This is a genomic window from Peterkaempfera griseoplana, assembly GCF_001418575.1.
GTDB lineage: Bacteria > Actinomycetota > Actinomycetes > Streptomycetales > Streptomycetaceae > Peterkaempfera > Peterkaempfera griseoplana.
In genome coordinates, this window is record NZ_LIQR01000196.1 from 1 (window position 1) to 50,367 (window position 50,367).

A 50,367-nucleotide genomic window follows, 5' to 3' on the forward strand; every position below is an offset into this window, starting at 1 on the left:
GCGCCGCCCCGCTCCGACGTCCCCGGCTCCCCGGCCCCGCGCGGGGGCTGGAGCAAGGACCGTCCCGTTCTGGAGACGCCGGAGGTGCGCGCGCAGCAGCTGTCGGGCTCGCAGCACCGGCACCCCGGGGAACTGACGCAGCTGGTCCGTGACGCCCGCAGCGGAAACGTGGAGGCTCTCAGGGACTGGGTGACCAGGAACGGCTCCGACGTGGGCCTGAAGACCCTGGACGAGCTGCACAAGGAGATCCCCGAGCACGCGCTCTGGGGCCTCGCGCGGGAGAAGCCCAAGCTTCAGCCGCAGCTGGTCGACCTGATCGGGAAGCGGCGCGGGGGCACCGCGCCGTCCCCGGAGGAGGTCGAGACCCGGCAGGCGGTCCACGCGAAGCTGCAGGAGCACCCGTCCGTCACCGTCGTGGTGGAGTCGGGCCCGGGATCGGGCCACCAGGCGGCGGCTGTCACCCTGGTCCGCTCCCTGCGTGAGCTCGGTTACTCGGGCAGGGTCCGGATCGTCGCCCCGGAGAGTGTGCGGGGCCGTCTGGACCGGCTGCTCGACACGGAGGAGCTGAAGGTCGAGAAGCCGCACTACGTCCCCGAGGACCTGGAGGAGCGCCGGTACGACCAGCCGGTGCGTCCGGACCTGGGGGAGGGGCTGACCCTGGTGGCGGCGAGCGACAACCTGGAGGTGAGCCACGAGTCCGCCGAGGCGCTGCTGTCGTACACCGGCGGGAGCAAGGCACTGGTGCTCACCCCGTACGCCTGGAGCAAGCCCCGGGCGGTGTACGAGCGGGTGCCCGGACAGGACGGGCAGTACCAGGCATGGCATCTGGACGGAGGCGTCAGCAAGAAGGACGGCCTGTACCAGTTCGACATCCCGGCTCCGGAGAAGGCCGCCTTCCCGGACGACCCCAAGCTCCAGGCGATCGCCGACTCGGTGTTCTCCGGGCAGGTCGACGTGATGCCGGTCTACGGTCTGGTCCGTCTGAACGAGAACCTGCGGGCGACCGCGCCGGAGTACTTCGCCTCGGCCGTACGGGAGTCCGGTGCCCGGGATGTCGACGGGACCAGGACCTACGGGCGGCCCGCGGTGGTGCTGGAGATCGGCGGCAAGGAGGTCGACTACGCGCCGCAGCACCAGGAGGAGTGGCTGAAGCGGGCCCACCTGGACCAGGTCGAGGACGTGCCGGAGCTCCTGTCGGGGCTGAAGGACGGCGACGTGCTCATCCTGCGCACCGGCCCCACCGGCCAGGGCGACTTCGAGAAGCTGTTCCAGCTCGGTGACCTGCCGGCGGTCCAGGAGGGGGCCAACACCACCAACGCCAGCCAGCTGACCGGCCGGCCCTATCTGTCGCCGGCCACCAACACCACTCCCTACCCGAAGGTCCATCAGGCGGCCGCCGTCGACATGCTGCACGAGCGTGTGAGGACCGCACTGGGTCCGGAGCACGCCGACGCGCTGCCCGATCTCGACCGGGCACGTGAGAAGTGGGACGAGGCGACCTGGAAGAAGCCGCAGCCCTCCGCCGAGGACTTCCGGGACGCGGCGCGGGAGCTGCGGGAGGCCGCCGACCGGGTGAACGGGGTCGCCGACGGGCACCCGGACCCGGCCGCCGCCCGGGCCCTTCGCGAGGCGGCGGCGAAGGCCCGGGAGGACGCCTCCGTGCTGGAGCGGTCCTCCGAGGTCCTGCATGTCGACGCCGAGCTCCAGAAGGCGACCCTGGCGCTGTACGAGGGCACCACCCCCTGGTCCGAGGCGGCGGCCGAGTCCGAGCCCTACCGGCAGCTGGGCAGCGTCAAGTGGGGCCAGGCCCAGGTGAGGAGCTGGAGCGAACTCGTCTCCGCCAAGCCTGGCACCGAGGCGGTCCGGCTTCCCGTCGACCGGCTGGAGGAGTTCGCGAAGGCCCTGGTGCACAACGAGGACCGCACCAGGGAACCGTCGGCGGAGGAGAGGGAGGCGGCCCGGGAGAAGGCCTTCGCCATCCTCAGCGAGGGCCTGGACGAGCAGCGGGCGGCGGAGCTCCGCTCGTTCATGCACCCGTCCAGCTGGGAGACCAAGGAGGTGCTGCCGGAGGTCGATCTCGGGCCCGCCGCCGAGGTCAGGGGACGGTTCGAGGCCCTCGGCCGCGAGATCGACAAGGCCGCCGCGTTCTACACCCAGGAGGTGAAGAGCCAGCTGGGCGGGCTGTCCAACGCCCCGCGGCCGGAACACGTGGCCACGATCGCGCAGGTGATCAGGGGCTTCCGGACCGAGGGATCGGAGTACCAGGCCTACACCTCCGAGATCACCGCCCGGGGCCGGGACTGGCGGCAGGACCAGGTCCTGATGAGCCTGCGCTACATGGACGATCCGTACGTCCGCAGCAGTACGAGCGTGGAGTCCTCCGCGAACGAGGCGCTCGACCGCCGCAAGCAGCAGGTCGAGGCCGAGCAGAGGAGGGCGCGGCAGGCCGAGGAGGCGAAGGCCAGGGAGGAGGCCCGAGCCCGCCGCGAGGCCCAGCAGCGGGCGGAGCTGGAGGCTCGGCAGCAGGAGAGGGAGCGTGCCGCGCAGCGCGCGGCAGCTGAGGCGGCCGCCCGCGAGCAGCAGGAGGCGGAGGACTCCGACTCGGAGTCCGGCTCGGAGATGGAGGGCGACTTCGGCGCCCTGTTCTGACGCGGCCGGGCGCCATGCGCCCCGACGGTCAGATGGCGGCGGCCCCCGGAGATCCGGGGGCCGCCGCCATCGCCGTTCCTGCCGGTGCGCCACGGTGCCGCCCGGGGGCAGGCGGACCCATGGGCCCGGCGGACGGGTGCGCGCAGCACGGCGAGGGCGGTGCCCCGACGACGGGGCACCGCCCTGCTGAACGGGCCGGCCGGCCGTCAGCCGATCGGGCCGACGTACGTGCCCGGGTGCGTGGCTCCGTCCTGCAGCAGCACCGGGCCCCACGGCCAGGTCAGCGTCGCGCTGGTGGTCTCGTTCGGCGGGGTCACGGTCACCGTCTTCGGGGTCCACTTTCCGTTGGGCTGCGGCAGGAAGGTGATTGAGAAGTCGGTCGTGTCCCCGGGGTTGAGCGTGATGGCCTGGTAGCTCGCCGACTTCCTGGTCAGCGACCAGGTGACGCTTCCGCCGGTGAGGTCGACTCCGGGGAACCCTCCGACGGAGCAGGTGCGCCCGCTCTTGTTGCGCACCGCGATCCCCGTGGACTGCTGCTGGTCCGACGTCACGTCGGGCGCCGCGTCCCCTCCTGTCTCGAAGGAGATCGCCAGATCGTTCGTGTGGCACCGGGCCGAGCCCGCCGGGGCGGAGGAGGGCTTGGTGTTCGGCGACGCGCTGTTCGCGTTGCCCTGGTCCTTGGCCACGGTGTCGGTCCCGCTTCCGGTGCCGGTGCCCCCGGAGGTCGACCCACTGCCGCTCGTACTGTCCGAGGAGCCGGAGGAGGGGGCGGAGGAGGGCGCCGGGGCAGATGCCGGGACGGATGCCGACGATGACGGGGCGGAGGACGCCGAGTCGGTCGACGACCCGCAGGCGGTCAGCAGCAGGGCGGACGCGGCGACGGTGACGACGGCCGGGACAGTGGAGCGTCGGCGGCTGGACAGCATGGTGGAGTTCCCCCCGTGGTGCGGACTGTTGAGTGGTGCGTTTGCGATCACCCCTATCCTGTCGGCGGAGTTTCACCGTTCCGTGACAGGCGTACCGCGTCTGCGCGACAAGATCCGGAGCCCTGAGCCGGACGAACCGGGCCGGCGGGTGGGCGTACCGCCGCGACGGACCTTGGGAACGCTGGGCAGTGGCAGACGAGCCAGGACGAGGGCTCCGGGCAAGGGACCCGCTGCGCTGGCCGGCCCTCGTGGCGGTTCGTCAGGCGAAGGAGAGCTCAATCGCAGGTGGGACTGGAACGGCTCCGCCTACTTGGCCTTCAGGTGTGCGGTCAGGCGTGACAGCAGGGGTAGCGCCGCTGCGAGCGTCTCCTGCTCCTCGGAGCTGAGGGCATCGTCGATCGCGGAGCCGAGCCAGCCCGCACGCCTTCGGCGTTCCTCGGCCAACCGGTCGCCTCCCGCCGGGGTGAGGTGGAGCAGCAGCTTGCGCCCGTCACTGGGGTGGGCCTCGGCACGCACAAGCCCCTGACCGAGGAGTTCCTTGACCGCCTTGGCGATCGACTGATGGCTGACCCCCCGCTGCTGTGCGATGTCGGCGGTGGTCAGCGGACCGCTTCGGTCCAGGTAGCCGAGGACGGCGGCCTCGGCGGGGGGCATCGTGTCGGCCGCGCGCACGGTGCGTACGAGTTCTCCAACGGTCCGTCGGAGTTCCTCGGCCATGTGGTTGCCGTCCATGGTGCAGACCCTACCTGCAGTTTCCAACCAGGCTGTACACCTTGGGTTCACAGTTCCCGAGGTCCGGCGGCAGATCCCACCGCCCAGGCCAGGCCGCGACCGACCCGCGCTCACCTCAATATCTACAACCCAGGTGTACAGTCTGGTTGTAAACAGACGCCCGGCTCTGCCTGAAGGGTTCGCCATGAAACTCACCAAGCACGTCCACGCCTGCGTCACGCTGGAGAAGGACGACACCCGTCTGGTCATCGACCCCGGGACCCTCACCCCTGGCGCCGCACAGGCCGTCACCGGGGCGCACGCCATCCTGATCACTCACGAGCACTTCGATCACTTCGACGAGAAACTCGTCGCCGCCGCCCTCGAAACCCAGCCGGAGCTCCAGGTCTACGGCACACCCGCCGTCGCGGCCGCCCTGGGCGGCCGGAACGGCCGCGTCCACGGTGTTGCCGCTGGGGACACCATCACCGTCGGCTCCATCACCGCCACCGTCCACGGCCACCGCCACGCGCTGATCCACCCCGACATCCCGTGCCCCGACAACGTCGGCTACCTCTTCGACGACGGAGCCCTCTACCACCCCGGGGACGCGTACTTCGCGCCCGACGTCCCCGTGCGCACCCTCCTCCTGCCCACCAGCGGACCGTGGACCAAGCTCGGCGAAGCCGCCGACTTCGTCCGCGCCGTCAAGCCGGAGCGTGTCATCCAGATTCACGAGCTCATGCTCAGCGACCTCGGCCGGCGCTCCACCGCCGACCTCCTCGGCGAGAACGGCCTGACCGGCATCCCGATCACCTGCCTCGAGCCCGGCACCGGCGTCCAGCTGTAACCCCCCGGGAGCGGGCACGCGTTCCGCACCCACCCCGGCAACACCCCTTGCCGGGGCCCTTACGCGGCCACACCACTCCGGCCACCCCGGCGACGCCATGCATGCTTCCGTGCATCGGCTGCGTTGAGCAGGTTCGGGTTCATCCTGCGCCTCACCCAAGTCGCCCAGCCGAACGAGCAAGCGCCGCAGCGGGCGGGCGCCATGCCGTCAGTTCACCCGGGACAGCGGTGGGAGCACGGTGGCGGATGAAAACGGATGCAACCTTTCCGGGCGGTCGTCGCATCAACCCAGCGGGCGTCACTAGGCGCCCGTCTGCATCAGACCGTCGACACCGCAGCCCAGGTCCCCGGGAACCCCCGACACGCCGGGGTCCGGTGCCCGACCAGGGGCCAGGGAGGGGCAAGATGAAGTGCGCCAGGGTGAGTTTTGTGGCTGTTGCGGCTGGGGCCGCGGGAGCCCTCGGAGCGGCTCTCGCGCTCGCCGGAGACACTTCCCGTCCGAATCTGACGGGCAGTCCGACGACATCACTCAAGCGGGCCCGCGACACCAGGAGCGCCAAGCTCGACAAGGACAACCACTGGTCGGTTCATGGGAGCTGCCGCCTCGTTCCGCAGAACGCTCACCCCATGGCCGGCAGCAGGCTAGAACGTACCGGACTCACCCCGGCGACCAGGTACGCAACGGTGACGTCGCACGCGTCCGCGGATATCCACTGGGGGGAGTCCCTCACAGGTTCGAGCGGGACCTGCACGTCCTGATCACTCTGCTGCGTTCCGGCCGCGTCCGAGCCGGGACGCCCGTGTACGTCCCACCTGCTGCCGGGCTGGCTCGCCGGCCCGGCAGCAGGCGTCCGCACTCCCTCGCCCGCAGTCCTGAACCGACGGGCGCCGGGCCCCGCTCGGCACTCGTGGCCTGCGGCTGGCGCCACCGCAGCTGGTGCTGTGACCGCGTAGGTTGACCGAGTCGGGGAGCCGTACCTCCACGCCGGTGCGCCCCGGGCAGGATCGCAGACATGTTCGAAGAGAAATTGGATGCACTCTCGCAGATGGCGGCCAAGCACATGGCCATGCCGTTCCCGCCCGGCCTCCGAGGCTTGGACATCGACGGCCAGGACATGGTGATGCTCGACGCGGACGCCTACGGCTACGCGGCAGCGTGATCGCTTTGCCGCTGCTTCGTCAGCTGGGTCGCTGTCGCCGACGGCAGTCCTGCCGACGACCCGATGAGCTGCTGGAGCGCTGATACATCGTCGGCGGGCGGCCAGGCGGCCAGGCGGCCGGGTGGACGGATGACGGATGCAACCGGTAGATAGATGGTTCCAGATACGACGGCTACGAACGGGGACAGTCCGCATGCTCAGCCGCTCTTCCTTGTGCTGCGCGACCGTGGTGTTGCTGATCGCACCAGTGCTGGCCGCCTGTTCGAGCGCGCCGGGTGGTGTCTCCGCTGCGTCTGGCCCCACGGTGAGTGTCACTGCGTCTCCCACGGCAGCCGGCACGGTTCCGGCACAGCCCAGTGCCTCGGCGTCGGTCGTCTACCCGTCGACGGACGCGGCGCCGGGTGCAGGTCCGATGGAGGTGCGGGACGCTTTCGCGGTCCTCCAAGCGACCTACAACGACAACTGCGGCACGCCTGGGAACTGCGAGTACTTCCTTGACCGGCTGCTGCAGAACCTGGACGATCTTGACAACGCCATGAAGGCGAGCCCCAAGGGCAAGAGCCACTTCGCCAAACCGCTCGCCTGGATCGCACAGATGCGGACCACCCTCGGCGGAGACATCTCCTTCCCGAGCCTGAAGAAGCAGCAGAGCCTCCTGACAGGCACCCGGGACAGGATCAACACATGGATGCAGTCGCATCCGGAGGACTACCGGTGACGGGCCGGGGCCGGGCTGTCGAGGTCGAGCTGTCTCCGTAGCAGGCAGTGATCACCACCACACCAAGAGAGCTTCCCGCCTGAGCCGAGATCATCCCCAGGCCTTTCACGGCACTCAGCGGCAACCGACAGGTCGTTAAGTGACTCTTCGGGGGGCTCGAGCATCCGTGCGACGAACTCGACCATGCCGCAGTCGTGGTGTGTGAACCGTTTCTCCCTGCTGCGGACCACCACTGTCGGATCGCCTGAGCCTGCCGGGATGACGACAGTGGGCCCCGCAACCCAGGTGTCGGTGGCTGCACGTACGGTCTGGGCATGACTGATCAGTGGTGGGCGGGGGTACGTCAGCGGGTCGAGGCGGTGGGTGCAGGGCCTGGGGGTGGCGAGGTTTTCGGGGCAAAGGGGCACAAGTGGGCCTTGGAGGCGCCGCTCACCCGGGGCGAGCTTGCTGAACTCGAGGCTCAGACAGGCGTGCGACTGCCGGAGGAGTACCGGGCCTTCCTTCTCCACGTCGGCGCGGGCGGCGCCGGCCCGGCGTACGGCCTGTTCCCGGTTCGGCGCGTGCAGGGCCGTTGGCGTTGGGAAGGCGACGGCGCGGGCCTGGCCGACCTGTCGAGGCTTGCCGAGCCGTTTCCCGACCAGGGCCCGGACCCGAAGCTGGTCGACGACCTCCGTGCCCAACGTCCCGAGGAAGAGGATTTCGACGATGTCGAGGACTTCGACGACGCCATGGAGGCGTGGGACGAACGGTGGGATGCCGTCATGTTCGCTCCCGAACGCACTGCCGGTGCGATAGTGATCTGTCATCTGGGCTGTGCCCGACGGGAGTGGCTGATCATCAGTGGCAGCCACCGCGGCACGATCTGGTCCGACGACCGGGCGGACGACGTCGACCTCGTGCCGCTCCTCAATGACGACGGGAAGCCGGTGACCTTCGCCCGCTGGTACAGCGACTGGCTGCAGCAGGCCGAGCGAACTGCCCTGTCGACGCCGTAGGCCCACCCCGGCGGCTGTAGATCGTGATCACTTGGCGGGGCCGCGTAGTGGGTGACCCGCCACATGATCGTCCATCAGCTGCGGAACGCCTCCACGTTGGGCGGCCGCCCCGACTTCTTGCCACGGGCAACAGCGGCCCGAGCCGGTTCCGCTGGCCGTTCCTCAGGTCCCACGCACCACGACGCTTGATCATCGACGACCTTGATCAACTTTCGGAACAGAGTCTGTGAACGCAAGGTCGAGCACTTCCTGGCCTGCGCCGCTGTCGCTTGCGCCCTGATCTGCTACCGACACCTTGCCCGGCTGCTCCGCAGCGGGCTGCAGCAGTCCGTCCCGGTGTCAGTGGGCAGTCCACTCGCTGCGCAGAATCGAGTAGTACACGCTGTCGCGCCAGGTACCGTCCCCGCGCGGCCAGTCACGGCGCACCAGCCCGTGCCGGACTGCCCCCAGGCGGTGAAGTGCCTGCTGGGAGCGAGTGTTCTCCGGGTCCGTGCGGAACACCACCTTCTCGCAGCCCAGCTCGGTGAAGGCATGCTCCAGCAGAAGCCGCTTGGCCGCCCGGTTGACGCCCGTGCCCCACCACGCCCGCCCCAGCCAGGTCGACCCGATCTCCACCTGCCGACGCACTTCGTCCGGGTACCAGTACGACGTGGTGCCGGCTACCTCCTGGCCGACCAGCACCGCGAACGGCAGCCGCACCGCCTGACGGCTCGAAGCCGCGCAGATCCACTCACGCATGGCCGGGACGGTCGGCGGACGGTCGTAGGGCAACCTGGCGAAGACCTCGTCGTCTGCCACGGCCCACAACCCCTCGGCATGCTCAGGGGACAGCGGTTCCAGACGGACGCGCGGGCCGGCCAGGGTGAAAGGCCGCTGGGGAAACACCCCAGAAGTCTGCCAGCCTCCGATCCCCGCATCCCGGACCTGTCATCCCGGGCGTTCGCAGAGCGGTCGAGACGGCTTCTCAGCCGGGTTCGACGGGCAACCCTGGTTGCCGCCCCCACCTGATGGAAGCAGCCCGATCAGATCATCCTTCGCGGACCTGCTCCTGTTGACTCATCGTGGTGACCAGAGTGGAGGAGATGTGAGCCAGGGCGGGGTCTGCAGCCATGAAGAACGTTTCGATTCCGGCCAGTTCGTGGTTCATACGGGCCATCGGCATTTCGTAGTCCAGGTCGGAAGCGCCGCGGACTCCGCGGATGACGACGTCGATTCCGCCTCGGCGGCAGTAGTCGATCAGCAGGCCACCGGTGTGGGAGTCGACCGTGACGTTGCTCAGGTCAGCCGCTGCCGCGCGGAGCCGGTCCAGCCGCTCCGTGACGGTGAAACGGCCGGTCTTCTTCGCGTTGGACATCACACAGACGACGACCTCGTCGAAGAGGAGGGCAGCGCGCCGGAGTACGTCCTGGTGCCCTTGGGTGACCGGGTCGAAGGATCCTGGGAAGAGGGCTCGCATGATCGGAGAGGGTAACAAGCGGCCGCCTCGTTCCATACGGCCGGCGACGGGTTCACGCCGACCACCGGCGCAACGCTGAACCCGCCTTCCGCCGTCGTCCGGCTGAGCACGCCGGCCAAGGATTCCCAACGGTCGTGATCAAGATCTTCCGGGCGAGTATCAGCCTCGCGCAGTCACGAGCGATCGTGGCCGCGGACTGAGCCGAAAAGACTTGCCACGCCGGGGGCCAGCCCCTGGCGCCCGCCGTACCGAATCACTCCGCCCGATCGGATCCCACTGAGCCGACTCGTACGCTGCGACGCCTGCGGCGGGCAACCGCCTCAGCGGCGGTCTGCGGTCCGCCGGAGCACATGCCAGGCCGCCCGTCGGCCGTCAGCCGAAAGTCGTAGTGCCGCCCCACAGGTCCGACTTCTGCCCGAAGCCGGGGCGTGCACGGTCTTCATAGCCTGCTGGTCATGAGCTCCCTCTCGCGGACTCGGTCCCCCGAACGGCCGGCGGTCCTCGTTGCCCACTGGGCACAGGCCCGGTCGTGCGACCCCAGGAAAGGCGCCGCATGTACTGCGCAGCACCGATCGCTCCCGGCGTCCGCGTCGCCGAGCCGCCGCGGCGGACCGGCCGCGGGGACGGCGCGGAGCTGACGCTCGACCCGTCGGCGATCGCCGCCAACACACGATTCCTCGCCGCGCGGGCCACCCGCCTGATGGCGGTGGTCAAGGCCGACGGTTTCGGCCACGGCGCCGCCGAGGCCGCCGCGGCCGCCCTCGGCGCGGGCGCGACCTCGCTCGGCGTCACGTCGGTGGAGGAGGCCCTGGTCCTGCGGGCCGCCGGTTTCCGGGTGCCGATCCTGAGCTGGCTCAACCCGGTGGACGGCGCGTTCGAGGAGGCGCTGCGCGCCCATGTCTCCCTGGCCGTTCCCGGGTGCGCCCACCTGACGTCCGTCGTACGCGCCGCATCCCGGACGCGTCGCACGGCGCGGATCCATCTACAGCTGGACACCGGGATGGGCCGCGACGGCGCCGAGCCCGAGGCGTGGCCGGAGCTGTGCCGGCGGGCACGCCAGGCGGAAGCGGACGGTCTGGCCGAGGTCGTGGGGGTGATGAGCCACCTCGGCTGCGCGGAGACCCCCGGTGACCCGTGCACCGACCGCGCACTCGACCTGTTCAGGACGGCGGTGTCCACTGCGGCGGAGGCCGGGCTGCGTCCCCGGCGGCGGCATCTGGCGGCGACGTCGGCGACCCTCACCGACTCGCGGACCCGGTTCGACCTCGCCCGCGTCGGCGCCGGTCTCTTCGGCATCGACCCGACCGGGACGACCCGGCTGCGCCCCGCCCTCACGCTGACCGCACCCGTGGTGGCGGTACGCGCGGTGCCGGCCGGCGCCGGAGCCGGATACGGACACAGCTGGAGCGCGGAGCGGCGCACCCATCTGGCGCTGCTGCCGGTGGGGTACGCGGACGGTCTTCCCCGCAGCGCGTCCGCCCGGGCGGAGGTTCTCCTCGGTGGCCGCCGGTGCCGCATCGCGGGCCGGATCTCCATGGACCAGGTCATCGTCGACACGGGTGACCGGCCGGCGGTGCCCGGTGAGACCGCCACCGTCTTCGGGCCGGGTGATCGGGGCGAGCCCACGGTCAGGGAGTGGGCCCGGTGGTCCGGAACCCTGGAGCACGAGATCATGACCGGTCTGGGCGCACGCCTGCGCCGCAGCGTGCGCCGCCAGGCGGTGGCCGCATGACCGGCACCGTACCGTCGCTGGGCGGCCGCATCCGCGTCGCGGTGATCGGCGGCGGCCGCAACTGCGAGCACGAGGTCTCCCTGGCGTCCGCCGCGTCCGTGCGTTTCGCGCTCGACCCCGCCGTCCACGACGTCCTCGCCCTCATCATAGGCCGCGACGGACGGTGGCAGGACGGCGACGGGCAGCCGCTCGCGGGCACAGCCGCGGAGAGCCTGTCCGTCGCCCTGATGCTGCTGGCCGGTTGCGACGTGGCCTTCCCCGCGGTCCACGGCCCGTGCGGCGAGGACGGCACGCTGGCCGCGCTGCTGGAGCTGGCGGACGTGCCGTATGTCGGCGCGGGGGTGCGCGGCGGCGCGCTGGCTATGGACAAGTGGGCGACCAAGCTGGTGGCCGAGGCGGTCGGCGTCGCCGTGGCGCCGGGCGTCCTGGTGACGGCGGAGGACGCGGACCGGGTGACCTTCGACGGCCCGGTCGTCGTGAAGCCCGTCGCCGCCGGGTCCAGCCACGGCGTCTCCCTCGTCCAGCAGCCCTCGGACCTGGCCCCGGCCCTCGCCGAGGCCCTCCGGCTCGACGACCGGGTGCTGGTCGAGGAACTGGTCGTCGGGCGTGAGGTGGATCTCGCCGTGCTGCGGCGGGCGGACGGCACCCTGACGGTGGGGCCGCCGCTGGAGATCGTCCTGGACGACGGACGCCTGTTCGACACGGAGCAGAAGTACGACGGCGGCGCCCGGTTCCTGATACCCGCACCGCTGTCCGCCGACGAGCACGACCGACTGGTCGACGCCTCCCTGGCGGTGTTCACCGCACTGGGCTGCCGCGGAGTCGCCCGGTGCGACTTCTTCCTCACCGCCGACGGCCCCGTCCTCAACGAGGTCAACACCATGCCGGGCATGACCGCGCAGTCGCAGGTCCCGAAGATGTTCGCGCACCAGGGGCTGAGCTATCCCGCGCTGCTCCACGAACTCGTGCGCGGCGCCCTGCGCCCGGACTCCCGTACCCGTGTCCGCCCCCATGGCGCGGTCGTCGAGCCGAGCCTCGCATGACCGCGCCGCCGAACACCGCCCCTCCCGGCCCCGGCCGGGCCCCCGTCCACCACCACCGGAGGCTTCCCGTGTCCTTCTCCCTGCACCGGCTGCTGCGCTCGGCCCGGGTGTGTGCGTTGACCGCCGTCGAGGTGGCCGTCCTCGGCACGGGTACGGACCTCATGTCCGCGGAGCAGGACTCCGCGCGGGAGGCACCGGCGGCGACCGGGCGCCACCGGGCGGCGGTTGCCGGGGTGAGAGGTGCCTCAGGGGCATCCGGAGCGCTTCGGTGACACTGGAGGGGACCACCGACGGCGGGCCGCCCGCCCGGCGAGCCGGAGCAGGGAACGAGAGCAGGGACGACGAAGACGTGAACAACAGCACGAACCGCTTGCTGGAGCGGCTGGTGCACAGTGTGATGTCGCTGGCGGGCCTGGGGGTCCTGCTGAGCCTGGGGATCGTGGACATGGTCCTGGGCCTGGCCAGGCCGTCCGTCATCACGTTGGCGGCTCTCGTCGCCGTGATCACATGGCGGCTGTCCGGCCGGGCGCTCGGCAGCAGCGCACTGGTCCTGGGCCTGATCATGCTGCTGACGACGGTGAGTCCTGACTCCACTCCCGTGGCGATCCTGCCGTTCGGGGTCACCGCCACCGCCGTCACCCTGCTGGTCATCGGTCTGTCCGCCTGGCGGGCGGAGCCCACCCGCGCCACGGTCGCGATCCCTCTGCTGCTGGGGAGCCTGGTCCTGGGACCCGTGCAGCTGTCCGCCACCAGGATCGCCCCGGTCGTCTCCCTCGCCCTGGCGCTGGCCGGTGTCATCGCCGGCGCCACGGGTCTGTGGGCACGCATGCTCCAGACCGGCCGCCGGCGCCAGGCGGTCGCCGAGCAGTTGGCGCAGCGCGCAAGCATCGCGTCCGATCTCCACGACTACGTCGCCCACCACGTCACGGGCATCGTGGTGCTCGCGCAGGCCGCGCAGAGCGTCGCAGCCAAACAGCCGCAGGCGGTGCTCCCCGCACTGGAGCGCATCGAGGCGGCCGGGGACGAGGCGATGACCGCCATCCGGCGCATGGTCGCCCTGCTGCACGAACCCGGCTCACAGGCCCGGCTGACACCGATGGGCACCATCGCCGACATCGCCTCCCTCGCCGACCACTTCACCTCCGGCGACGACGTCAAGGTGCGGCTGAACATCTCCGGGGACTTCGACGACGTACCCATCGACGTCCAGTCGGCCGCGCACCGGGTGGTGATGGAGGCCCTGACCAACGTCCGCAGGCACGCCGAGGGCGTGCAGGCCCTGGAGATCCTGGTGCACCGCGACACCCGGCCCGACTCGGTGACGGTCGAGGTCTCCAACGACGGCCGCGCCCGCGTCGGCCACGTCGCGGCGGGCGGCTACGGCCTGGCCGGTCTGCGCGACCGGGCCCTGGCGCTCGGCGGCTCCTTCACCGCAGGTCCGAGGACCCCGGACGGCTGGACCGTCCAGGCCCGATTCCCGACGGAGGGCGCACGATGACCATCCGGGTCCTGCTCGCGGACGACCAGGCCATGGTCCGCACCGGTTTCTCCCTGATCCTCGGTGCCGAGGACGACATCGAGGTGGTCGGCGAGGCGAAGGACGGCGTCCAGGCCCTGGAGATGGCCCGTCTCCTGAACCCGGACGTCGTCCTCATGGACATCCGCATGCCGCGGATGGACGGGCTCCAGGCGCTGCGCGAACTGAACCGCAGCGGCGCCGCCTCCAAGGTCGTGGTCGTCACCACCTTCGACGACGACGCCTACGTCTACGAGGCGCTCAACTGCGGTGCCTGCGGCTTCCTCCTCAAGGACTCGGGCCCGGTGCTGCTCATCGAGGCGGTGCGCGCGGCCCATTCCGGTGAGGCCCTGGTGAGTCCGGCGATCACGGTCCGGCTGCTGCGGGGCATCCAGCCACCGCGGACCGCGCCCCCCGCCACGTCCGACCTCTCCTCACGCGAGACCGAGGTGGTGCGGCTGGTCGCCGACGGCATGACGAACGCGGAGATCGCTGCCGCGCTCTTCGTCTCCCTGGGCACGGTCAAGACCCATCTGGGGAACATCCAGACCAAGCTTGCCGCACGCAACCGCGTGGAGATCGCGCTGTGGGCGTGGCGCTCGGGCCTGGTCGAGGGGTAGTACGCGGGCCGGACCGGCCCCGACGGAACCCGCGGCGGGCGCGGGTGAGGGGGAGGGGCTCGGAGCAGCTCCAGAGGGGTTTGCGTCGGGCCGGCAGCTGGGCGACGGCGGTGACCGGCGGTCGGCCGGAAGCCGACCGCCGGTTGCCTACGGGGTCACGGGCTGGCGCAGGTGACCGCGGGGGTGGCGGGTGATCCGGTGGCGGTGAACCCGAATGTCGTGGAGCCGTTGGCACCGAGCGTGCCGTTCCAGCTGAGGTTCTTCACCACCGCCGTGGACGCGTCGACGGTCAGGGTGCCGTTCCACAGCTGGCTGATCGTCTGCCCGGAGGTCAGGGGCCAGCGTGCCGTCCACCCGCTGGTTCCGGCGGCCCCGGCGCTCACCGTCACCTCACCCTGGAACCCTCCGGGCCAGGAGCTGATGGTCCGGTAGGTCGCCGAGCAGGCACTCGTGGGCGGGGTCGTGGGCGGGGTTGTGGGCGTGGGCGTCGGGCTGGGGCTCGTGGTGCCTTCGTACTGGCCGGCCACCCCGGCCAGATCCGTGCCCTTGCCCTTCATGTACGGCTGGTTGACCCAGGAGGTGAAGGCCGTCTGGGTGGCCGGCGAAGAGGTACCCGACCACAGCTCCTCCTTGTCCTGGTCGAAGTAGCTGATCAGTTTCAGATCGGCGTAACGGCCGGACTGGAGGGTGGTGGACATGTCGTTGATCCACTGCGCCTTGTTTCCGCCGTCCTCGCTGGACCCGACCTCGGCGAGCATCACCGGCCGGTGCGGGGCGATGGCCCGGGCCTGTGCGTAGGCGTTGGAGAAGGCGGAGTCGAAACTCGTCCAGTAGTTGCCGCTGGGGTCCCACGACGGGGCCAGTCCCCAGTTGTAGCCGTCGATCGCGACCCAGTCGACGTAGGAGTCGCCCGGGTAGGACTGGCCGGGGTCGTTGTAGGCGGCGGAGGGGGTGGAGCTGTTGTTGAAGCACCACACCCACTGCACGTTGGTGGCGCCGGCAGCGGCGACGAGGTCGTGCACGTGCCGGTAGGCGCGTACGTAGAGCGAGGGGTCACTGCTGTTGTTGACGATGCCCCAGGGGTACCAGTTGCCGTTGAACTCGTGGCCCCAGCGGACCATGATCGGGACGCCGGCCGAGGCGAACTCCGCGCCGCGAGCCTTGATGTAGCTGTCCCACTTCCCGCCGATGATGTCCTGAAGATGGATCTGCCCGGTGTCGTTCACACCGAGAGCCGGGTTCCAGGGCTCCCAGGTGAAGTCCGGCATGATGCCCTGCTTCCACAGCGCCTGCGCGTTGGCGACGCCGAAGGCGTTGCCGCTGGCCCAGTTGTCGAACCACTGGACGCTGGCCGGGGTCACCCCGTAGCGGCTGACGGTGCCCGAGGGGACATCGGTGGGGCTCGTCTCGCGGAAGATCCCCAGGTACTTCGTCGAGGTGTCCGCGGCCGCGCTCGACGAGGGCATGGCCAAGGCCGCGCCCATGAACAGTCCCGCGACGGTGAAGAAGGCCACCGCCCGGGAGAGCCCGCTCGTGAATTGGTGTCGCATGCGCCCTCCGTGCTCTGGCACGATCCGGCTGGATCGCGGTCATGTCCGGGCGGACGGGCCGGGCGGGGCGGGTGGTTGATGGGGGTGCATCACCGTCCGCGAGGCCTGTCGCGCTCGTCAGGTGGTCCCGTGCGCCAAGAGGACACGGGTCGGTACCGCTGCCGGAGCTGTCGAGTGGCGGAGCGCGGGCAGCGTGTCCTGGAAGGGGGTCACCTGGCGCGTGGACGGAGAGCCTCTGCCGCACGGCAAGCAGAGATCTCAGAGCTCCACCACTGGACAGGTCAGGTTTCCATGCCAGGAAATTTTTCGTTCCAGTTGTGCACTCACATGAAGCAACGTCATGGTGGCACAGCCATCTCGTCGCACACAACGGTTGCGCCGGGGGGCTTTGGCCACTCATGAGCGCATACCGGCACATGGCAGCCCACAGAAAACTTTCCTGACCTTGTCGGCGCGCACGCCTGAGGTCGGGGCCCGCGGGCTTGGAGGCCGGACGCTTCGAACGGGCGCAGAGCCGCTGCTGAGGCGCTCACCGGCATCCCTCCGGGCGGTGCACCGCACCTCGGGGGGCTCGTACGCGGAGGCGCCTATGGCGCAGAAAACTTTCTTCCCCCCGCGGAACCGCTTGGATCGTCAGTGGTCCGGGCGTGGCGGTGCCGAGCTCTGCCGGACGACCAGGGTGGTCGGCAGCTCGACACGGTCCTGAGCCGGTCGGCGGCCCGCCGCCAGGTCGAGCATGGTCTCCGCCGCCATCGCGCCCATCTGCGACAGCGGCTGGCGCACCGTCGTCAGTGCGGGCACCGACCACTGGGTGAACAGCAGGTCGTCGAAGCCCACCACGCTCAGGTCGTCCGGAACCCGCAATCCGGCCTGCCGGGCCGCCTCGCACACACCCAGCGCCTGGAGGTCGTTGGTCGCGAACACGGCCGTGGGCGGGTCGGGGCGCTCCAGCAGGTGGCGTCCTTCCCGCAGCCCGCCCTCCACGTACAGCGGCGCCTGACGGACCAGCCGGTCGTCGACCGACGCCCCGGCGGCGTCCATCCCCGCGCGGAAGCCGTCCAGCCTGGCCCGGCAGCAGAACAGCTCATCGGGGCCGTGGACCACGGCCACCCGGCGGTGGCCCAGTTCCGCCAGGTGCCGGGCGGCGAGCAGCCCGCCGTTCCAGTTCATCGCCCCCACCGACGGCACCTGGTGCGACGGTTCGCCCGTCGGGTCCAGTGCCACCACGGGAATCGCCCGGCTCGCCAACTGCGCGTACTGCGCGTCAGTCAGCCTCGCGGACACCGCGATCACCCCCACCGGGTGTCGCGCCAGCACGTCCCGGGTCCACGACCGCCCCGGGGTGAGCCTCCCCTGCATCTGGGTGACCGCGACCGCGAGGCCCCGCGGGCCGACGACCTCCTCGACACCCCGCACGATCTCCAGCGCCCACAGACTGTCCAGGGCCTGGAACACGAGTTCCACCGACGGTGTGGAACCGGGGTTCTCGGCCCTGCGGTAGCCGTGCTCCCGGATCAGCTCCTCGATCCGCGCGCGCGTCTCGGCGGACACCCCCGGCCGGCCGTTGATCACCTTGGACACCGTGGGCACCGACACCCCGGCGAGGACGGCGATCTCGGTGACCGAGATCTCGGCTCGTCGACGCCCGCTCTCGGGAGGGGGCGTGGAGTTGTCACTGTCCACCGGCGAAGCGTACCGAAGCCGCGAACGCGGCAGGGTGCCCTACCTCGGTGGCCGACAGCCCGGATCTCGGGGGAGGCGAAGGGGGGTGGAACTCCCCGGGCCGCAGCGGGCCGCCGACCGCGCGCAGTGCGGCGACCACGGGCAACCCGAAGCAGGGACGGAGTGTCCATTGCGCCACATCCTCGGGCCGGTCCCGGTACGGAGGCGACTTGGCAGTTCCGCGCGGTGACGACTGCGACCCACGGCATCCGTCGCTCCGGCGGACGGGGGCCCGGAGGGCCGCGCCCGCCGCGTGGCCGTGACCGGCACGCGTGGCCGAGCCGCCTCTGCGCGCAGTCGCACGGGCCCGGGTGGTAGGCGCTGCCGTGAATTGTGATCCCTGGGCCGTCGGGATGGGCGCGGCGGTAGGCTCGGACTGGTTGCTTCGGCGGGGGCGAGGGAGTAGCGGTGACGGGTGCGGAGATCGCGGTCGGGTACATGTGCGCCTGGCTTGTGGCCAAGGCCAGGCGCGTTGCGGGGCGGGCGGATGCCGAGGTCGATCGGAGCCTCGACGCAGGGATGAGCCGGCTTCATCAGCTGGTCAGCAGCAAGCTCGGACAGGACCCGGCACTGGAGCGAGCCGAGGAGGAGGCCGGGGAAGGCCAGGCGGAACCCTCGGAGCGCACCCGGCGCCGGCTGACGGACTCACTGGAGGACGCGGCCGAGCGTGACCCGGCGTTCTCCGAGGCTCTGGATGCGTTGGTCAGGGAGTTGCAGGACGTCGCTGCCCAGGTGCCGGGAGCGGGCGGCGGCGGTGGGGTGGGGAGCCGGAACACCTTCTGGGGGCCGGCCGCTCTACAGATAGGCGACCACAACCGGCAGGACAACCGGTTCGGCCGCTGAGCATGGCAGGCGACGGCTACACCGGGCCCTTCGCCGGTCAGTACGGCGACCACAACGAGCAGAACAACCACTTTCACGCCGCGCCCCGCACCCCCGCTCCCTGGCCGCACCAGGTCGGGGTGATACCGCCCAGGGCGCAGTGGCTCCAGGACCGTGCCGAGACCCGCCTGCTGACCCGGGTACTGTCCGAGGGCGGAACAGTGGGCGAGGCGTTAGGCGGAGCCAGGGGCGGAACCACGAGCACCGAACCTGCCCGGCAGGCACTGGCGAGCGGGGTGCTGGCGGGTATGGGCGGGGTCGGCAAGACCCAGCTGGCCGCTCACTACGCGCGCACCGCCTGGCGATCGGGTGCCCTCGACGTCCTGGTGTGGATCACCGCCAGCAGCCCGACGGCGATCGTCAACGGATACGCGCAGGCCGCCGCCGAAGTCCTCGCCGCCGACACCACCGACCCGCAACGGGCCGCAGCGAACTTCCTGGCCTGGCTGGAACCCAAAGGCGACCGCCCGCCCTGCCGCTGGCTGGTCGTGCTCGACGACGTCGCCGACCCCAACGACCTGCGAGGCTGGTGGCCACCCGCCAGCCCGACCGGGAGCACGCTCGTCACCACCCGGCGCAAGGACGCCGCCCTGACGGCCTCCCGCAGCGTCGTCGAGGTCGGCATGTTCAGCGAGGCGGAGTCCGTCGCCTACCTCACCCAGACACTGGCCGCTCGCGACCGCCGTGAACCCGACGACGAGCTGGCCGCCCTCGCCGCCCGCCTGGGGCACCTGCCACTCGCGCTGTCCCAGGCTGCCGCATACGTCATCGACGCCGACATCACCTGCGCCGCGTACCGGGCCCTGCTGGCCGACCGTGCCCACACCCTGGCCGACGTCGCTCCGGACGCCCTCCCCGACGACCAGCCCCACACGGTCGCCGCCGCCTGGTCCCTGTCCGTCGACCGCGCCGACGCCCTGCGCCCCCGCGGGCTGGCCCGCCCGTTGCTCGAGCTTGCTGCGTTCCTCGACCCGAACGGCATCCCCGACAGCGTCCTGACCAGTGAGCCCGCGCTCGCCCACCTGAGCCGCCGTCAACGGCACCTCACCGGCGTGCAGAACGTCACCGCCGACCGGGTTCTCCTCGCCCTCCGGGCACTGCACCGACTCAGCCTGATCGCCCACACGCCCGCGGTCGCCCATCAGGCTGTCCGCGTCCACCAGCTCCTGCAGCGTGCCGTCCGCGAGAGCCTCACTCCGGCGCGACACACCCGGCAGGCACACATCGCCGCTGACGCTCTGGCCGCGGCCTGGCCGGAGGTCGAGAACCACGCCGTCTTCGCCCAGGCTCTGCGGGCCAACGCCACCGCCCTCATCGCCTGTGCGGGAGATGAACTCCACCAGGCCGGCATCCACCCGGTGCTGTTCCGCGCGGGCCGCAGCCTGGGCGAGGTCGGACAGCTCGACGCCGCTCGCGCCCACTATCAGCACCTCGCCGACACCGCGCGTCGGCACCTCGGCGCCGAACACGCCGACACCCTGATAGCGCGCTACCAGACCGCGGCATGGCAGGCCCGGGCGGGGAACACGGCCGACGCCCTGACGGCCCTTGCGAAGGTGCTGCACGACCAGAGTCGAGTGCTGGGACCTGACCATCCCGACACGCTCAGGACGCGGAGCAGCGTCATCGTCGTCCAGGCCCAGGAGGACGGCGACAGGACCCAGGAGCTGGCGAGCCTGATCAAGCTGCTGGAGCAGCAGATGCAGGCTCTCGGGCTCGACCATCGGGACTGTCTGGCCACCCGGCGGAGGGTCGCGTCCGTGATGGGGGAGGCCGGGTTCAAGGCCGAGGCCGTGGGCAGCCTGGCCGAAGTACTGCAGGATCAGGTGCGGGTGCTGGGTCCCGACGACCCGGACACCGTCGCCACGCAGGATGCGCTGGCGTTCTGGCAGGCAGAGGTGCGGACACAGGACGCGGGCAGTGCCGCGAAGGCCATGAATCAGGTGCTGCAGGAGCAGATGCAGGTCCTCGGCCCCGACCATCGTGACACCCTCGCCACTCGCCGTAAGATCGCGACCCTGTCAGGGCAGGTGGGCGACATAGCCGGAGCTGTGCAGATCCTGACAGACCTGCTCGACGACCAGGGGCGGATCCTGGGGGCCGACGATCTCGAAACCCTCAGCACCAGGAAGCAGCTGGCCTTCTGGCAAGGGCGGCTGTCCGGTGCGGACAGCGCCGTCGCGGTCCTCACCACGCTGATCGAGGACCAGGCCCGGGTCCTGGGCCGGGACCATGCCGACAGCCTTGACACACGTAAGGAGCTCGCCTTCTGGCAGGGCCGGGTGCACGGCGGGAGCAGGGCCGTGGAGACCCTGGCCGATCTGGTGGGCGACATGGTCCGGGTACTCGGCCCGGACCACGCCCAGACGCTCGACGCGATGGACGACCTCGTCTTCTGGCGGGACCAGGTCGACAGAATCCGCAGCACCGCGGCCGGCTACTCCTCGCTGCTCGACCAAGCGCTGACGCTCCTGGGTCCCGAGCACCCTCGCACCGTCGATGCGGCCGACAAGCTCGCCTTCCACCGCGACCGGGCCGGGGACGCAACCGGCCCCGTGCGGGCGCTGACCAGGCTGCTGAGCAGCATGAGCAGCACACTGGGACTTGACCACCCGCACACGTCGGCGATCGAGGACCATCTGGCCTTCTGGCGAGCCTGAGCGCCCGCGCCGCGGGACTCCGCCGCCGCCCGTCACGAGACCCGCGGCCCCCGGCGGTCAAGTCGTCCATGCCGACGCCGAACTGGTGGAACAGCTCGGCCTGCCGAGGGTCTCCCCGGAGGCGGAGCGTGAACGACGGGTGACGGCCGCAGTGGAACGCACCGTGGTCACCGAGTGGACGCCCTGCCCCGGGACGGCGCCGGTACAGCACACGCCGGGGCGCCGCCGTTCTCGCGCGCGCCCGGCAGTCGGAGGACGGGACCTCCGGTCTCGGTGTCACAAGGGGTTCAGCGGTGCGCGCGTCGAGCGTGCACACCGCAAGCCCACCGTCAGGCGCCGGCCGGTGCGGCGGATCCCAGTCGTGCCGCCGGTGGGAGCGGTGCGCGGTGAGGGCACGCTTCGAATGCCTGGATCGCCAGCCCTGCGAAGCGTCGGGAGGCCCTGACCCGGGTGGCGGTGGACGCGGCGTGGATCCCCTTGTTGGCCATGAGGACGAGAACGAGGTCGTCCAGTACGAAGTCGGGCCTCAGACGCCCTGCGTCCTTGGCTCGCTGGGCCAGTCCGGCGACTGCCTTCAGCGTGTACTCACGTCCCGCGACGTCCGGCGCCCCCGGGAGGGTCGACAGAAAGGCTTCGGTGAAGCCCCGATCACGTGCGTGCAGCTCACAGATCTTCTCGATCACCAGGCAGAGGCCACGCCAGGGATCGGGATCCGCGCACCCCTCGTCGACGATGGTGCGGCATGCGCGCAGCTGGTCCGCGAAGGCTTCGGCGACCAGCGTCTGCTTGGTCGGGAAGTGGCGGTACAAGGTGGCGGGCCCCACCCCGGCACGCCGCGCGATCTCCCGCATCGGCACATCCAGGCCCTCGGCCGAGAAGAGCGCCCGGGCCGCGTCCTGGATGCGTGCGCGGTTGTCCATCGCGTCGGAACGCAGCTTGTGAGGCACCTGCTCGGTCACTCTCTCACTTTAGCGAAACGGACGAGGGCGTCCGGTACCGTCCCGGGACACAGCAGCCCGCCGGGATCACCGGGGCGCACGGCACGCGGGCCGGTCCCGGCTGTGGCCCGAAGCCCCCTCCCACCAGGCGGAGTTCGGTGGCGGGCACGGAGCAGGACCGTGCCTGAGCAGTCCGAGAACGAGGAGACGACATTGAAGGCGATCGAGATCCGGACGTTCGGGGGCCCTGAAGGTCTGGCCGTTGTGGAGCTGCCGGTGCCCGCACCTGCTGCCGGGCAGGTGCTGATCGCCGTTGAGGCGGCGGGCGTCGGAGGTGTCGACACCGTGATCCGGAGCGGGGCGCTGGCCGCCTACGGCTTCAAGGAGGGTTTCATCCCCGGTGGCGAGGTGGCGGGCACCGTGACCAGGGTCGGGGACGGCGTCGACGCCTCATGGATCGGCCGTCGGGTGTGGGCCTTCACCGGCACCGGCGGAGGCTACGTCGAACAAGCCGTCGCGCCGGTCGAGCAGATCCTTCCCCTGCCGGACAGCCTGTCCACCGTCGCCGCGGTGACGCTCGGCAGCGCTGGTGCGGTGGCCCACTTCGGGCTTCGCCACGCCCGTTTCGCTCCCGGGGAGAGAGTCCTGGTGCGTGGCGCGGCCGGCAGCATCGGGATCATGGCGGTGCAGCTCGCGGCCCGCGGTGGCGCTGCCGCGGTGGCGGTCACGACCTCGTCGGCCGAGCGCGGCGAGCGGCTGCGCCGTCTCGGCGCGACCCACGTGCTGGATCGCTCCGGCCAGGGAGGGGCGGAGGCTCCGGCGGGCCATGACGTCATCATCGACATCGTGGCCGGCCAGGACATGCCGTCGTTCCTGGACAGGCTCAACCCCAACGGCCGCATGGTGGCCGTGGGCGCGGTCGCGGGTCAGCCGCCCGCGGACTTCGGCGCGAGGATCATGGCGGCGTTCCAGAAGTCGATCTCCTTCTCCACGTTCAGCGCAGCCACCGTCGCCCGGGCCGACTTGCTTGCCGTGCGCGGCGAGCAGTTCGCCGCAGCCGGTCGCGGCGAGATCGAGACGGTGGTGCACGAGGTGCTGCCACTGGACGAGGCTGTGCTGGCGCACCAGAAGATGGCCGCGGGCGAGGTCTTCGGGAGGATCGTGCTGACACCGTAGTTGTCCACACCGGACCGCCTCGATCCCACCCGCGCAGGCGGAGGCGAGGGAGTCCGGTGTCGCGGTGTGAACGACGGACCCGGACCCCCTCGCGACGCCCGCCCGCGGGAGCACGCGGGCTGCGTCCGCGGTGAGGTGAACCATGGCCCCGTGCTGCCGGGCAGGGCCGGCGAACCGCCGAGGGCCTGCGCGGGTGGTCAGCTCTCCTGGGTGCTGCGCTCGCGCAGTGCCTGCTCGACGGCGTCCCGCAGACGGGCCTCCTCGTGCAGCTTGCGCCGTGCCGTGCGCCGACGGGTCAGGACGAGCGCCCCGGCGACGGCCGCGATCAGTGCGAGGAGCAGCAGCGACAGCGTCCAGGGGACGGCCCAGCCGTGCGTGGTGGCGCTGACCGGGTCGAGCGCGCTGGTGGAGCCCGACGCGTCGGTGAGCAGGGGCGTGAGGGTCGCGGTCGCGGCCAGACTGAACGCGGGTGTGACGCCGTGGACGGGGACGGTCACCTTCCAGCGCTCGCCGGGGAGCAGCGCGGGCGGCGGGGCGATCTTGCCCGCATCGACCCGAAGCCACCCGAACGGCCCGGAGAGCGACACCCGCTGCTGGGCCGTCAGGACGGCGTTGCCGGTGTTGTGGACGGAGTAGGTGACGGTGGCGTCGCCCTTGGCGAACGGGTCGGCGGTTCCGGCGTAGCGCACCTGCAGGTCCTCCACCGCGAGGCTCGGCTGGAGCTTGCCGCTGACCCGCAGCCGGATCTTGATTCCGAGGCGCCGGTCCACATTGATGCCCGCCGCGTCGTCGGCCTGCGTCAGGGAGGTGAGGATGCCGCCCACGTGGTCGCCGGGTGTGGCGTTGGCGGGAACGGTGACGGTGAAGGGGATGGTGACGGACTTGCCGGGCTTGATCACGACGCTGTCGCGGTCGGCGTGGACCCAGGCGCCGATCCCGACGGACTTCTTGTCCGTGGTGAGCAGGTCGAGCGTGCCCGTCTCGGCGGTGAAGCCGTCGGCGGCGTGGATCTGCAGGTCGAGCGGGGTCTTGCCGCGGTTGGCGACCACCATGGCGTCCTTGATCTGCCCGCCGGGGTTGGTGTTGTAGCTGTAGCTGGACCGGTCGTCACCGAACCCGTTGGGGGCCGTGCGGACGCTCCAGGTGACGTCGCCGTCGGCGGCGTGGGCGGGGGCGGCCGCCAGGCCGGTGACCGCGAGGGCGGCGAGCAGGGCCAGGGCGAGGGTGCGGACGAGGGCGGCGGCGGTGGTGGTCTTCCGGCGCGTTGCTGGCGCTTGCATCGTGGGGTCCTCGGGCGGTGTGGTGCCGGGTTCTGAACGGGGGTGGCGGGACGGGCGCCCGAAGGAGCCCGCCCCGCCGGGTCAAGCGGGTCCGATCAGTCGCTCAGCGCGGTGATCGTCAGGGTGGCGCGGTAGTCGCCCTTCTGGACGCTGTCCGGGATCTTCAGATCCAGGTCGGCGCCCAGCCGGGCGGAGCCGCGGGTGTGGCCCTGCTCGGCCGAGGCGAGTCCGCGGGAGACCGACAGACCCTTGCCCTGGTCGGTGTAGCCCGAGGCCACCGGCTTGCCGGCCGTGGCGCCCGCGCCGCCGTCGAGGACGTACGGGGACCAACCGAGGTTGGCACCGGAGAACGTCTTGTCGCCGTCCTTGAAGTCGCTCACGTTGGCCGAGAGCGACCACGGGGCGAGCGAACGGCGGCTGTCCGACACGACGATCGGGTTGATCTTGCCGGACGCCTCGAAGTGGTCGCCGCCCAGCTCCTTGGCGGTGCCGAGGTCGACCAGGCCGTTGTAGCCGTCGATGGTCCAGCCGAACTCACCGGGGGCAACGTTGGGCACGTTGACCTGGAGGGACTGGCCGCCGCCGTTGTACGGGTGGATCTGCACCTTGTCGACGGCCGAGCCGACCGGCTGGCCCTCGGGGGTGTTGGTGCAGGACAGGCCCTGCTCGACCTCGGAGTTCGGGGCCGCGCAGGTGCCGCTGCGGAGGTTCTCCACCACGAGCTTGTTGTTGCGCACCTGGACCTTGACGTAGGTGCGGACGTGCTCCTGGTTCTGAACCGAGTTGTACCAGTAGCTGTCCGGGTTGAGCGGGTCCGCACCGTTGCCGGCACCGCTGGTGCCGCTGCTGTCCGGCTTGGTGATGTCGTAGTACTTCGAGCCCGACGCGGAGTTCGCCGTCACGTACAGGACACCGCCGGGACCCGGGTACAGGTCCGCGGCACCGGGCTGCTCGGCCGGGTCGGCCTTCTCGCCGTTCTTGATCAGGTAGCTACGGGAGTAGCTGTGGTCATGACCCTGCAGCACCAGGTCGACGCCGAGCTTGGAGAAGGCGGTCGGGAAGTCGGTGCGACGGGTCTTGTTGTCGCCGTCCTTGGCGTGCGAGGCCGGCGAGTAGATCGAGTGGTGGTAGACGAGCACCTTCCACTTGGCCTCGTCGCCGTGCTTGTTGATGACGTCGGTCACGTAGTTGATGTGCGCCGCGTCGCCGCCACCACCCGTGGCCGGGTTGTAGCTGTTGCTGTTCAGGTCGATGAACAGCACGTCCTTGTATATGTACCAGTAGTCGCCGCCGGACGAGGTGCCGCCCGGGTTCCCGTTCGAGTAGTACGGGGCCGTACGGTCGGTGTTCGGCGTGGTGAAGTGCTGCTCGTAGGCCTTGCCGCCGACGTCGTGGTTGCCGATGGTGGCAGCCCACGGGTACTGGCGCAGCCCGTCGGGAGCGAGGAACGAGTTCCACTGGGACTCGTTGTTCGCGGTCTCGACCTGGTCGCCACCGGACACCAGGAGCTCGGCGTTCGGGTTGGCCGCCAGCGACACCTTGACGGTGTCCTCCCAGCCGGCCTGGTCGGACGCCAGGTTGCCGGACGAGCCGATCTGCGGGTCGCCGTAGAACAGGAAGTCGAAGTCGCCCTCGAAGTCCTGCGTCTTGAAGGAGTACGTCTGCGACCAGTTGCCCTCGGAGCCGACGCGGTAGGAGTACTGCGTCTTCTCCTTCAGGCCGGTGATGGTCGCGTGGCGGTTGAAGCCGCCGCTGGTGGCGATGTTCGCCGCGCCGGTGGCGTCGAAGCTGACGGCGTCGGCCGGGAACTCGCCGTTGACCAGCTGCGTGGTCGGGGCGACCTGGAGCTTCTGCGCGGTGTCGGCCGAGGAGTACCAGGTCACGGTGCGCTGGGACTCGTTGGCGCCCACGCCGAGGACGATGCCGGTCAGAGTGGCGGATTCGGCGGCGCTGGCGGACGACGTCAGACCGCTGCCGAGGGCCAGGGTCAGGCCCAGGAATGCCGCCGTGGCCCCAGTGGCCATGCGGCGCCGCACAGGCCCGGAGGCCTGTGTCGGGGAGTTCGATGTCATCAGTTTGCTTTCCTTTTATGCCCACACGGGCACATGGGGTTGACTCCTTTAAGGTTTCATTACCTGGTTAACCCCCTGCGAATGGGATCTTGTGGGCGGCTGAACTTCCCCGAAGGACTGACACGGCCTCAGGATCCGGATATGCGTTGCGCGAACCACAGCAGCCCCATGACGGCCACTCCCGCGGAGACCGCACCGGTGGCCCAGAGCCCGGCCCTCGGCGCACGACGGCGCAGCACGGCCAGCAGCGGGAAGACGGCGGCGATGATCGCCAGCTGCACGAACTCGATGCCGATGTTGAACACCAGCAACGACCACAGCAGGGTCCACGACCACGCCGCGTCGATCCCCAGCGCGCCCGCGAAGCCCAGACCGTGCACCAGGCCGAAGCAGAACACGACCCCGAGGCGGGTCCACCCCGCACGGTCGAGGCTGAAGTGACCGCCGTCCCCGGTCTCCAGGTCGGCCGCGTGGTCGCCGCGCCGCCAGATCCGCCACAGGTACCAGCCGGCGACGACGGCGATCGACAGCGCGATGACCGGCTCCACCACCCTCGCCGGCACCTCGACCAGTCCCAGCGCGGCGAGCATGAAGGTCACCGAGTGGGCCAGGGTGAAACTGGTGGCCGCGAGCACGATCTCCCGCGGCCGCCGCGACCCGGCGATGAGCGCCAGCAGGAACAGGATGTGGTCGATCCCGCTCAGCAGATGCTCGGCGCCCAGACGGAAGAACTCCCAGAACCGCTGGTACCAGGACTGCCCGATCGAGAAGGACGGATGGGCCGCGTCGAGCGCGGCACTCCCTGACGCGCCGTCGAGCCGGTAGGTGACGATCGTCTTGGTGTCCTTGACGAAGTTCTCCGCGTCGGGGAACAGCCCGCTGCGCACCTCGATGTTCTCGCCCCGCTCAGGACAGGCCCAGTCCAGCAGCAGTCCGGCGTACGGCACGCCCTCCTGCTGCCCCATGGTGAAGCCGCCGACCTGGTGGGGGGTGCAGGCCCGCCCGGCCGAGGTGACCTGGAAGCGCTTGGCGACATAGCCGACGGCGGACTGCGCATGGGCGGTGAGCGCCGCGGCCTGTTCGCCGGCGTCGCCCGCGTCGAAGGCGGCGGTGCCCCTGCGGAAAAGGGGGTCGTCATGCTCGGAGTCGGCAGCGGAGACGACCAGCAGGTCGTACTCCAGCCTCAGTGACGTCCGTACCTGAGTCCCGTCCCCGTCGGTGACGTCGACATAGGCGGTCGAGGTGAACCCGTGGGCGGACGCCGGCTGCCCGGCTGCGAGAAAGGCGATCAGTACGGTGGTGATCCCGACGAGAGTGCGCCGGACCCGGTGTGACATGTTGCTCCTTCAGGTTGCCAGTGCACGGTGCAGGTCATGGGTGAACGGAAACCGGCCCGTTGGCGAACCTCGGAACAACAAGCCTCAGAACAGCGCCTGCGGGGGAGGGCAGCGGGCGATCGGATAGCAGGATGGAGGCGCACCACCCGCCACCACCCGGAGGACGATCACCTTGCGCCCCCCGCTTCCGACCGCTGCCGTACTCACGGCGGCCGCCGCAGTGGCCGCCGCACTGGCCGGCGGATGCAGCTCCGCCGACAGCTGGTCGCAGCCGCATCCCGCGCCCACCCCCGTCGGCACTCTCGGCCCGGGGTTCATCGACCCCGCCACGCCGCCGTCCCCGGAGGCGACCATCACCCCCCGGCCCGGCTCCTGGGCCGGGGTCCATCCGCCGAAGGGCTACCGTGTGGTGCTGGTCACGGCCGGTGCCGACCGTCCGACCAAGGCCCTCGTGTCGGCGGTGCAGGACTGGGCCAACGACGAGCACGTCGACCTCAGGACGGTGGCCGCAGACGCCCCGCCGGACTACGTGCCCAGCCTCAGCAAGGCCCTCGGGATGAAACCGGACCTCATCGTCAGCGCGGGCAACGACCTGGTCGACCCGCTCGCCATGGTCACCCCGAACCATCTGTCCCAGCAGTTCCTGGTGGTGGGCGCAGAACTGGCCGAGCCCACCAGGAACGTCACCGCGGTCGACTGGTCCGGCGCGTCGTTCCGCGGGGAGGGACTGGGCATGTCGTCGACGTACAACGCCGAGTCGTTCACCGCGGCGCGCTGCGCGGCGGCCATCGACGCGGGCGTTGCGGCGGTGCTCAACGACAGGACCGGGATCGTGGTCTGGCTCGACGCCGTGTGACGGGGGACGACAGACCCGGCCGGCCGGGGCGCGGGCCGATCGGGTCGGGCGCGCTGCCGGGGCCGGAGGGGCCGGTCGTACGACCCGCCGCGCGTATCGGCGCTTCCAGGCGCTTCCGGGCGTGAGTACGCGGGGTGGAGGATCCGTGTGATCCGGCGACCTGCGCTGGCCGGTCCTCGCGGACGGTTGGCGCGTGCCGCCCGCGGGAGGCGATCCTCCTGCTCGGTCAGATCAACCGAGTGGTGGCCGCCGCGGACCCCGTACCTGGGGGAGATGGGACTGGCGCTCTGCCGGCTGATCCACCGCCGCCGGAATCAACTCGCCGCGCGGGCTTGAAGAGCAGCCGCGGTTTCCGCTGCCTCCTGGAAGGCGACGATGGCCTCGCCGTGCTCCCTCGCCCAGGTGGTCAGGACTTCGATGGGTTCGATGAGGGTCCGGCCGAGGTCGGTGAGGCTGTACTCGACCTCCCGTGGCGCCTTGGCGTGGCGCTCGACCAGGCCGTACTGCTGGAGTCGGCGCAGGGTCTGGGTGAGGACCTTGCGTGAGATGCCGCCGATGAGGTCGACGAGGTGGCCGTGCCGACGAGGCTGATGGCTGAGTCCGAAAAGCACGAGCACGGCCCATTTGTCGGAGATGATGTCGATTGCCAGTCGTGTCGGACAGTCGGCGAGGAAGGCCGGTTCAGCCGTGTTCTGCATGGAAATCGAAGGTACCAGAAGGTAACCGAGGGCTCCGTAACGTCTTTGGAGAGCAGGCGGACAGCGCCGGACGAGAAGGAGCATTCCCATGCCACGAGTCGTTGTGTTCGATGAATTCGGCGGACCCGATGTCCTGCGTGTCGTCGACGAACCGCTGGTCGAGCCCGCAGCCGACGAGGTGCGGGTCAGGATCGAGGCGTTCGCGGTCAACCCGCTGGACCAGCTGATGCGGTCCGGGAATTCGCCCGCGCCCGTCCCCCTGCCCCACGCCCGCCTCGGCGTTGAGGGAACCGGAGTCGTCGACGCGCTGGGCTCCCAGGTCACCGGGCTGGAGATCGGCACGCCGGTGATCCTCGCGGCCGTCCCGGACGCGCACATCCGGGGCAGCTACGCCGAGTACACCACCCTCCCCGCGAGCCGGGTCGTCGCCCGGCCTGCCGGGCTCGGGATCACGGAGGCGGCGGCGGTCTGGGTCGCGTTCAGCACCGCTTACGGCGCGCTCGTCGAGAAGGCGGGGATGCGGCCGGGTGACCACGTGCTGATCTCCGCCGCCACCAGCGGCGTCGGCCGCGCGGCGATACAGATCGCCAACCAGATCGGCGCCGTGCCCATCGCGCTCACCCGGCACGCCGCGAGGACGGACGACCTGCTCGACGCCGGTGCCGCCGCGGTCGTGGCCACCGATCAGGTGGACGTCGCGGACACTGTCCGCCGGTACACCGGTGGGGCCGGCGCCGACATCGTTCTCGATGTCGTGATGGGTCCCGGCCAGCAGGATCTTCTGAAGGCGGCACGTCCCGGCGGGACGCTGGTCGCCGCGGGGTTCCTGGATCCCCGGCCCACACCCTTCCCGGCGGGCGCACTCACGGTCTTCGGCTACCGGAGCTTCGAGCACACCCTCGACCCGGTGGTGGTGAAGCGCATGGCGGCCTTCCTCAACGCCGGTGTGCGCCTGGGCGCGCTGCGGCCGGCCGTCGGCGACGTGTTCAGCCTCGACGACATCGTCAAGGCACACCTTCACCTTGAGCAGGGGCTCCACGCCGGAAGGAAGATCGTCGTCACGGTCTGAGCCGGGACGCCCAGCCCTCTCGGTGGGGGCAGGGGCGTTGCGGATCCTTGGGGCCGTCAGGGCTCGTGCACAGGACCTCGGGCCGACGCCGGGATCTGGTCGCCGGGGGTGTGGGTCGGCACGGGCGTCCCGCTGGTGTCCCGTGATCACGGGCTGCTTCAGGCCCGTTCGTGCCGGGCGAGCGGGCGCACGTGCATGGGTGATGGTCCGGTGCCTGGCCGTTGGCCGGGCACCGGACCATCACCACCCGTACCTCCGCGGCGAATACCCGGTGGTGGCGGCGTACGAACGACGACCGGGGCGAACGGGTCGACGGCGCCAAGCGCCGGCCCCCGGCGGGGGCGAGAGGTCACCGCGTCACTTGTGCGGCCGGTGTCCGAGTGCGACGGCCCTGCGGAGGTCCTCGGCGTAGCGGTGGGGCTGTTCCCAGGCCGCGAAGTGGCCGCCGGTCTCGTGCTCGACGAACTCCTGCACATTGACGTACCGGGCGGCGAACGAGCGGGGCGCAGGTTTGGTGTCGTGGGCGAAGGCGCTGAGAACGGTCGGCGCCGGCACGTACGGCGCCGGGGCGGCGAACTCGGCGTACGGCGCGAAGGAGGTTCCGATCGTGTTCGTGAACCAGTAGGCGCTGATCCAGGTGAGCAGCTCCTCCTCCTCGAACGGGACGTCCGACCAGCTCTGCAGCTTCTCGACGATCCAGGCCGCGAGCCCCGCCGGCGAATCCGCCAGTGCGGGCGCGAGGGTGTGCGGTTTGGTGGACTGCTGCGCGATGTACCCGCCTTCGGCGCGCTGCCACCGCGCCACGGTGTCGAGATAGGCGAGCTCCTCCGCGTCCAGTGCGGACCGGTCCGCGAAGACCGCGTGCAGCGGCGAGACGTTCGTCAGGTGCAACGCCGCCACCCGGTCCGGGTGCGACACGGCGAGCTGTTCGGCGACGTCCGCCCCGACATCGCCGCCGGACACGACGTAGCGGTCGTACCCGAGTGCCTGCACGGCTCCGGCCGTGAGCGAGGCCATCGCGGCGACGGTCATCCCGGGCTGCGTCAGCTCGTGTGCGAACGGGAAGCCCGGGAGGGCGGGGACGACCACGTTCAGGTCTTCGAGCAGGGGGAGCACCCTCTGGAAGCGGAGTACCGAGTCGGGCCATCCGTGCAGCAGGACCACCACCGGGGCGTCGGCGGTGGCGCGTTGGTGCACGACGCGCAGCGCGCGGTCACCGGAGCCGGTGGTCTCCCACGGCAGGTCGAGGATGCGGGCCTCCTGAGCCCGCCAGTCGAAGCGGTCGCGCCACGACGTGAGCAGGCCGGCGAGAAAGCCGGCGTCGGTGCCCCGCTCCCATCCGACCCCCTGCGGCAGGGGTGGCCTTCGCGTCGCGGCGAGGCGTCGACGCAGGTCGTCCACCTCGGAATCGGGGACGGGGCTGAGCGGCAGAGGCATGTGTACAACCATACACATCATGTGTTCGCTCGTACACATCGTGCCCGGCCGGGGATACCCTGTGCGCATGAGAACCGCGACGGCACAGCCCAAGGACGCCTCACGCACCCGTGAACGGCTCCTTGTCGCGGCACGGCGCGAGTTCGCACGCGTCGGGTTCGCCCGCACGACGGTCCGCGCCATCGCCACCGCCGCGGACGTGTCGCCGAACCTCATCACCCGGTACTTCGGTGGCAAGGACGGCCTGTTCGTCGCCGCCACCGAGGTCCACCTCACGCTCGACCGCCTCTTCGACGGCCCACGCGACTCGCTCGGGCGCCGGATGGCCGAGGGCATCGTCGACCGGTGGACCACGATGGAAGGCGAGGACCCGCTCCTGGTGCTGCTTCGCGCCGCAGGTGAACGAGGCGAGGCGGCCGAGGCGCTCTCGACCTTTCTCGACCAGGAGTCACTCCAGCCACTGCGGCGACAGCTGCTCCGCTACGGCATGACCGACGACGAAGCCACCGCCCGCGCCCAGGCCGTCGACATCTTCGTCCTCGGCATCTCCGCACGACTTCGCGTACTCCGCGACGACCTCGGCGACAGCGAGGCGCTGAAGGGCTGGATCGCCGTCACCATCCAGCGGCTCGTGGACGCCCCGTAGAACACGCCTGTGGTCGCAGGCGCCGGAGCCGGCCTCCGCCGGTCCGGAGACGATCGGGACGGCCCTGGCCTGCGACCGGTGGGGCGGCGCGCAAGGCTTACCGCTCTCGACCTCACGAGCAGTGACTCCGGCCTCGAAACGCTCGTCGACCTCGGGATCCCCGCCGTCCTCACCTACGCCGCCATCCGAGCAGGCAAGGCCGCAGTCCGCAGCGGCGGCGCCGGCCGCAGCCGCCAACGCAAGGAAGGGGCGCCCGGCGGCCGTGGGAAAGCTGACGGCCCACCCCCGAACACAGCCGAGCCGAGCGGGCCGCGCAAGTCCCCAGGGCCGGCCGACGGCACTCCGGCCAACCCCCTATACGGGAGACCGCCGGTCAGTTACTGTGTGCGTGCTGCAGCCCGACCCCATCGATGTTTGCAGCAAAGCCCCCGTGGCTCCAAGCCCGGGGGCTCAGCCATGCCCTGCCCCACCCGTCGCGGGCGCTACCGTCGTGGGGTCTGCCGTGACCAGTCGAGACCGCGCGAGCGGACCACCGGGCCACCTGTCGAGCGCCATCACCAACCCGGCGGCACCGGTCGACGTGGAGGCGGCCGCGAAGGCACCGAGCGTCACCGCTCTGGGCATCAACGCCGTGTTCGCCGAAGGCGTCCGCCCGGCGCCCACGCGACCGCCACCCCGAGATACGCCGGACCGTCGGCCGCTCTGATGCGAGGCGCTTGTCGCCGGGCAACGTTCAGACATCACGATCCAGCATTCGAACAGCGCCGCAAGGCTGACAGCTCCTCGGGGCACCGCTAAGACGTCGACTTGTTTGGTGAGTCTGCGGTAGCAGATGAGGGCTGCGGCGATGCCGGTGAAGGCGAGGAAGTGGTCGGCTCGGCGTTCGTAGCGGCGGTGGAGTCGGCGGAAGCCGGAGAGCCAGGAGATGGTTCTCTCCACGACCCGGCGGTGACGGCCCAGGTGCTCGCTGGATTCGATGCCGCGGCGGGCGATCCGGGGCGTGATCCCGCGTCCGCGCAACCATCGCCGCAGGTGAGCGTAGTCGTAGGCTTTGTCGGCGTGGAGCTTGGCGGGCTTGCGCCGACGGGGACCGCGCCGGGAACGGATCGGCGGGATGCCCCGCACCAGCGTGTGGGGCTCGGAAAGTCGTCGCTGCAGGTCGTCGGCGGGGGACCGACGGGACTCAGAGCCAGCCCCGGCGAGCGGCCTGCCAGGCGAGTTGCATCCGCGTGTCGGCGCCGGCCAGCGTCATCATGTGCTGGATGTGGCGCTGCACGGTGCGCCTGCTCAGCCCCATCTGACTCGCGATGGCCTTGTCGGCGACACCCGCCACGAGCAGCGAGAGCAGCCGGCGGTCGGTTTCGGTCAGCGGATCGGCGTCGACGACCCCGTCGCTGCCCTCCACCCCGCCGGACGCGCTGACGTTCAGCGGGACCGCGGTCTCCCAGTAGCGCTCAAAGAGCGAGATGAGCGCCTCCAGCAGGCTGCTGCCCCGCACCAGCGCGGCCGTCGCCACCTGGGGACTGCCCTGGGGCCCACCGGGGACCAACGGGCAGATGGCGATGGCGCGGTCGGCCACGGCCAGGCGCAGCGGCAGGTGCGGGACCGACCGGGCCACCTCGCCGGCGCGCACACCTTCCACGACGTTGTCCACGGCGCCCTCGTCGTTGAAGAAGGCCTGCTCGTACAGGACGCGGTAGCGCACCCCGCGGGCGAGGGCGTCATACTCGGCGCGGTTGCTGCCCGAGGGCATCGCCACGTACTGCGCCTTGCAGAACCAGAGCACCTCGTGGCACGCGTTGTCCTGCATCTGCCGCAGGTGCTGGCGCAGCGCCTCCGCTCCGGTGATGACCTCGATGAGCTGGCCGGGGTCGTGCCTGCGGCGCGTACTGCGGTAGCTGTCGAGGAGGTCGGTGACGGCGGTACGGGCTTTGTCGAGCGCGTCGGCGTTGCGCTGCAACCGCGGCAGCAGCGCCACGTCGGGCGGTACGGCGGCGTAGTGCAGCGGATCGTGGTCGGTGGGGCTGGCGAGGCCCTTGCCGCGCAGGGCCGCGAGGACGGCCTCGACGGAGTCGCGCGGGAGCCCGGTCTCGTCGGCGACCTCCTGGGCCGACGCGGTCGCGGTCCCGACCAGGAGCCGGTAGACCGTCTCCTCGATCGCCGTGAGACCTGCCGCCTCCAGCATGCCGTGCCCCTCCCTCACCGCGGCCGGCCCCGAGAAGCGGAACGGCCCGTTGAAGTTTGCACCGCGAGCCACCACCGGGCAAGCAAACGGCGGGTGCCAGGGCTTCCGCCCGGGCATCCGCCGTCGTTCAGCCGTTTTGCGGGGCCGGCGTCACCGCCCCGAAGAGGGGCCACGGTGCAGGTAGGCACGGTCGACCGTCTGCCGCACGGTGTTGCCCGCGGCGTCCACCGCGGTCACCCGCAGGCTGACGTACGCGTCCCCGTGCACCCCCGACGGCCGTTCGACCGCAGCGGTGAACCGCGTGCCGCCGTGCCGCGCGGTGCGGGCGGTGTGCCAGGTACGGCCGTCGTCGTACGACGCCTCGACCTTGAGCGTGACCCCGCGAGGGGCGGCCAGGCCGTCCGGCATCCGTACGTTCAGACCCAGCGTGTGCGACCGGCGCGGACCCACCGCGTTGCGGAGGTCCACCGGCGCGCTGTAGTCGACCTGGAGAAGCGGCAGCAGCGCGGCCGTCGCCGCGGTGTCCGAGGTGAACGTCCAGGACGTCCTGGTGCCGGTGCCGAACTGCCAGTCGGCGGAGGTACGGGCGGTGGTGAGGTCCAGCCGGTAGCCGGCCTTGCCCGCGGGCACCTCGAATCCGCCCCAGGCCCCGGTGTCGGACTGCGCCACGAGCCGGCCGTTGCGGTACACCTCGGCGTGGGCCACGTCGCTCGGGTCGCCCACCGCGGACACCGCGGCACCGGTTCCTGCACCGCCACCCAGCGAGTTGACCTCCGCGAACGACCAGTGGCCGGACTGGGAGTCGGCGAATTCCGGGATGTACAGGGACAAGGTGTCACCGTTGCGCACCGAGCCGGGCCAGCCCGTCACGCCGTGCGGGATTGACGGGCGCACCGGCCCCGCGAACCACTTCTCCGCGGCGTGCTGGCCGGGCAGGTAGGTGCGGGCGGCGTCCCGCATGCCGACGCCCAGCGCGAGGTCGCGATCCATGACGGTGTCGTGGTGCACGGTGTGGCTCCACAACGTGTCACCGGCCGTCACGTACTCGGTGCGCTGCTGTCCCACCGGCACGTCACGGGTGTACTGGTTCCAGGCGAACTCCTGGTAGGGGCGCCAGCCGAAACGCTGCTCGCTCCCCCAGGCCGAGGCGCCGGTGCGGGTGTAGGCGGCCTTCACCACCGCGCTGTTGCGTTCGCTGACCGTGTACACCAGCTTCTCGGGAACGCGCTGCTGCGACACCTGCATCACGTCGTACAGGTAGGGGCTCTTCACCGTGCCGGAGAACTCCACCGTGGTGGTGCGCTCACCGACGCGCTTCAGCAGGTCGGTGCCCTCGGTCGAGCCGGCGCGCATGATCGGCAGCGCGAGGCGGTCGCCCTCCGGCTGCCAGCGCGTCCAGGGGAAGAAGCCCTCGGGCATGACGAGCATCAGCGCCTTGGCCCCGGCGTCCGCGGCGGCCTTCGCCAGCTCGGCGTCGTTGCCGAAGTCGTAACGGACGACAGCGAGCCTCCCGCGCACATGGGCGGCCTCGAGGTCCGCGGCGGTGCCCGCTCCGGCGTCCACCGCGGTCAGCCGGACGCCCCTGTCGTCGAAGACCGGAGAGGTCGGCAGGTAGTACGGGGTGAAGGGCGCCGAGGTGCCCGACACCTTCGCCCGCAACTGCGGGGCCGTCATCTGCCAGCGCGAGGCGAACTCGAAGGTGCCGTCGGTGACCTGCGCGGTCGGGCTGACGTAGATGCGCTTGGCGATGTCGAAGAACATCACGCCCTGGATCAGGCCGTGGCCCTCGATGCGCCGGTACGTCTGGTAGCTGAGGATCCCCCGTTGCTCGGCGGGCTCGGGCGTGCGGATCTGCACCTGGGTGACCTTGGAGGCGTCCAGCGTCACCGTGGTGTCCTTTGAGACCTTCACCTGCGGGTTGATCACCTCGACCAGTTCCTGGCCGTCCGAGGCGTTGTCCAGAGTGCTGAAGTCGACCTGGTAGGTGCCGTCCTCGACGACGGCGACCGCGGGGTCGGCGCTGGTGTACGAGACGAAGCCGTCCTGGCCCCAGATCGTCGGCAGCCAGCCCGGCAGCACCTTGCCCGCGCGGTCGCGGGCGATCACGGTGAGCCGGTGCAGCGGCGCGTGCACGACCAGGGAGAGCGTGGTGTGGGCGAGGACGGTGCCGTCCGCGCCGGTCGCGGTGGCGTAGCCGTAGTAGGCGCCGCGCTTGGCGTCCCTCGCGTCGGTGCTCAGCGGCACGTCGGCGGAGGCGCCTGGGGCGAGGTGGACGGTGCTCGCGCCGGGCGCGACGACACCGGCCGTCAGGGCCACGCCGTCGGAGTTGGCCAGAGCCACGCTCAGCTTCAGGTCCACTGCCTTGTCACCGGTGTTGGTGTAGTGCAGTGTGGCCGACTGCTGCTTGTCGCCGCCCACCTGGACGGGGGGCAGCAGCACGCTGCCGGTGGCCGTGACCGCGCCCATGGCCGCGGCGACGTCGATCCGGCCGCCGCCCTGCTCGGTCACCTTCGTGCCCGGCACGGTGTGCGCGGTGCTGATCAGGGCGTCCTTCAACTGCTGGGCGGTCCAGTCGGGGTGCTGCTGCGCGATCAGCGCGACGGCACCCGCCACGTGCGGGGTCGCCATCGAGGTGCCGGACGCCGCCGTGTAGTTGGCGTCGACCGGGTCGCCCATGGTGGTGCCGGAGGCGCGCGCGGCGACGATGCCGACGCCGGGGGCGGTCACGTCGGGCTTGACGGCCTTGTCGCCGAGGCGCGGACCGCGGCTGGAGAAGGAGGCGAGGGAGTCGTCGCGGTCCACGGCGCCCACCGTCAGCGCGGCGTCGGCCGCACCGGGCGAACCGATCGTGGAGTCCCCGCTCTGGCCCGCGTTGCCCGCCGCGACGACGAAGAGGGTGTCACCAGAGGCGGACAGCGTGTTGAGGGCCTGGCTCATCGGGTCGGTGCCGTCGGTCGGCTCGTCGGAGCCGAGGCTCATGTTGACGACCTTGGCGTGCTCGGCGGCCGCCCACTCCATGCCGTCGATGACCTGCGACTCCGAACCGTAGCCGTCGTCACCGAGCACCTTGCCGATCAGCAGCTCCGCCTTCGGCGCCACACCCTTGCGGGAACCGGAGGACGCCGCGCCCGTCCCGCCGACGATCGACGCCACGTGCGTGCCGTGCCCGAAGTGGTCCACGGTGTTCCCGCTGCCCGAGAAGTCCTTCGCCTCGGCGATCCGGCCCGCCAGATCGGGGTGTGCGGCGTCCACACCGGTGTCCAGCACGGCTACCTTCACGCCCTGGCCCTCGTACCCGGCCTTCCACGCCACGGGCGCGTTGATCTGCGCCGTGCTGCGGTCCAGTACCGGCGCGACCCGGCCGTCCAGCCATACCCGCGGGGTCGCGGCGGCGCGGGCGGTGCCCTCGGCGTCGCCCGGGTTCAAGGCCTTCCAGAAGGCGCCGAGGTCGTCGTCCGCGACGCGCAGCGACCGCGCGCCGATACTGGCGAGGGTCCGCGCCGGGGCCGAGGCCTCGTTGAACGCGGCGACCCGGTCCGCGACGGCGGCCGCGGCCTTCTCGCTCTTCGCGGTCGTCCGGGCCACGCCGCCGCGCGGGGAGGCGGAGACGATCAGCGGCAACGCGGAGGTGCCGGCCTCGTCGTAGCCCTGGGCGATGAGGGCGGAGACGTCGAACAGACGCCGGTCCAGCGTCCCGGCGGAGACGAGGTCCGCAGCGTCCGACGGAAGCACCGTCAGGTCGCCGCCGTCCTCCTGGTACGTGCGGAAGACGATGCCCTCACGGCCGGGTCCCGGCTCGACCGAGGCGGTGCGGCGGCCGTCGGCCCCCGGCGTCACCGTCACGCGGTCGCCGGTCACCAGGCGTACGGTCACGGCCGGCGCGCCCTGGCCGTCGACCGGGCGCGCCGCGGTGTCCTGGGGCGTCTGGGCGGCGGCGGCCGGCATGCCTCCGGCGGCCAGCAGCAGTCCTGTCGATATCGCCGCCGTCAGGCGGATCCATGCCATCAGCCAAGCACCTCTCGTACAGCTGGGAGTCACACGCTGTCCGACAGAATCTGCTGTGGCGGTGGGCATGTCACCGGCCTCTGGTGTCACACCTGCGACATGTCGCAACGGCGCCACGGGATGCAGCCGTGGCCCGCTTCAGACGTCGTCTTATTTGGTGAGTCTGCGGCGATGCCGGTGAAGGCGAGGAAGTGGTCGGCTCCCTGCCACCGGCCACCTGCCGGGCGTCTCGACGCGTCGGGTTTCCGTTGGCTCGGGCCTGTGCCGGAACAAGTCCGTGCTGCACGCCCCTTGAGGTGTCAGAGGGGGATGTGTCAGTCTCATTTGGGCATTTCGCCGGGGCGCCGCCCGGGGGATGCCCGACCGCACAGGCCTGACCCCCACGCTGAATGTGAGCGCTCACTTCTTTTTGCGAGCGACCACACTCCCCCTTTCAGGAGCGCCCCGGTGATCCGAGGACAGACCCTGCCCTGGCTCCGTCATCCGCAGCATCCGCTGGGAGGCGCGAGGATCTCGCGCGGCCGGCCGGCCCACTTCTGAGCGATTCACCACCGCTGTGGGTGCCGATTCACCAGACCGCCTGGTCAAGCGGCATGCCATGGGGCGGCCGGCGGTGAGGCCGCCGACTCGACCAGTGGCCTGGAGGAACGGGCGTGGAGCCAACCCGGCCTTCACACCCCGGTAGCAGTCCAGGGCCGCGACGAGCTCGTCGTCGCCCTCCGCCTGCCGTGAACGGCGACGCGGAACCCCCGGTGAGGAACCCGGGGGACGTCCCCGCGCACATTGTTAGCGCCAACAGTACTGGAGGAAGAGATCCCATGGCGCGAATCCGGTATTTGCAGTCCCGCCTGCTCGGCCTGATCCTCGTGGTGGTCGCTGCGATCGGTGTGAGCCTGCCCGCCGCACCCCAGGCCGCCGCGGCCTCGTTGACCCAGGTCACGAACTTCGGGACCAACCCGACCAATCTGCAGATGTACGTGTACGTGCCGAACAGCGTCAAGGCCAACCCGCCGATCCTGCTCGCACTGCACGGCTGCCAGGGCTCTGGGCCTTACTTGTACTCCAGCACCGACTTCGGATCGCTGGCGGACCAGAACGGGTTCATCGTCATCTACCCCTCGTCCAACCCGGCCGGCAGTTGTTGGGACGTCTCGTCCGACCAGGCGCTGAGGCGGGGCGGCGGCAGTGACCCGGTCGGACTGATGTCGATGATCACGTACACCGAGCAGCACTACGGCGGGAACCTCAACGCGGTGTACGTAACCGGGGAGTCGTCGGGCGGGATGATGACCAACGTCATGCTCGCGGACTACCCGGACGTGTTCAAGGCCGGCGCGGCGTTCATGGGCGTGCCCTACCACTGCTTCTACACGGGCACTGTACGCGGCTGGAACGGGCCCTGCGCCGGGGGCCAGGTCTCCATGACCCCGCAGCAGTGGGGCGACCTGGTGCGCAACAATGCCGACCCCGGTTATACCGGGCCGCGTCCCCGGGTGCAGTTGTGGCACGGCACCGCCGACACCACCCTGAACTACAACAATCTCGGTGAAGAGACCAAGCAGTGGACGAACGTACTCGGGGTGGGTCAGACCCCGTCCTCGAGTGACACCCCGGTCGCCAACTGGAACCGGGCCCGATACGCCAACGGCTCCGGCAGCACGCAGGTCGAGACGTACAGCATCGTCGGTGCCGGGCACCAACTGCCGATCCAGGGCACGCAGATGGCCGCCTACGCCATCCACTTCATGGGCCTGGACGGTACCGGCACCACCACCGCCACCACGGGTGCGCTGCACGCAGTGGGCGCGGGCAAGTGCCTGGACGACCCGAACTCGACAGCGACGCTCGGCACCCAGCAGCAGATTTACAGCTGTAATGGCCAGGCCAACCAGACCTGGACGCACAACTCGTCGAACGAACTGACGATCACGGTCGGAGGCAGCACCCTGTGCCTGGACGCGAACGCCAAGGGCACCACGAACGGCACGAAGGCGATTGTCTGGTCCTGCAACGGGCAGGCCAACCAGCAGTGGAACGTCAACTCCAACGGCACAATCACCGGCGTCCAGTCCGGCCTGTGCCTGGACGTGACGGGAGGCTCCACTGCCAACGGAGCTCTGGTGGACCTCTGGTCGTGCAACGGCGGTAGCAACCAGCAGTGGATCCTCGGATAGCCGACCCCCGAGGCAGACCTCGTAGGGAAGCAGATGTTGCCGTCGTGAACGTGGGGGCGACGTCTTCGCCGGCCAGACATGAGGTCGGTGGGTCCGTGGCGGTCGTGGCCCCGCCGGGCTGTTGCCCGGCGGGGCGGCTGGACCCATTGCTTGATGAGTGATTTCCCGCAGTTCCCAGCGCCGGTCTTTCCGGTTCCGAGCCGGGTCAAGCTCCGCCGGTCACGCCTCGTCGAAGCACAAGCAGAAGGGGTGTCCGGCGGGGTCGAGCATCACCCGGACGTTCTCCTGCGGCTGGAACTCCGCCACGGCGGCGCCCAAGGCGACCGCGTCGGCAACGGCGGAGTCCAGATCGCCGACTTGGAAGTCGAAGTGCATCATCGGGCGCTGTTCCCCGGCGACCGGAGGCCAGACCGGAGCCCGATAGCCCTCCGCCTGCTGGAACACGAAGAAGGGTCCTTGCGGGGAGGCGGCGACAATGGCTGTTCCAGGCTCCTCATGTCCGATGTGCCAGCCAAGGAGCTCGGCGTAGAACTTCGCCAGGCCGCTGGGGTCCGGCGCCTCGATCGTCGTTCCCCACCACATGCCACCGGTTCGAGATCTCATGCCGGTAGCCTGCCCCATGGTCGAGAGCTTGTCGTGCGCCTGGTGCGTTCGACCGGGCAGTTGTCGAGGGCCGCGCGGTGTCAGGCGGCCGCGGTCTCCTCGCCGTCGACCAGGACGCCGCTCTCAAACCCCGCGCCCGTGCGGACGAGGGCGACGAGGTGGGCGCCGGTGACCGCGCGCCGGCGGGCCTGGACGGGCTCGTCGCCGTCATCATGCGCCGCGCGGGCCACCCCACGCAGGCCGTGGATCTGCTCGCCGCTACCGCCGAGCGCGCCTGAGAGGATCACCGCAGCGACGATACGGGTCCGGCTGGCCACGGGTCGCCGCTGCTCACCGCCGGCTGCACCGCTGCGGCTGCGGGGAGCAGCGCCGCGCTGGACCTGGTCTCCGAGGTCGGACTTCGACCGCGCTCCGACAGGGCGTCGTAGTACGTCCCCGTGATGCTGCAGGTCTCGCTCCAGCGCACTCCCGCGTCAGCCGCGCGGCTTGCTGCCGGGCGGCTTGCTGCCGGGCAGGGGCGACGGCCCCGGCCCGGCAGATCCAGACGTCAGGCAGCGATGTCGAGCACGACCCGGAAGCGGGCCTGGCCCGAGAGCATCCGCTCGTAGGCCTCCATGGCCTGGGAGAAGGGCATGGTCTCGGTGCTGGGCCGGATCCCCTGGGCGAGGCAGAAGGCGAGGTTGTCCTCGTTCTCGATGGACGACCCCGTCAGGCTGCCGACGATGGAACGGGTACCGAAGATCAGGTCGGGGGTGGCGACCGTCAGCGGGTCGGCTGCCGCGCCGACCACCACCAGCCTGCCGCCCGGGGCCAGGCCGTTCACGAGCGGGTTCATGGAGGCGCCGCTGGAGGCCGTGGCCACGACGATCGAGGCGCCGCCGAGCTCACGCAGCGCGGCTCCGGGGTCGGTGGTGGTGCTGTCGATGTACTCGTGGGCGCCCAGCTCGCGGGCGAGCTCCTCCTTCTCCTTGCCGCGGGCGACGGCCGCGACCCGGTAGCCGAGGCTGCGCGCGTACTGCAGGGCCAGGTGCCCCAGCCCGCCGATGCCCTGCACGGCGACCAGGGCACCGGCCCTGGCCGGGCCCTGCTGCAGTGCGGACAAGGTGGTCAGCCCGGCGCAGAGGAGGGGGGCCGCCTCGACGGCCGAGAGACCGTCGGGGATGCGCACCAGCCCGCTGGCCCTGGCGTAGGCCACCTCGGCGTAGCCGCCGTCGATGGTCGTCCCGGTCTGCTCCTGGTTGCGGCAGTTGACGAAGTCGCCACGGCGGCACGGCTCGCACTCCCAGCAGTGCCCGTTGAGGAAGCCGACGCCCACGCGGTCTCCCGGCTGCCAGGCGGTGACGCCCGCGCCCACGGCGTCGATGACACCGACGAGCTCGTGCCCCGGGACCACGGGCCGGGAGGGGTCGGGACGCAGGCCCTCGACGGCCAGGACATCGGTGTGGCAGATCCCGCAGGCCTCCACCCGGAGTCGGACGTGCCCCGGCTCGGGGTCGACAAGCTCGCGCTCGACCGGTCGGAGGGAGTGGACACCGGTGGCTTCGAAGGCTCGGTACGTGGACATGGTGGTGCTCCTGTGTCGGGATCGACGGCTGGTCCCCGGCAGGTGTTGCTGGGCGCGGGGACTCTTCAATATGACCAGTCGACTTAGTTTTCGTCAAGCGCCGCACAACGCACCACCCGGCGGGCTCGCGGCCGCTCGCCGGCCGCGAGGACGCTCGGCGTAGTCCCTGGTCGGGCAACGGCCCCGGCCCGAGCGAGGCGCCCGGAGCAGACCCGGGACGGGGGCGCCAGGAGCCAGAACGGCTGGTCACCGGCACCTCCGTTCATCGGCGACCTGCCGCAGACGACGATCGTCCCACCGCGACCGGAGCTGGAGTCGTTCCAAGGCGACCGGCCATATACTGGGTGCGAGGTGATGATGATGGCGCGCGCATCCAAGCGTGAGGAGATCGCGGAGGCAGCCCTCCAGCAGTTCCACACGCACGGCTTCAACGCCACCGGCATCAGCGACATCACCGCGGCGGCGGGGGCTCCCAAGGGTTCGTTCTACAACCACTTCTCCAGCAAGGAGGAGAGCGCCCTGGAAGCGCTGAGCCGGTACGGTGCCGGCCTGCGCTTCGACATCCTCACCACACCGGGACGGCCGGCGCTGGAGCGGCTCCGGGCGCACTTCGAGCACCTGGGCAGGGACACCGTCGACAGCGGCTTCACCCGGGGATGCCTGGTGGGCAACCTGGGTGCTGAGGTGGCCGATCACAGTGAGGAGATCCGCACCGCTGTCAGGCGCGGTTTCGACCTGTGGGCCTCGAACATCCGGCAGGCGCTCACCGAGGCCCAGGAGGCCGGCGACCTCGACGGCGCTCTGGATACAGCGGCCGCCGCGCGGTTCATCCTCAGCGCCTGGGAGGGCACGCTGATCGTGGCCCGGGCCGACAAGTCGACGGCGCCGTTCGAGGCCTTCTTCCACATGGTCTTCGACGTCACTCTGCGCTGACGGTCCCCTCCGCCGAGACAGGCCTTCTGCCACGTCCCCCGGCAGCGGGCCGCGCGCACCGGGTCCAGGAAGCCTGGCGAACGTCCGCCCGGTCCCTGGGGGTTGACCGCTGGGCGCGGCGGTAGCCAGACGCCGGGGAGTCGCGGCGTTCCCATCCCGGGCTGCCGACGACTGGTCGGCCGGTGCTCCGTGCCCCCATCGACGGTCCTGTCGGCAGCCATGTTCCCGCTGTCGCCTCGAGGCGCGCGCCGGTGACGACGCAGTCGAGCCCGGTCGGCAGGGGTCCGGAGACCTGTCGGGCCGTCATGTTTCCGCAGATGAATTCTTCGCGTCCGATCGGTTACCTGTGAATGTCCCCGCACGGCCCGTGAGGCTGGCCACCCGGAGCCTCACGGGCTTTCATGCGCATCTGCCGGCGGGCTGCTGCCTGGATGCAGTGCGAGCACAACCTGGACAGGCATAACGAAAACGGATGGCTTTGCCGACCTTACTTCCGGAACAATCCGACATGAGTGCTGACCTGCCTGTGCGAGCAGATCGCAGGGGCATGGTGTCCCCGGCTGAGCAACCTTCCGGAAACAAGGTCGACTGAGAGTCAACTTGGGGATTATTAGGGGAAATTCAAACCAGTACATTGCCTCCGCGACAGCTGATATTCAGCGGTTCATCAACTCCGGAGGTACTGTGCGACCCCCCCTTCCCCGAAGGCGAGCGGTGTTTGTCGGCGCCGCCCTCGTCGCCGGTCTGTTGCCGCCCATGGCGGCACACAGCGCTGCCGCGCTCACCCCGACGACTCCGGCGTCGTCGGCCGCAAGCGACAACAAGCCCCGCACACCGGCCACCGTCACCCTGATCACGGGCGACAAGGTGACGGTGACTCCGGGAGCCGCCGGGACGGCTCCCGAGGTGAACGTCTCTCGCGCCCCAGGTGCGACGGGCTCGGTGCGGGTCTCCACCGAGGGCACCGGCACCTACGTGTACCCGGACGAGGCCATGCCCTACATCGCGGCCGGCCGGCTCGACAAGGAGCTCTTCAACGTCACGCAGCTGATATCCCAGGGCTACGACGACAAGCACACGAGTGACCTTCCCCTGATCCTCAGCCACACCGAGGACTCAGCCGCCCTCGAGTCCGGTGCCGCGAAGGTCGACTCGAACGCCCAGGAGTCCGGCGCCGCGCTTCCGGGCACCGAGACCACGCTGAGCCTTCCCTCCGTCCACGGCGAGGCGGTCCGCACCCACCGGGCGAAGGCTGCCGCCTTCTGGTCGGCTCTCACCGGTCCGGCCCGGCACCACGGCAAACCGTCGTCGGCCGACCGGGCCGCCGGCGGCACGTCGGACGGCACGCAGGTGCCCTCCTTCGCCGAAGGTATCGACAAGGTCTGGCTCGACGGCAAGGCGAAGGGCCTCCTTGCCGAAAGCACCGCACAGATCGGTGCCCCGGCTGCCTGGGCTGCGGGAGGCACCGGCGCCGGGGTCCGCGTCGCGGTCCTGGACACGGGGGTCGACGCCACCCATCCCGACTTCAAGAACCGCATCGTGGCGTCCAGGAGCTTCGTTCCGGGCGAGGACACCACCGACGTGGTCGGGCACGGCACCCACACCGCCTCCACCATCGCGGGGACCGGCGCCGCGTCCGGCGGCAAGGAGCAGGGAGTCGCGCCCCAGGCCGATCTGCTGGTGGGCAAGGTCCTGAACAACAACAACTTCGGGCAGGATTCCTGGATCATCGCCGGCATGGAGTGGGCGGCGAGGACCGAGCACGCCAAGGTGATCAGCATGAGCCTCGGCGACTCGAACCGGCACGGCCAGAACGACCCGGTGAGCCAGGCCCTGAACAAGCTGACCACCGAGACGGGAGCTCTCTTCGTCGTCGCCGCGGGCAACGGGGGCCCCGGCCCGTACACCCTGGGAGCACCGGGAACCGCGGATGCCGCGCTCACCGTCGGCGCCGTGGACGCCACCGACACGCTCGCCCCGTTCTCCAGCGCCGGCCCGCGGATGTACGACGACGCGATCAAGCCGGACATCACCGCGCCCGGAGTGGGCGTGCTGGCGGCGCGCTCGCATTTCGTCACCAACGGCGGCGATGGCTACTACTGGAACCTCGACGGCACCTCCATGGCGACCCCGCACGTCGCCGGAGCAGCCGTTCTGCTGGCCCAGAAGCACCCCGAGTGGACCGCGCAGGACATCAAGAACACCTTGATGAGCACCAGCATGCGGACCCCTGCCTACACCCCCTACCAGGCAGGCACCGGCCGCGTGACGGTGTCCGACGCGTACGCCGCCGAGGCTTTCGCCACCGGGTCGGTGAACGCCGGGCTGGTCCCCTGGGAGCCCAAGACGCGGCCCCAGCCGATCCACCGCGAGATCACCTACACCAACCGCACGGACAAGCCCTTCTCTCTGGCTCTCTCCGTCGACGCGGGCGACTCTCCGGCGGGAGCCTTCGCGCTGGGCGCGAAGAACGTGACCGTGCCCGCGCGGGGCAGCGTGAAGGCCGACGTGGTGGTGGACCCGAAGGGTCTTGCGCCGGGCCAGTACGCCGCGCAGGTCGTGGCGAGCGGCAGCAGCCGGGCCGGACGGGTGTCCCTGCACACGGCCGTCGGCGTCTCCGTCGAACCCGAGAAGCACAGCCTCACGATCAAGCTCAAGGACCGTTCCGGTCGTCCCATCAGCGGCACGGTTCTGATCACCGGTGACTCCGGTGTCGACACCAGCGTGTTCGTACCCGAGAGCGGGATGCTCACCAGCAGCTGGATCCCCGGCACGTACACCCTCCGCGGCTATGTGGACGTGGAGGGCGTGCACGGGCCCCACTCGCTGGGTGAGGCGGTGCTGATCGCTCCCGAGGTCGATCTGACCTCGGACCGCGAGGTGCTCCTCGACGCCTCGAAGGCCCGGCAGGTCAAGGTGGCGACCGCCAAGCCGACCAGCGTCGTCCAGACCCGGATCGACGTGTGGCGCTCCTTCACCTCGGCCGAGCCCGCCCCGTCCAACGATGCCATGTTCGACGCGCTGTTCCCGCCCGACGCGTACGACAGCGTGTGGGCTCTGCCCACCAAGACCAAGGTGAAGAAGGGCGGTTTCGCCTTCGGCACCAGGTTCCGCGCGGTGCAGCCGCCCCTGACGGTGTCGTACGGCAAGCAGCACCTGGACGACGCACTGGTGATGCCCGGTACCAAGGCGGTGCCGGACGGCACCTCCAGCCTGGAGGCCGTCTTCGCGGGTGACGGCCTGGGGGCCGACTACGCCGGTCTGTCCGTCCGCGGCAAGGCCGTCGTCGTGCGCGGCGGCGCGGTCGCCACGGACCAGCAGGCGGCGGCGGCGGAGGCCGGCGCCGCGCTGCTCCTCGTCGTCAACCAGGAGACCGGTCGCCGCGGCGACCTCTGGTACGGCAAGCCGGACTTCAGCACGGCCGGGTCCGTTCCGGTCGCCTCGGTGACGCTGGACGAGGGCGAGAAGCTGATCGAGGACATCGCCGCGGCCGGCAAGAAGCGGGTGCAGCTGGCGGTGGAAGGGCACGCCAAGCCGGCGTACGTGTACGACCTGGCCGACTACCACATCGGTGCGGTGCCGGAGGATCCGTCCGCCGACACCGACCATCTCGCCCGGATCGACCTCGGCTTCGCTCTGGCTCCCGGCAAGGAGGGCCGGGAGAAGCGTAACGACTATCCCCCGTACTGGTGGCCGGGCGAGTCCCTGCCGCAGTACGGGGTCGCCTACATCAACCTTCCGTTCCCGATGCTGCCGGTCGCTGCCGGGGCGCGTACCGACTGGGTCTCCACCAACGGTGTCCGGTGGCAGGAGTTCGCCAATGGGGGGAATGTAAACACGCACACCGACACGCTGAGCTACAAGCCTGGCAGCACGCAGCAGGACCGCTGGTTCGGCCCCATCACGCGGCCACGGCTGCTCAGTGACGATGTTCTGTGGCGGCTGCCGGACGGAACGTTCAACGCAGACATCGATGGCGGCGGTGACGCGGGATCCGCGCACAGCGGCTCGGCCTCGGAGTGGATATCGCTGTACCAGGGTGACCTGAAGCTGACCGAGGCCCCCGTCCCCAGCATCCGCGCCGGTGACCTGGCACCGCAGAGCCTTCCGTACCGGCTGGTCGTCGACACCACCGGTGACCCGGCGGTCAGCTCCTACTCCTCCGCCACGCACACCGAATGGCGCTTCACCTCGGGCGCTGTGACCGAGTCGAAGGCAACCCCCCTGGCGCAGTTGGACTTCGAGACCGACCTCGACCTGCAGGGCCGGGCGGAGCACAAGACCACTCTCGCCATCAAGCCCAGCGTGATCGGTGACGCCACCGCGCAGGACGAGGTCTCCTCGGTCGCGCTCGATGTCTCCTATGACGACGGGCAGACCTGGCACGCCCAGAAACTGAAGGAGAAGAAGGGCACCTGGCAGGCCTCGCTGACCGCGCCGTCCGGAGCGCAGTACGTCTCGCTCCGGGTGACCGCCGGACAGCGCAGTGGCGGCGGGGTCACTCAGACCATCACCCGGGCCTTCGGCATCCAGCCGTGAGCAGGTCGAGGTGAGACCGGAGTGACGGTCGCCGGCTGAACGTCGGGGGAGGGGCCGCCTGGTCCCTCCCCCGACGTCCGGCGGGGCCACTGCGGTCCTGTTCACCAACGACTCGATGTCGGGCACACCGTGCCTATCGGCAGACCGTGGCTCGACGACTCGGACTGTGATCACTACCTGGTGAGCCTGCCTTATCCATTCGGCCCCGAGTTCGAGATCTGCACGTGGGGCGACGGCGCGCATGCCTGGATCCTGTGGCTGTTGCCGATCACCAAAGGCGCAGGACTTCCGGCGGGAGGCCGGGTTGGAGGCGCTGGAGAGCCGGTTCAAGGACGTGGGGATCGACCCGGTTGATCCCCGGCGACCGTCGGTGGTCTGAGCCGCGGCAGCCGGGGGCAAGGGCCGAACACGCGATCCGACCGCCCTCCGCGAGCGCGTCGCCGTCCGGATCGACGGGATGGGACCGGGTCGGTCGACGACCGTGCCGTGGCCCGGTCACGCGGGCAGTCCGGCACCCGTCGTCCGGGTCACCGCACGGTGGCGGCCATCATGACGGCCCGCTGCGCACAGCGTCCGCGCAGTCCGCGAATCGGTCACGCCGTCGCACCAGCGCGGAGAGGACCTGCCGCGCGGCGGTCCTACCCGCGGGCGGCGGAGTCCTCGGCGAGGGTTCGGGGCGCAGGGTCCGCTTCCGTCGTCGCGGTGACCCAGTGAGCGGCAGCCAGCACGGTACGGACCTGGTGCGCAACCTGGTCGTCGACCGGGATCCAGCGCGCACCGAATCGCCAGGCGAACCGGTCGCGCCGTTCGGCGACCTCCTGCTCCAGCCGGCGCCGCACATGCGCCACCCGCAGGCTCTCACCGACGGCGCGCAGCAGCATGGCGGCGGCGCGCAGGGGCAACCTCTCGGAGGCGATCCGGATGTTGGTCGCCTGGGCCGTGGTCTTTACCCGGGCGACGATCGGTGCCCGCACATCCGTGACCCTCAGGACCACGCCTTCCTCCTGCGCCTGGCGATGAAGCCGCTCCAGGCCGTCCGCGCCCGAGCAGTCGCAAAATCGCACTGCGCGAAGTCGAGGTCGACGCGGTGGGGCCGGCGCGCCAGGCACTCCTTGACGCGGCTGGCGAGTTCGGGCGCGGTGGGGAGGCAGATCTCGCCCGTGACCGCGACGGTGGCCTGGCCGTCCCACCAGGCGACGGCGGTGCGGAACTCGTTGCCGTTCAGAGCCATGGGTCCACCTCCCACAGCCGGTGCAGTATCCACTCCCAGAGGTCGCCGGCATCATCCCGCGCCCGCGCCGGTGCGCCCGGCGGTGCGCTCCGCACCGGGCCCGCCCGAACGAGCGGTTCGGCCCCTGGTCGCATCGCTGCGCCGGGGGAAGTGGGCTCGGCGCTCCCGGCGTCCCGGATGACCCGGACGGGCACCCGCCGGGGTGCGGCCGGGGGCCGGGCCGAGGTGGGGGCGGTACTCGGGTGGGGCCGGGCGCTCTCGCGTTCGGCGTCGTAAGCGGTCCGCAGCCGGGGATCGTGCAGCACCTCGTAGGCGGCGACCACTGCGCGGAGTCGCTCCGCCGATCCGGGCTCGACGGGGCGGGTGTCGGGGTGCAGCAGCCGCACCAGGCTGCGGTAGGCCGAGGTGACCTGCCGCGCGGACGCCGTGGGCTCC

Annotated in this window: 38 protein-coding genes and 1 pseudogene; 18 read left to right on the forward strand and 21 right to left on the reverse strand. The window is 70.9% G+C overall.

Annotation, left to right across the window (positions count from 1 at the left end):
• On the forward strand, positions 1 to 2,649 hold a 2,649-nt coding region (locus AOK09_RS15625), incomplete at its 5' end, for a hypothetical protein (RefSeq protein ID WP_217698433.1).
• A gap of 206 nt (positions 2,650 to 2,855) precedes the next feature.
• Here the strand turns inward: AOK09_RS15625 and AOK09_RS15630 are convergent.
• A complete protein-coding gene (locus AOK09_RS15630; protein WP_055587801.1) occupies positions 2,856 to 3,575 on the reverse strand; it encodes a DUF4232 domain-containing protein in 720 nt (239 codons plus the stop codon).
• A 306-nt stretch (positions 3,576 to 3,881) separates the two neighbouring features.
• Positions 3,882 to 4,307 (reverse strand): MarR family winged helix-turn-helix transcriptional regulator, encoded by a 426-nt coding sequence (locus AOK09_RS15635; protein ID WP_055587802.1) that lies wholly within the window; start codon positions 4,305 to 4,307, stop codon positions 3,882 to 3,884.
• 184 nt (positions 4,308 to 4,491) lie between these two features.
• Here AOK09_RS15635 and AOK09_RS15640 point away from each other — a divergent pair, with 184 nt between their 5' ends.
• The 4 genes from AOK09_RS15640 to AOK09_RS15655 all read left to right on the forward strand — a co-directional run bounded on the left by AOK09_RS15640 (position 4,492) and on the right by AOK09_RS15655 (position 8,008).
• A complete protein-coding gene (locus tag AOK09_RS15640) occupies positions 4,492 to 5,136 on the forward strand; it encodes an MBL fold metallo-hydrolase (RefSeq protein WP_055587803.1) in 645 nt (214 codons plus the stop codon).
• Between the two features lie 1,012 nt (positions 5,137 to 6,148).
• Positions 6,149 to 6,295, forward strand: a complete 147-nt coding sequence (locus tag AOK09_RS40160) for a hypothetical protein (protein ID WP_157875912.1) — start codon at positions 6,149 to 6,151, stop codon at positions 6,293 to 6,295.
• Positions 6,296 to 6,707: 412 nt separating this feature from the next.
• Positions 6,708 to 7,013, forward strand: a complete 306-nt coding sequence (locus AOK09_RS37805; protein WP_055587805.1) for a hypothetical protein — start codon at positions 6,708 to 6,710, stop codon at positions 7,011 to 7,013.
• Positions 7,014 to 7,327: 314 nt separating this feature from the next.
• Complete coding sequence (locus AOK09_RS15655; RefSeq protein ID WP_055587806.1) at positions 7,328 to 8,008, forward strand: SMI1/KNR4 family protein; 681 nt, start codon at positions 7,328 to 7,330, stop codon at positions 8,006 to 8,008.
• Positions 8,009 to 8,347: 339 nt separating this feature from the next.
• Here AOK09_RS15655 and AOK09_RS15660 read toward each other — a convergent pair whose 3' ends face one another.
• The gene (locus AOK09_RS15660; RefSeq protein ID WP_079063094.1) at positions 8,348 to 8,893 is read right to left on the reverse strand and encodes a GNAT family N-acetyltransferase; all 546 of its coding nucleotides are present in this window, start codon (positions 8,891 to 8,893) and stop codon (positions 8,348 to 8,350) included.
• Positions 8,894 to 9,035: 142 nt separating this feature from the next.
• Positions 9,036 to 9,464: a pantetheine-phosphate adenylyltransferase gene (coaD, locus tag AOK09_RS15665; RefSeq protein WP_055587808.1), complete on the reverse strand. Its 429-nt coding sequence runs from the start codon at positions 9,462 to 9,464 to the stop codon at positions 9,036 to 9,038.
• A 553-nt stretch (positions 9,465 to 10,017) separates the two neighbouring features.
• Here coaD and alr point away from each other — a divergent pair.
• From alr to AOK09_RS15690, 4 genes are all read left to right on the forward strand, one after another.
• Positions 10,018 to 11,196, forward strand: a complete 1,179-nt coding sequence (gene alr, locus AOK09_RS15670) for an alanine racemase (protein ID WP_055587809.1) — start codon at positions 10,018 to 10,020, stop codon at positions 11,194 to 11,196.
• Entirely contained in the window at positions 11,193 to 12,239 is a 1,047-nt protein-coding gene (locus AOK09_RS15675) for a D-alanine--D-alanine ligase family protein (protein ID WP_055587810.1), read from the forward strand. The genes alr and AOK09_RS15675 overlap by 4 nt, the downstream gene beginning before the upstream one ends.
• A 349-nt stretch (positions 12,240 to 12,588) precedes the next feature.
• A complete protein-coding gene (locus tag AOK09_RS15685; protein ID WP_157875913.1) occupies positions 12,589 to 13,737 on the forward strand; it encodes a sensor histidine kinase in 1,149 nt (382 codons plus the stop codon).
• Positions 13,734 to 14,375, forward strand: a complete 642-nt coding sequence (locus AOK09_RS15690) for a response regulator (protein ID WP_055587813.1) — start codon at positions 13,734 to 13,736, stop codon at positions 14,373 to 14,375. Before AOK09_RS15685 ends, AOK09_RS15690 begins: the two co-directional genes overlap by 4 nt.
• A 155-nt stretch (positions 14,376 to 14,530) precedes the next feature.
• Here the strand turns inward: AOK09_RS15690 and AOK09_RS15695 are convergent, their stop codons facing one another.
• Positions 14,531 to 15,925, reverse strand: a complete 1,395-nt coding sequence (locus AOK09_RS15695) for a cellulose binding domain-containing protein (protein ID WP_055587814.1) — start codon at positions 15,923 to 15,925, stop codon at positions 14,531 to 14,533.
• A gap of 633 nt (positions 15,926 to 16,558) precedes the next feature.
• Positions 16,559 to 17,608: a LacI family DNA-binding transcriptional regulator gene (locus AOK09_RS15700; protein WP_055587815.1), complete on the reverse strand. Its 1,050-nt coding sequence runs from the start codon at positions 17,606 to 17,608 to the stop codon at positions 16,559 to 16,561.
• 558 nt (positions 17,609 to 18,166) lie between these two features.
• On the opposite strand from AOK09_RS15700, the gene AOK09_RS15705 reads away from it, so the two are divergent.
• Positions 18,167 to 18,490: a hypothetical protein gene (locus AOK09_RS15705; RefSeq protein ID WP_217698434.1), complete on the forward strand. Its 324-nt coding sequence runs from the start codon at positions 18,167 to 18,169 to the stop codon at positions 18,488 to 18,490.
• A 2-nt stretch (positions 18,491 to 18,492) separates the two neighbouring features.
• A complete protein-coding gene (locus AOK09_RS15710; protein ID WP_055587816.1) occupies positions 18,493 to 21,189 on the forward strand; it encodes a tetratricopeptide repeat protein in 2,697 nt (898 codons plus the stop codon).
• 329 nt (positions 21,190 to 21,518) lie between these two features.
• On the opposite strand, the gene AOK09_RS15715 is transcribed toward AOK09_RS15710, so the two are convergent.
• Entirely contained in the window at positions 21,519 to 22,148 is a 630-nt protein-coding gene (locus AOK09_RS15715; protein ID WP_055587817.1) for a TetR/AcrR family transcriptional regulator, read from the reverse strand.
• 192 nt (positions 22,149 to 22,340) lie between these two features.
• Here AOK09_RS15715 and AOK09_RS15720 point away from each other — a divergent pair, with 192 nt between their 5' ends.
• Positions 22,341 to 23,303, forward strand: coding sequence for a zinc-binding dehydrogenase (locus AOK09_RS15720; protein WP_055587818.1), 963 nt, complete (start codon positions 22,341 to 22,343; stop codon positions 23,301 to 23,303).
• 197 nt (positions 23,304 to 23,500) lie between these two features.
• Here AOK09_RS15720 and AOK09_RS15725 read toward each other — a convergent pair whose 3' ends face one another.
• From AOK09_RS15725 to AOK09_RS15735, 3 genes are all read right to left on the reverse strand, one after another.
• Positions 23,501 to 24,583: a WxL protein peptidoglycan domain-containing protein gene (locus tag AOK09_RS15725; protein ID WP_055587819.1), complete on the reverse strand. Its 1,083-nt coding sequence runs from the start codon at positions 24,581 to 24,583 to the stop codon at positions 23,501 to 23,503.
• 95 nt (positions 24,584 to 24,678) lie between these two features.
• On the reverse strand, positions 24,679 to 26,655 hold the full coding sequence (locus AOK09_RS15730) for a purple acid phosphatase family protein (protein ID WP_055587820.1): 1,977 nt from the start codon (positions 26,653 to 26,655) through the stop codon (positions 24,679 to 24,681).
• Positions 26,656 to 26,783: 128 nt separating this feature from the next.
• Positions 26,784 to 27,992: a HupE/UreJ family protein gene (locus tag AOK09_RS15735; protein WP_055587821.1), complete on the reverse strand. Its 1,209-nt coding sequence runs from the start codon at positions 27,990 to 27,992 to the stop codon at positions 26,784 to 26,786.
• A gap of 172 nt (positions 27,993 to 28,164) precedes the next feature.
• Between AOK09_RS15735 and AOK09_RS15740 the strand changes: the two genes are divergently transcribed.
• Positions 28,165 to 28,848, forward strand: a complete 684-nt coding sequence (locus AOK09_RS15740; RefSeq protein ID WP_055587822.1) for a type 1 periplasmic-binding domain-containing protein — start codon at positions 28,165 to 28,167, stop codon at positions 28,846 to 28,848.
• A 314-nt stretch (positions 28,849 to 29,162) separates the two neighbouring features.
• Here the strand turns inward: AOK09_RS15740 and AOK09_RS15745 are convergent, their stop codons facing one another.
• Complete coding sequence (locus AOK09_RS15745) at positions 29,163 to 29,546, reverse strand: winged helix-turn-helix transcriptional regulator (protein WP_055587823.1); 384 nt, start codon at positions 29,544 to 29,546, stop codon at positions 29,163 to 29,165.
• A gap of 88 nt (positions 29,547 to 29,634) precedes the next feature.
• Between AOK09_RS15745 and AOK09_RS15750 the strand changes: the two genes are divergently transcribed.
• Positions 29,635 to 30,615 carry a zinc-dependent alcohol dehydrogenase family protein gene (locus AOK09_RS15750; RefSeq protein ID WP_055587824.1) on the forward strand — a complete coding sequence of 327 codons (981 nt, stop codon included), beginning with the start codon at positions 29,635 to 29,637 and terminating at the stop codon, positions 30,613 to 30,615.
• 357 nt (positions 30,616 to 30,972) lie between these two features.
• On the opposite strand, the gene AOK09_RS15755 is transcribed toward AOK09_RS15750, so the two are convergent.
• Positions 30,973 to 32,052: an epoxide hydrolase family protein gene (locus AOK09_RS15755; protein ID WP_055587825.1), complete on the reverse strand. Its 1,080-nt coding sequence runs from the start codon at positions 32,050 to 32,052 to the stop codon at positions 30,973 to 30,975.
• 67 nt (positions 32,053 to 32,119) lie between these two features.
• On the opposite strand from AOK09_RS15755, the gene AOK09_RS15760 reads away from it, so the two are divergent.
• Positions 32,120 to 32,698 carry a TetR/AcrR family transcriptional regulator gene (locus tag AOK09_RS15760; protein ID WP_055587826.1) on the forward strand — a complete coding sequence of 193 codons (579 nt, stop codon included), beginning with the start codon at positions 32,120 to 32,122 and terminating at the stop codon, positions 32,696 to 32,698.
• An 822-nt stretch (positions 32,699 to 33,520) separates the two neighbouring features.
• Here the strand turns inward: AOK09_RS15760 and AOK09_RS41110 are convergent.
• The 3 genes and pseudogenes from AOK09_RS41110 to AOK09_RS15770 form a co-directional block, all read right to left on the reverse strand.
• Positions 33,521 to 33,814 (reverse strand): annotated as a pseudogene (locus AOK09_RS41110) (transposase); the annotation flags it as partial.
• A gap of 67 nt (positions 33,815 to 33,881) precedes the next feature.
• Positions 33,882 to 34,883: a helix-turn-helix transcriptional regulator gene (locus tag AOK09_RS15765; protein ID WP_055587827.1), complete on the reverse strand. Its 1,002-nt coding sequence runs from the start codon at positions 34,881 to 34,883 to the stop codon at positions 33,882 to 33,884.
• 150 nt (positions 34,884 to 35,033) lie between these two features.
• On the reverse strand, positions 35,034 to 38,888 hold the full coding sequence (locus tag AOK09_RS15770) for a S8 family peptidase (RefSeq protein ID WP_055587828.1): 3,855 nt from the start codon (positions 38,886 to 38,888) through the stop codon (positions 35,034 to 35,036).
• 818 nt (positions 38,889 to 39,706) lie between these two features.
• Between AOK09_RS15770 and AOK09_RS15775 the strand changes: the two genes are divergently transcribed.
• A complete protein-coding gene (locus tag AOK09_RS15775; protein ID WP_055587829.1) occupies positions 39,707 to 41,062 on the forward strand; it encodes an extracellular catalytic domain type 1 short-chain-length polyhydroxyalkanoate depolymerase in 1,356 nt (451 codons plus the stop codon).
• A 219-nt stretch (positions 41,063 to 41,281) separates the two neighbouring features.
• Here the strand turns inward: AOK09_RS15775 and AOK09_RS15780 are convergent, their stop codons facing one another.
• The 3 genes from AOK09_RS15780 to AOK09_RS15790 all read right to left on the reverse strand — a co-directional run bounded on the left by AOK09_RS15780 (position 41,282) and on the right by AOK09_RS15790 (position 43,229).
• On the reverse strand, positions 41,282 to 41,665 hold the full coding sequence (locus tag AOK09_RS15780; RefSeq protein ID WP_322973182.1) for a VOC family protein: 384 nt from the start codon (positions 41,663 to 41,665) through the stop codon (positions 41,282 to 41,284).
• Positions 41,666 to 41,745: 80 nt separating this feature from the next.
• Positions 41,746 to 41,952 (reverse strand): hypothetical protein, encoded by a 207-nt coding sequence (locus AOK09_RS15785; RefSeq protein WP_157875914.1) that lies wholly within the window; start codon positions 41,950 to 41,952, stop codon positions 41,746 to 41,748.
• Between the two features lie 260 nt (positions 41,953 to 42,212).
• On the reverse strand, positions 42,213 to 43,229 hold the full coding sequence (locus AOK09_RS15790) for an alcohol dehydrogenase catalytic domain-containing protein (RefSeq protein ID WP_055587832.1): 1,017 nt from the start codon (positions 43,227 to 43,229) through the stop codon (positions 42,213 to 42,215).
• A gap of 360 nt (positions 43,230 to 43,589) precedes the next feature.
• On the opposite strand from AOK09_RS15790, the gene AOK09_RS15795 reads away from it, so the two are divergent.
• Together AOK09_RS15795 and AOK09_RS15800 are read left to right on the forward strand one after the other, a co-directional pair.
• The gene (locus tag AOK09_RS15795) at positions 43,590 to 44,162 is read left to right on the forward strand and encodes a TetR/AcrR family transcriptional regulator (protein WP_063795967.1); all 573 of its coding nucleotides are present in this window, start codon (positions 43,590 to 43,592) and stop codon (positions 44,160 to 44,162) included.
• Positions 44,163 to 44,918: 756 nt separating this feature from the next.
• The gene (locus AOK09_RS15800) at positions 44,919 to 48,701 is read left to right on the forward strand and encodes a S8 family serine peptidase (protein WP_079063099.1); all 3,783 of its coding nucleotides are present in this window, start codon (positions 44,919 to 44,921) and stop codon (positions 48,699 to 48,701) included.
• 638 nt (positions 48,702 to 49,339) lie between these two features.
• On the opposite strand, the gene AOK09_RS15805 is transcribed toward AOK09_RS15800, so the two are convergent.
• The 3 genes from AOK09_RS15805 to AOK09_RS15815 all read right to left on the reverse strand — a co-directional run.
• The gene (locus tag AOK09_RS15805; protein WP_055587834.1) at positions 49,340 to 49,696 is read right to left on the reverse strand and encodes a hypothetical protein; all 357 of its coding nucleotides are present in this window, start codon (positions 49,694 to 49,696) and stop codon (positions 49,340 to 49,342) included.
• A complete protein-coding gene (locus AOK09_RS15810; protein ID WP_055587835.1) occupies positions 49,687 to 49,932 on the reverse strand; it encodes an STAS domain-containing protein in 246 nt (81 codons plus the stop codon). Before AOK09_RS15810 ends, AOK09_RS15805 begins: the two co-directional genes overlap by 10 nt.
• Positions 49,923 to 50,367 (reverse strand): J domain-containing protein (locus AOK09_RS15815; protein WP_055587836.1); only part of this gene is annotated, 445 nt, incomplete at its 5' end. The genes AOK09_RS15815 and AOK09_RS15810, both read right to left, overlap by 10 nt.

Excerpts from the sequence above, each read along its gene's own strand:
- AOK09_RS15690 (WP_055587813.1), top strand. The coding sequence starts at position 13,734 with ATGACCATCCGGGTCCTGCTCGCGGACGACCAGGCCATGGTCCGCACC.
- AOK09_RS15775 (WP_055587829.1), top strand. The coding sequence starts at position 39,707 with ATGGCGCGAATCCGGTATTTGCAGTCCCGCCTGCTCGGCCTGATCCTC.
- AOK09_RS15710 (WP_055587816.1), top strand. The coding sequence starts at position 18,493 with ATGGCAGGCGACGGCTACACCGGGCCCTTCGCCGGTCAGTACGGCGAC.
- AOK09_RS15765 (WP_055587827.1), bottom strand. The coding sequence starts at position 34,883 with ATGCTGGAGGCGGCAGGTCTCACGGCGATCGAGGAGACGGTCTACCGG.
- AOK09_RS15745 (WP_055587823.1), bottom strand. The coding sequence starts at position 29,546 with ATGCAGAACACGGCTGAACCGGCCTTCCTCGCCGACTGTCCGACACGA.
- AOK09_RS15780 (WP_322973182.1), bottom strand. The coding sequence starts at position 41,665 with ATGAGATCTCGAACCGGTGGCATGTGGTGGGGAACGACGATCGAGGCG.
- AOK09_RS15705 (WP_217698434.1), top strand. The coding sequence starts at position 18,167 with ATGAGCCGGCTTCATCAGCTGGTCAGCAGCAAGCTCGGACAGGACCCG.
- alr (WP_055587809.1), top strand. The coding sequence starts at position 10,018 with ATGTACTGCGCAGCACCGATCGCTCCCGGCGTCCGCGTCGCCGAGCCG.
- AOK09_RS37805 (WP_055587805.1), top strand. The coding sequence starts at position 6,708 with ATGGAGGTGCGGGACGCTTTCGCGGTCCTCCAAGCGACCTACAACGAC.
- AOK09_RS15800 (WP_079063099.1), top strand. The coding sequence starts at position 44,919 with ATGGCGGCACACAGCGCTGCCGCGCTCACCCCGACGACTCCGGCGTCG.
- AOK09_RS15735 (WP_055587821.1), bottom strand. The coding sequence starts at position 27,992 with ATGTCACACCGGGTCCGGCGCACTCTCGTCGGGATCACCACCGTACTG.
- AOK09_RS15630 (WP_055587801.1), bottom strand. The coding sequence starts at position 3,575 with ATGCTGTCCAGCCGCCGACGCTCCACTGTCCCGGCCGTCGTCACCGTC.
- AOK09_RS15635 (WP_055587802.1), bottom strand. The coding sequence starts at position 4,307 with ATGGACGGCAACCACATGGCCGAGGAACTCCGACGGACCGTTGGAGAA.
- AOK09_RS15725 (WP_055587819.1), bottom strand. The coding sequence starts at position 24,583 with ATGCAAGCGCCAGCAACGCGCCGGAAGACCACCACCGCCGCCGCCCTC.
- AOK09_RS15770 (WP_055587828.1), bottom strand. The coding sequence starts at position 38,888 with ATGGCATGGATCCGCCTGACGGCGGCGATATCGACAGGACTGCTGCTG.
- coaD (WP_055587808.1), bottom strand. The coding sequence starts at position 9,464 with ATGCGAGCCCTCTTCCCAGGATCCTTCGACCCGGTCACCCAAGGGCAC.
- AOK09_RS40160 (WP_157875912.1), top strand. The coding sequence starts at position 6,149 with ATGTTCGAAGAGAAATTGGATGCACTCTCGCAGATGGCGGCCAAGCAC.
- AOK09_RS15730 (WP_055587820.1), bottom strand. The coding sequence starts at position 26,655 with ATGACATCGAACTCCCCGACACAGGCCTCCGGGCCTGTGCGGCGCCGC.
- AOK09_RS15810 (WP_055587835.1), bottom strand. The coding sequence starts at position 49,932 with ATGGCTCTGAACGGCAACGAGTTCCGCACCGCCGTCGCCTGGTGGGAC.
- AOK09_RS15760 (WP_055587826.1), top strand. The coding sequence starts at position 32,120 with ATGAGAACCGCGACGGCACAGCCCAAGGACGCCTCACGCACCCGTGAA.
- AOK09_RS15790 (WP_055587832.1), bottom strand. The coding sequence starts at position 43,229 with ATGTCCACGTACCGAGCCTTCGAAGCCACCGGTGTCCACTCCCTCCGA.
- AOK09_RS15755 (WP_055587825.1), bottom strand. The coding sequence starts at position 32,052 with ATGCCTCTGCCGCTCAGCCCCGTCCCCGATTCCGAGGTGGACGACCTG.
- AOK09_RS15675 (WP_055587810.1), top strand. The coding sequence starts at position 11,193 with ATGACCGGCACCGTACCGTCGCTGGGCGGCCGCATCCGCGTCGCGGTG.
- AOK09_RS15640 (WP_055587803.1), top strand. The coding sequence starts at position 4,492 with ATGAAACTCACCAAGCACGTCCACGCCTGCGTCACGCTGGAGAAGGAC.
- AOK09_RS15655 (WP_055587806.1), top strand. The coding sequence starts at position 7,328 with ATGACTGATCAGTGGTGGGCGGGGGTACGTCAGCGGGTCGAGGCGGTG.
- AOK09_RS15695 (WP_055587814.1), bottom strand. The coding sequence starts at position 15,925 with ATGCGACACCAATTCACGAGCGGGCTCTCCCGGGCGGTGGCCTTCTTC.
- AOK09_RS15750 (WP_055587824.1), top strand. The coding sequence starts at position 29,635 with ATGCCACGAGTCGTTGTGTTCGATGAATTCGGCGGACCCGATGTCCTG.
- AOK09_RS15795 (WP_063795967.1), top strand. The coding sequence starts at position 43,590 with ATGGCGCGCGCATCCAAGCGTGAGGAGATCGCGGAGGCAGCCCTCCAG.